Below are 57671 nucleotides of genomic sequence, written 5' to 3'. Positions count from 1 at the left end.
ACCTGCCAAAACCAAAAAAGGACAGGCTCCCTTGAGTTGTTTCTCAAGTGAAGCCTGTCCCTGGGGTTGTAATCCCTGACGGATGAGCGCACAAATAAATGCCCGCATTTCATCCGAAGCCGATGCGCTATCACTCATAGTCAGACGATTACAGTGGTCGTCCGGTAGAAACTTTTGGGCCATATCCCCAATATTATACGAGTCATGTGAAATTGATACCTTGTATACTACACCCTCTGGCGGGCGGTTTCAAGACTATTTTTCATACAGACAGCGGCACTTGAAGAACATCCCCCTCCGATTAAGGTACATATATTGTGAGGATTTTGCAAAAATCCAATAAGCGACTTCCAAAGAACAATATATAGATCGAAAAGGTCTAGTTCGTCTATATATTGCACTTCAGAGCGACTGGAATCGAATTTTGCAAAATCCTGATTGTAGAAAACGGATATTAATGCACATAAAACCAAACAAACAATATTATATTTTATCTATAATTTAAAAAACAAAATAAAACCATATATTATATTTCCGTTTGTGTTGACTACACAGAAAAACGGAAGTAGTATTGAATTATATAAGATGTAAAGAGGCAGGAGCTTCGACTGCCGGGACTTCACCCACGTAAGGAGATTTTATATGGATAACTATCTTGCTGTTGATATTGGGGCTTCAAGCGGAAGACTCGTAAGTGCAACCCTGCAAGGTGGCCAGCTTCACTTGGAAGAGCTTCACAGGTTCGGCAACTCCTTTACGGAAAGGGACGGACATGATTACTGGAATGTCGATGATCTGTTTGACGAGATCATAAAAGGACTGCAAAAAGCCAAACAGAAAGGGATTCGTTCCTGCACGCTCGGCATAGATACATGGGCTGTAGATTACGTCCTGCTGGATCAGGAAGGTCGTCGCATTCATGATATCTACGCCTATCGCGATGCACGAACTCTTCATGCACCCGAAAAGCTGCATCGGCTCATAAGCAGAGAAGATGTATATGAGAAGACAGGCATTCAGGAGCTGAATTTTAACACGTTGTATCAACTGTTCGTCCATGATCGGGAGCAGCTTGCCCAAGCGGATAAAATATTGATGGTTCCCGATTATCTGTACTACCGCCTTACGGGCATCATGATGAATGAAACGACGAATGCATCTACCATGCAGCTTTTAAATGTGAATACCCGGGAGTTGGATGAAGAACTATTGTCCCTGCTCCAGCTTCGCCGTAATCAATTTGCGGAGCTTAGCGAGCCCGGTCAGACTCTGGGTGCAATCTTACCGGAGCTTGTTCAGCAGTACGATCTTCCAGACTGCCAACTCATCGTCGTGCCTACACACGATACAGCATCGGCTGTGGCGGGTGTTCCGTCGAAGCGGGAAGAATCGTGGGCCTATATTAGCAGCGGAACGTGGTCGCTACTGGGTATGGAACGATCTCAAGCCTTGAATACCAAGGCAGCCATGCAGGCGAACTACACCAATGAGTGGGGAGCTTACGGAACATACCGTTTTCTGAAAAACATTATGGGCCTATGGATGATTCAGGAGGTAAGAAGAGAGGGCGGTTCCGCTCTTAGCTTTGCCGAATTGGCCCAACTGGCTTCGGCAGAAACGCCTTTTGCCAGTATCGTTCTCTGCAACCTGCCCGCATTTTTAAACCCGGATAGCATGACTCTTGAAATTCAACGGTTCTGCGAGGAAACGGGGCAGCCCATTCCCCGAACTCCGGGTTCGCTCGCCCGCTGTATTTTCGACAGCCTGGCCCTAAGCTATCGGGATGCCTTGTATGAACTACAGCGTTTAACAGACGAAACCATTACCCGATTGCACATTGTCGGCGGAGGCGCTAATAACGAATTGCTGTGTCAGCTAACAGCCGATCTTTTGGGGATTGAGGTTCACGCAGGCCCTTCGGAGTCTACGGCCATCGGTAATATTGTCGTGCAGCTCATCAGCATCGGCGCTCTTGACGATCTCCAAGCTGCTGGCAGCGTCATTGCCCAATCCTTCCCAACCCAGTTATATCAACCGAGGACGGTAGGTGGGATTGAAGGGCTTCTGGATCGCTGGGAGAGTCTCAAGAAGCAAACAGCGTCCTCTATTCAGATATCTCGATAAAGGAGTAAACCCATGAATCAAGCCATTGAAGCCAGTTATAACGAAGCGAAAAAGCTGTATGCCCGCCACGGTATTCAGGTGGATGACGTTTTACAGAAGCTTTCAGAGATCAAAATATCATTACACTGCTGGCAGGGAGATGATGTTCAGGGCTTCCTGTTCAAAGACAAACAGCTTAGCGGGGGCATTGCTGTAACAGGCAGCTACCCGGGCAGAGCAGGTACACCGGATGAATTGCGTCAGGATTTAGAGAAAGCCCTGTCGCTCATTCCGGGCCAACACAAGGTCAATCTGCACGCCATCTATGCGGATACCACAGAACAAGTGGATCTGGATCAATTGGAGCCGCGTCATTTTCAGAACTGGGTAGACTGGGCCAAACAGCAGGGATTGGGGCTTGATTTTAACCCCACCTTGTTCTCCCATCCCAAAGCGGAAGACGGCTTCACCCTGAGCCACAAGGACCCGGAAATTCGTAACTTCTGGATCACACACTGCAAAAAATCGCGCAGGATTGCAGAGCATTTTGGAAAAGAACTCGGTCAGCCATGTGTTACCAACCACTGGATGCCGGATGGTTACAAGGATACCCCGATTGACCGCTTGGCTCCAAGAGAGCGGCTGCGGGATTCTCTGGACGAGATTTTCAGCGAAAAAATCAGTGAAGAATACAACATAGACGCAGTTGAAAGCAAGCTGTTCGGCATCGGTTCGGAAAGCTATGTCGTCGGCTCGCATGAGTTCTATATGGGCTACGCGCTGACGCGGGGCAAATCCATTTGTCTCGATTCCGGTCACTTTCATCCGACCGAAGTCATTTCGAATAAACTGTCTTCCGTGCTGATGTTCACCGATCAATTATTGCTCCATGTCAGCAGACCCGTCCGTTGGGACAGCGATCATGTGGTGACCATGGACGACGAATTACTCGACATTGCCCGTGAGCTGGTTCGCGGAGATTTGCTTTCCCGAACACATATCGGCCTTGATTTCTTTGACGGCAGCATCAATCATGTGGCTGCATGGGTCATCGGAACACGCAACACGATCAAAGCGCTGCTTCGCGCTATGCTGGAACCGATTGAAGCATTGAAGCATGCGGAAGAGAAACGGGACTTTACCACTCGTCTTGCCCTGGTCGAAGAATTCAAATCGTATCCATTCGGGGCCGTATGGGATTACTATTGCGCTCAAAACGGTGTCCCCGTTCGTGAAGAATGGCTGGCCGAAGCAAAAAACTATGAACAACAGGTACTGCTGAAACGGTAACTACTGCATTGATAATTTATATTTATATCACCCAAAGGGAGAGATCATCCATGACTACTGTGCTGGAGAATCAAAAAGAACGGAAATCAGAACTGGATATTCCATTCGTCCGCGAGATGGCGGAAATTACGCAAAACATGTGGAAATTCGGCTGGGATGAGCGTAACGGAGGGAATGTCAGTTATATTCTGGATGAAGCAGAGGTTGCCAAATATCTTGATATTCATCAAGTCATTCGGACGATTAAGCCTGCTTTTCCAGTGAATGAGCTGGCTGGAAAATATTTTATCGTCACTGGATCAGGTAAATATTTTAAGAACGTCCTTGCCGATCCGGAAGCCAATTTAGGTGTCCTTCGTGTCTCGCAGGATGGCGAGCAATTGGAGGTCTTATGGGGCCTCAAGCATGACGCGGTACCTACCAGCGAATTGCCGTCTCATTTTATGAGCCATATCGAACGATTGAAGGTGGATCCTAACCATCGTGTTGTGATCCATAATCATGCCACCCATGTCATTGCCATGACCTTCATTCATAGTCTGGACGAAAACCAGTTTACCAAAACGCTGTGGGAAATGTGTACCGAATGTATTGTCGTCTTTCCAGACGGTATCGGCGTAATCCCTTGGATGGTACCGGGTTCCAGCGAAATCGGTCACGAAACGGCAAAAAAAATGAAGGATCATCATGCTGTATTATGGCCTCATCACGGTATTTTCGGAACAGGCAGCTCCATTGATGAAGCGTTTGGCCTGATTGAAACGATTGAAAAAGCGGCGCAAATTTATATGCTCATTGCTAAGCATGATATCCAGCAGCGGATTACGGATCAGGAATTGGCGGATCTGGCTAAAGCCTTTAACGTTATTCCAAAAGAAGGAATCCTGAACATATAAACATAGGCTAACCTCATAGCTCACAACCTAAAAGGCTCCACGGCTTGTCTTAAACCAGCCATGGAGTTTTTGTTACGCATATCGGGATATTACACTTTATGCTGCTCTCTATATTCATTCGGAGTTACGCCGAAATAGTCTTTAAATTTTCGGTAAAAAAAGCTCAGATTATCATAGCCGATATCGGCCGCAATATGATAGACAGGTGTATCCGTATTGGAAAGAAGGAGCGAGGAACGCGTCATTCGGTGGATCAAAATCAATTGTTTAAACGATCGTCCGGTCGATTTTTTAAGCAGCGCACTCAGGTAGTTCGGATGGAAATTAAAGTGCTCTGCTGTAGAAGCAAGCGTACACGTTTGGAAGTTCTCTTCCAGGTAGTGAAGAATCTCAATGACGGATGGATGGGAAGACGATTTGGCATGCTTCTGGTTCGTATCAAATTGGAATACGCGCAATAATTCAGAAAAGATCAAGACCATATAACAGTCGATCATCTCTTCAGAACACAGGGATTGATCATAATATTCACACAGAAGTTCCCGCATAAACAAGCCGAGCTTTCTACTGTTTTCGGAATGGAAAATAATGTATCTGTTATGCGTCTGATTATCCGAAATTGCATTCACCAGAAAGTCCGTAATCATGCTGCGACTGGACAAGCGGCTTAGAAAAGAAGTTGAGAAATACTCTCTGCTCATTGAAATGTTCACAATAATATCATTCTCGCCTGTCGCCAAAATCGCATGTGGCGCTCCGGTATCTACAATACAAATTTGGCCCTCGGTTAATGTCACCGTCTGATCGTTAATGATCTGCGTACACTGCCCCGAATAGACATAATTCATTTCAATATCATTGTGGATATGCATAGGAACCTCAGCAAATCGACTGTGCTTTGTAATCTTGATTTTGCCACCCTCCAAATAAAACACAAACACTTTTTGGCCGTTATATTCAATCTGTTTAATGCTGTTATATTTCTCGGACAGATACGGATGTTCTCGATAGGCTTCCTCACTTGCCGTCAATTTACGCAGCTTGCGATCCAATTCACCATGCTCCATTAACCCCATCACCCCTCCTATTATTATAACCTTAAGTTTGGACAGTCAACAACTTGTGCTTCGGTATTAATAACCCTAAATAAAAGCGTTATCATGTGAGTATAGAAAGAGAAGTTATCATTTATATCTAAAATATTACAATACACATAAAAGTACACTATTAAGAATATTATCTTCGGCAAAATAGTAGTATTCCATAAAAAAATTATCAATATTCCGGGGGGGATATCCATGAAAAAAATAGAAGACGTGCTCGCCGGTCGGCAAGACAACTATATACTTCCTTTCTTTTGGCAGCATGGTGAAGATGAAAGTACGCTGAGAGATTATATGGAAAAAATGCAAAGTACGGGCATTCAAGCTGTATGTGTCGAGTCACGGCCGCATCCTGACTTTGTCGGGGACAAATGGTGGCGAGATATGGACATCATTTTAGATGAAGCACGCAAACGGAGCATGAAGGTGTGGATTTTGGATGATTCTCATTTCCCAACCGGATATGCCGTTGGAAAAATCAAAAGTGATTTCCCACATCTGCAAAAAAGCTTCCTGAAAACACATCAACAGGATTTTGCAGGTCCGCTGAAGCACGCCAGTTTTCTGGTTAAATGGGCGGCCCCGCACCCGGGAGACCGGATTATCGGTGTCATTGCTGCCAAGAAACAGAACATGGATGAGGTTGACACTGATACTTTGATTGATATTAGCCAGCATTTGCAAGATGGCAAAGTGTACTGGGATTTGCCGGAGGGAGAATGGCGAATCTTTACACTAGTGCAGACTTTTCACGGTGGAGAAAAGGAAACGGAAGGCTACCTGAATCCGATTGTACCGGAAGCGACACAGGTCCTGATTGATACGGTATACGAAGCGCACTGGCAGCATTATCAGGCGGACTTCGGTTCCACTATTGCAGGCTTTTTTTCCGATGAACCCCGCTTTGGGAATATGCATGGTGCGTTCGGTTCCATCGGGAGATTCGATATGGTGCTGCCGTGGCGCGACGATATGCTTGATTTGCTGAAGCCGCAGCTATCTGGAGAGGTTCTGCGTTTGCTGCCTTTGCTGTCCGTAGACGGGGGAGCGCAGGCGCATAACGTCCGTTATGCCTACATGAATCTGGTCAGCCAACTGTATGCCGATCACTTTACCGGCAAGCTTGGCGGATGGTGCCGTTCGCATGGGGTCGAATACATTGGTCATTTGATCGAGGACAACAATGCTCATGCGCGACTTGGCTACGGAACAGGGCATTTTTACCGGGGATTGTGGGAACAGGATATGTCCGGTATTGATGTGGTACTGCATCAAATTATGCCGGGCATGGATCGTGGAACCTTCAAATCCTTTACCTCAAAGGGCTGGGATGGAGAATTTTTTCATTATGGACTGGCGAAAATGGGGGCTTCCCTGGGGCATATAGATCCTAAAAAGAAAGGCCGTACGATGTGCGAAGTATATGGCGCTTATGGCTGGGGAGAAGGACTCAAGCTGATGAAATGGATCACGGACCATATGCTGGTTCGGGGAGTGAACTATTTTGTTCCGCACGCCTTTTCGCCCAAACCGTTCCCTGACCCGGACTGCCCCCCACATTTCTATGCAGACGGGAAAGATCCGCAGTTCAGATACATGCACATTCTAATGCAATATATGAACCGTATGAGTCACTTGCTGACGGGTGGCATCCATATCGCTCAGGCAGCAATCCTGTATCATGCAGAAGCAGAATGGTCAGGGGATTATATGCTGTTCCAAAAGCCGGCACGAGAGCTGACTCAGCATCAAATTGAATTTGATATTGTGCCTGCTGATACGCTGGTTGACGCGACCGTCACAGATGGACAGCTCGTTGTAAACAGCGAACGTTTTGCATGTTTGGTCATTCCTTATGCTGAAGCGCTCCCCTACTCCCTGTTAAACGCATTAGGAGACGGGCTAGATCAAGGACTGCGCGTATTCTTTGTAGGAGGCTTCCCTGAGCGCTCCAGTGAGGGCAGCGGTGCAGAAACAGTGCTGGACAAAATCCGTCAGCACCAGAATTCCAGACTGGTTTCATTGGAAACTGTAGCTGAAAAACTGCGTGATGAAGGAATCTATGAAATAAAGGTATCGGATCACCAGCCGTATCTGCGCTATTATCACTACCAGCAAGCGGACGGAGATGTGTTCATGTTTTTTAACGAGCACCCCTATGAGTCTATGACTTCATCCATTGATATTCCATTGTCCGGCAATGTATATGAGTATGACGCTTTGGCGAACCAGCTTGTACAGTTGGATTCGGGTGTCCATCCCGCCGGAACGACTCTGTCTCTGACACTGAGTGCATATGAATCCAAAGTTTTTATATTCAACAGCAGGTTGGATGGGAAAATGGTATCCATTTCAACTCCAGCACTCAGCTTGTCCAATGTGACGGCAATGACAATTGAAGGAATTTGGAAGGTGTCCTTTGCCTCCGCGGAGCAATATCCTCACTTTGGCGAACAGATTGAGCTGAAAGAGCTGGTTAATTTGGCGAGCCCGAACCTGTATCCAGAGTTCGTGGGGACGGTGAGATACCAGATTGATTTTGAGGTCACAGCTATGCCAAAACAAGCGCGATTAGCACTCGGAGACGCATATGAAATTGCTGAGGTCTGGCTGAACGAGCAGTCGCTAGGAAGCCGAATCTGCCCTCCCTATGATTTTGATGTCACAAAAGCACTGGTGACAGGTATAAATACGCTGGTCATTGAGGTGACGAATACACTGGTCAAAGAGCAAGCCGACTTCCTTTCACAGTATCTGTTACAGGAGCCTACTGGCTTGATTGGACCCGTTCAGTTAACGATGCAGCCATGATGTGATGTTCATAACCCTGGCTCTTTCGAGATCGGAAGAGCCAGGCATTAAAGAAGTATGCTGGAGGGGTTAAAATGGATAAGCAGAAATTAGCCAAGGATATCCTGGAGGGCGTCGGCGGCGAGGAAAACGTCGAGAGCGTCGTTCATTGCATGACCCGGTTACGTTTCAAACTGTATGATGAAAGCGTACCTAATAAGGAAAAAATACAGAAATTGAAGGGCGTCAAGGGAGTTACCCTAAATGGCGGACAATATCAGGTCATTATCGGTAACGAAGTAGCCGACGTCTATGAAGAGCTTGTGAAGTCTGCTCAATTGGGTTCAGGGGATAAAAGAGGTTCATCTGCTCCCAAGAAGAAGCAGAATTGGTTCAATAATATTCTGGAGACGATCGCGAGCTGCTTTACACCATTGCTTCCTGCACTGGCTGGAGCCGGGATGGTCAAAGCGCTACTGGCTATTCTCACCACACTCCATGTACTTTCCGAAGACAGTGGTACTTACCAGATATTAAACGTTATCGGAGACGGCATATTTCATTTCTTGCCTATACTGCTTGCCATAAGCGCTGCCAGAAGGTTTAAATCCAACGAATTTATAGCTGCCACGATTGCCGCGGCGATGCTCCATCCCAATTTACTGGATTTAAAAAACGGCGGTGCCAGCACGATTGATTTTCTCGGCCTGAACATCCCTCTGGTGAATTACGCTTCTACGGTCATTCCGATTTTGCTAACCATCTGGTTAACGTCTTATGTCGAAAAATTTGTTTACAAACGTACACCTAATGTACTAAAAATCGTATTAGCACCATTGGTAGTGCTTTTGGTTATGATTCCTCTAGCCCTGTATGCCATCGGACCTGTGGGTACGTATGCAGCTCATGGAGTGACAACTGCCATTAATTTCTTGTTTAATACGTCCGGACTGTTGGCCGGGTTTATTCTGGGTGGCTCCATTCAAGCCCTCGTCATCACAGGCATGCACTATGGACTAATCCCAATCATTGTGCAATCCCTGGCTGTGAATGGCTATGATTATACAATACCGGCAACATTTATGGGGGTTATGGGGCAAGCAGGTGCGATCTTAGGCGTTCTGCTACGCACCAAAAACAAAGAATTGAAATCACTCTCCGGCTCTTCTCTGCTCTCCGCCTTGTTGGGGATTACGGAACCCGGAATTTATGGAGTCACACTGCGACTGAAGAAACCTTTTTATGCAGGCATGATCGGCGGGGACATTGGTGGAGCTATTCCCGGAGCTGTAGGGGCCAAAGCGATTACGATGGCTCCAAGCGGTTTACAATCCCTGCCTATCTTTGCTGGCCCGACATTTGTTTATGTGATTATTGGTATCGTCGTCAGTTTTACCATCGGGGCCGTTGTATCTTATCTGCTTGGATTTAAAGAGCCTGACGATGTCGAGGATGAAGAAGAGGATGGAAAGGGCACATCAGGCGAAATGAAACCGCTACCAGGAGAAAGAACGCTATATGCTCCTCTGAACGGAACTATTATTGAACTAAGCGAAGTTAGCGATCCCGGCTTTGCTGCCATGGGCAAAGGGTTGGCTATTATCCCGGATCACGGACGGGTGATCGCCCCATTTCAGGGTAAAATCGCTACCGTAGCTAAAACGAAACATGCGGTAGCCATTGTCGGCGATGACGGAACCGAGGTGCTGATTCATGTAGGCGTAGACACTGTGAAGCTGAAGGGTGAATTTTTTACGACGTATGTTCAAGCAGGTGATGAAGTACAGACGGGAGATGTACTGCTGGAGTTTGAAGCGGGTCCGATCAAGGCTGCCGGATACGACACCACCACCTCTATCGTCATTACGAATAGCGATGAGAACACCGAGATTTTGAATAATGCCGGGACAACAGCCGTTGAACGCGCTCCATTTATGACGGTTATTGCGAAATAACCCGGTATGCAGACAATAGAAAACAGGACTCCTGTGCTGGTGTGCATAAGGAGCCCTGTTTTTGTTTCGTTACCTATTTTTTTAATTCATGACAGTTCCTTGGATTCGGATGCTTCACGAATGGCCCGATCCGTCAACTGGCTCAGGACAGCGTCCTCCATCGGTGGGTTATGCAGAAGTTTTGATTTTATAACCCTAAATTCCAATGAATTAACTTGTAATTATACATTCCTTTATATACAATAAAATCAAAACCCCCTTATCTCCACTAAAGGAGAGGTGACATTGTTGTGAAAAGAGTAAAGAACGAAGATCACTTCGACATCGTGGAAGACCATTATTTCACAGCTACTGAACTGGAAAAATCCAGCGCGATATGGCCAGTCAGGCTCGGTATGGATATTTCCAAGACCAGCTGTCATGTCGGCCCCAAGGCTGTGCCTTATTTCTATTTAATTTTTGTGCTTGACGGTCAGGCTGAGTTTATTTATAAGCAAAAGAAATATCATGTGCAAAAGTCCGACCTGTTCTGCTTCTTCCCGCATCTTGCACATGAATATTACACGGATCAGGAGAACCCGCTGCAAAAGGTATGGATTGCTTTTGAGGGACCCAAATCCCTTGCGCTGCTGGAGCGAATCGGGATTAAGCCCTGTACGCCTTTTTTGGCCAACGCAGTAAGCGAGGAAGTCACTGGACTCATCTCGAATTTGTTTTCCATTGTAAATGACAACAGCAGACGTGACAGCGATCTCTCGCGTCTCATTACACTGCACCAGATTTTCGAGGAGCTGTCCCGCAACACATCGGACACGCTGCGCAACTCTGTTGTATCCTCCGACTATTGGCTACAACAGGGGAAAGATTACATTGATATGCACTATTGTGACCGCATTACGATTGAACAGATTGCCGAGCATGTAGGCGTGGATCGCGCACATTTTTCACGCAAATTCCATTCCACCTTCCTGATTTCCCCCGCCAAGTATTTGCAAAACCTCAAAATCGATGAGGCCAAAAGATTGCTGGAGCAAACGACTTACAATTTGTCGATCATTGCCCAGTCCATCGGCTACACGGATATGTCCACCTTTTCCAAGGCATTTAAGAAAACGGCAGGGATTCCGCCGCGTGAGCATCGGTTCCGGCATCAAGCCCGGCAAGAGTTCCACACGCCAACGCTTAGCATGTAGCGTGGCGTGGCGTGGCGTGGAAAAACAGCATCTGGATAATAGTATGGGTATGCTTGCATGGAGTTCAGCAGCGATACAGGAGAACAATCGTCTACGGTGGTTCTCCTTTTTTTATGATCTGATCCTAATTCCCGCTTGGTTATCAGACCTTTCAACGCTATAATAGGCATCAAACCAACAGGAAAGGTACGTGAAACGAATGCTGCGATTCAATGCGATACGTACGGGCTATCTGCTGGGCATCTCACTGGTACTGGCCGCAATTATTTATTTTTTCGCCTCCAATTGGGGTGGGCTGGATCGGACGGCCAAGATTGTGCTGGCTGCTGCGCTTATCGTTCTGTTCTATGGCTTGTCCTTTGTATTTGCACGTATACGCGCTATTCCCGGTCAGCAAGCCTTTCTGTCGAATATATTTCTGGTGGCTGGCTGTATAGCCTTTGGCGTTTGCGTGGCGTTGCTCGGTCAAATATACAATTCCCACGCCGATAGTTACGGGTTGTTTTTAATTTGGTCGGTTCCGGCTCTGCTGCTAAGCTGGATTACCCGCTACAATCCTTTTTATATGCTGTCTTATGTATTGATTCATCTCGCCTTGTGGCTCTACTTTTACCCTACGATGCAAAGCACGCCTTACAGCGAACTGGAATCGCTGTCCATTGCCGGAGTGTTCGCACTGGTCAATCTGATGTTGTTTCTATTGACATTACTCCATCGTCTAAACTCTGGACCGCTGAAATATATGAGCTTTATCGTTTTCCATATTGCCGTGCTGACGATGACTAACTCTTTTGCATTGGATGGATATGGTCTCGTTATGAACATACCCTGTATCGCTGTAATCGCTATTGGATTTTATGTGTTTATCAAGGTCCGACTGAGTAAAACGCTGCTCACTTTGAATGCATTGGCGGCCTCCGCTTTTGCTGTCTTTAAATTTATCGAGCTGGCGGAAGCGTACTCATCATCGCTGTTCTTTGTCTTTGGGTTGATTTTTGTGGCGCTGCTGCTGGCGGGTAATGTATGGTTTTTCCGTTATTTGAATCGTTTGGGGAAAACACCGCCGGAAGCTGGGGAAATATCCAACGAGAACAAAGGAGATATCGCAAAATCCGATACGGAGACAACGGGCATCAGTACATCAAAGACTGAGACAACCGTTCCCGAAGAACGTAGCAGTGAATGGATCAGCAAAACCGTATCCCGCGTGATCAAAGTGGTTGGAGTGCTGATTGGAAGTATATCCCTGATCGGACTGATTAACATTAGCACGAATGTAAACCACACCGAATATGTACTGTTGGGTGTGTCGTTGCTGCTTATGATTTCGATGATTGTCATTCCGGAATCCAAGCTGGATTCTGTAATACGTTATACCCTGTTGACGATCAGTTATATTACAGGCTGGGTAGCCATTTTATGGTCAGATATGACGTTGCTTTCGGTATTATTTCTGATCGTTTCCATCGTCGGATGGTTTCGCTCCAAAGGGAAAAGACAACTCTTTTTTACCTATACCTTTGTAAACCTGAATTTGGCGACCATTCTATTTCAGCAGTTTCAGGAGTGGGATTCTTGGAACTGGTCCTTTGAGTACATTATCCTTTCTCTTTTCCTGGTCAATGCTGTGCTGTATGCAGCAAGTTATTTTATACCCAAGATGGAATCGCGGAAACACCTTCGGGATAGCTCCTTATTTTTCAGCCTGCTGTTTATATTGTGGGCGACCTTTTTCGAGGATGTCATTCCACACTCTTATGTGCTGATTAACATTCTTTATTTCGTTATCGTTACAGGCATGGTCTTTGCCTTCATCCGACTAAAACAAAGATCGGAGGCCATCACAAGCGTAGCGTTCTGGTTTATTTTTATTGGCTTCAAGTACTATGATTTGTTGTGGACGCTACTGTATAAGTCCTTTACGCTGGCACTGCTGGGTGTCATTGCACTCGGAATTACGTGGTGGGCAGATCGGCGGATGGCCCATAGCGGCAAGACAGCGTTTGATGCTGACCACCGCAGCTTTAGCTTTATGCGCTTAAGCCCGCTCCTGATCGCCGTAGTCATCGTACTACAGCTCGGTGTGATCGGCTATCAGACCGTGAGAAGTGAATCCCTGCTTGCCACAGGCGCTTCCATCAAACTCAAACTGGCCCCTGTAGACCCTCGCTCCCTGTTACAAGGCGATTATGTCATGCTGAATTACGATATCTCTACCCCTTTTTCGCTGGACAATTGGAACCGGGGCAAGCTTAAAGTCGTTCTCACGCCGGGTAGCCAAGGAGTATATATCGCTGATCGACTGTATCAGGATGGTGACAAGCTTGCCAATCATGAGGTTATTCTAAATGGACAATGGAATGGTTCACGTATTCAGTACGGTATTGAGAATTATTTCATCCCCGAGGGAACCGGGCGTAATGTTGAACAGAACGCTCATTATGCCTACATTCGGGTAAGTCAGAACGGGGATGCGTTGCTGGAACGGCTGTCAGACAGCTAACCGGAGATCATGGAGCACATCGTACCCAGTGGGGTCTTATCCTGCTGTTGTACGTCACGCCTGCATGATGCGAAGACCCAGTCGTCATTACAAAAACAGGCTGAACCAAGCCCCTCCATTACTGGAGAGTCACTTGGTTCAGCCTGTTTACTTTTACAGTACAGTCGAAGGACGTCCCTTATGAATTGCCTTCTTCATCCTTCGTTCAGCCCCGCCTATGCGTCTCTCGACCATGCCACAATCCCTTGGATATCCTCCGGCTGAGTCCGGCAACAACCACCAATCAGACGGGCTCCTGCTTCATACCATTGGCGAGCACTCTGCCCGAACGTCTCTGTACAACTCGTACCGTGCCATGTCTTGGTAACCGGGTCATATTCCTCCCCCAGATTGGGATATACCACCACAGGCTTATCCGTATAACTGCGCATTTCTTGAATGAGTGATGGAATGTACTGCGGCAAAGTACAATTAATACCTACAGCAGCCACTTGCTCATGCTCATCCAGCCATTCGGCGCACTCAGCGGCGGACTCCCCATTGCTGATGTGCTGCCCATCCTTTGCACTAAAGCTGATCCAGGCATACGTACCGGGAAATTCCTTTAGCAATCGCGCGATGGCTTTGGCTTCGACCAGACATGGTATTGTTTCACAGGCCAAAATGTCCGCGCCCGCCTCAATCAGCGCTTTCATACGCGGCCTGTGGAACTCCACAAGCTGTTCCTCGCTCAGCGTATAATCACCGCGATATTCTGAACCATCCGCCAAAAACGCCCCGTAAGGGCCAATGGAGGCCGCGACCAGCGGTTTAGGACGATGCTGTTGTTTTGCACCAGTCGTAATGTCTGCCCAAAATTCATCCCGTGCCTGTACAGCAATCCGTACCGAGGACTGAATCAACTCCAGCGCTTCATTTTCGCTTAACCCCCGTTTGACGTAGCCTTCAACGGTAGCCTGATAGCTCGCAGTGATCGCGCAGTCTGCACCCGCATCAAAATAGTCTCTATGCACACGCTTGATAGACTCCGGATGCTCATGGAGTATTTTAGCCGACCATAAGCTGTCGTTCAGATCATGCCCGTGACGCTCCAGCTCCGTAGCCATTGCGCCATCCAGCACGATCAGCGGAAATTCGGCCAGTATATGCTGTATCGGATTCATAGGTTCCTCCTGCTTGTTTCCTCTATTTAACCCACTGATTAAGTGGGGTTTAATGACTTACATTATAGCATGTATGTTGGTGAGTACCTCTCATTTTCACATCTGATGTAATGTATAAATTTTTTAAATTAGTTTCATAAGTTAAATTAATTAGATATTGTTCTTTTTTTCACAAAGTCATTTTACTATAAAAGTGCAAACCAACCACTTTGGCCAAAAGATCAGGGAATTGCATAGTCATATTTGTGAAAAAAGGTACAAGAGAGGGTTTTATCTATGTCTTTACTACAAATGATTACATCGACCTTAACAGATAATAATATTCTCAGTTCCATCGCTTCCACCGTTTTTATTATCCTTCTCGGTTTCTTTTGCCGCAAGAAGGGGATTTTCACAGCACAAGTAGGAAAGCTGCTGTCCAAGGTTGTTTTAACCGTGGCTTTACCAGCGCTAGCCTTTAATTCTTTCATGCAGGATATTAATCCTACAATATTAGAGCAAGGCATGAATGTTTTAATATGGGGAATTTTAATTTATATTATTCTCATTTTTATTTCAAAACCTTTCTTCCTGAGCTACAACAAGGATAAACAGGATGTTCTGCGGGTATTAACTATTTTCGGTTCTACTACTTTTTTCGGAATTCCAATTGTTGCGGCAATCTATGGTCCTACCGGAGTTATGTACAGTTCCATTTTTAACATAGGCTACCGCATTTTCTTATACTCCTATGGCTATATCAAAATGAGCGGCTTAAAAATGGAGCTTAAAAATCTCAAAACCATGTTTTTAAATCCGATCGTTATCGCCACTTTTCTAGGCTTGTTTGTTTGGTTGTTTCAGGGTTATTTGCCACAGATGAGCGTAGCTACTGAGGATGGGGCCATTCAGCAATTCGCTTTTCTAAGAATTGATCAAACCGCTGTCTGGTTGTTCAAGCCCATGACCTACCTTGCTGGGCTAGCTTCTCCATTAGCCTGGTTATCGATTGGTTCTACATTGGGTGAGATCAGCTTCAAGTCGGCAGCTACTGACAAGACCTCTTGGTATTACAGCATAGTTAAGGTTTGGCTTGTACCTATTGTTAACATCGTTTTGCTGGCTTTGTTAACTGTATCTCATATTCTGTCGGTCGATACTGTCGCTTTATCTACTATTGTCATTATGATGGCTACTCCTACAGCTACCGTAGCCGCAGCCTATGCCATCAGTTTCGATAAGGAAGCCATATTGACTTCCAATGCATCGCTTCTATCTACTATAACTTCTGTCGTCATGATTCCAGTTTGGATCATCACGCTAAATATCATTGATAAAATTGGCATTTTCTAAATCAGGGGGAAAACAACATGTTAAAAATAATTTGCTATGGTGTCCGTTCTTATGAGCAACCATATTTCCATGACCTCAATAAATATAACTTTCAACTAACGTTGGAAGAAGAGTTGTTAACCTCCAGCAATGCAGAATTGGCACAGCATCATGATGCCGTTTTGTTAAGAGGAAACTGTGCCGCAAATCGAGAGAATCTCACGAAATTTAAGGAATACGGCATTCAATATGTTTTCACCAGAACGGTCGGAATCAACCACATTGATTTGGATGCCTGCAGCGAGTTCGGAATGAAGGTCGCACGCGTGCCGTCCTACTCTCCGAATGCCATCGCGGAGCTATCCTTAACTCTGGCTATGATGCTGTTCCGTCATACAGCTTATATGACTGCCAAAAGCTCGTTCAAAAATTTCATTGTGGACGAGCATACATTCAGCAAAGAGATCCATAACTGTAAAGTTGGGATCATCGGGGTCGGTCGCATTGGTCTGACGGAAGCCAAATTGTTTAAAGGCTTAGGAGCATCTGTTATTGGCTATGATGTGTACCAATCCGACACAGCCAAGGAAGTCATTCCATTTACAACTTTAGATGAGCTACTGGCAGAGAGTGATGTCGTCAGTGTGCATGTTCCTTATCTGCCGGGACAGAACGACAAAATGATTAACGCCAGCTTTTTAGAAAAAATGAAAAAGGGATCTATTCTAATCAATACTTCACGTGGCGAATTACAAGATAACCAAGCCATTTTGGACGCTTTGCTTAGCAACCATCTGGAAGGCTTCGCTACGGATGTCTTCCCTAAAGAAGATGAATTATTTTTCAGAGCATTTGACCCATGGCAAATGCTCCCGGACCCAACCATCCAGAAGCTTCTGGAGCTGTATCCAAGAGTCTTGGTCACGCCTCATGCTGGCTCGAATACCGTTACGGCGTTATCCAACATGATTGAAACCAGCTACGACAACTTCCATGATATACTCACGACCCAATCCTCGGATAATCTGGTCCCACTTCCTGTTCTTTCTATGAACTAATTAGGAAGCTCAACACTCTCGTTGGACAAAAGAGAACCGCTATTTCCAGAATTACAATGGAAATAGCGGTTCTTTTAAATTAGGATTCACCTGATAGAGCATTAGCGGCCTTCCAACCTTGTGGTATTCTATCGATTCAATCAAGAAGCCATCGTCCACCAGGAACTGAATATATTTTTTCACCGTAATACGGGACAAGTCCACTTCTCTGGCTAAGGTTTCGACTGAAAATTGACCATCCAGCTCTTGGATGCTCTTCAGTATCGTGGTCATGGTCAGTTTGGACAGGTTTTTGGAAAGATTTTTGGATAGGTTTTCAGGAGATCCTTTCTTCTCCATACCCGTATGCTCATCTTTATTAAAATAATGATCAATGGCAGCTTGATTAATTCCGTTCCCTTCCTCCATCACCGTGGCCAGACGCTGGATTTTCTCAACAGCCAACTTAAAGCGTTCGAATGTAAAGGGTTTAATTAAATAGTCTGCAACTCCATAAAAAACAGCTTCCTTCACCGTTTGAATGTCTTTTGCAGCCGTAATTAAAATAACCGACGCATGATACTGATGCTCCTGAATATGTGATAATAAAGTTAATCCGCTTTTTCCAGGTAAATAAACGTCCAGCAATACCAGATCCGGTGTCCATTTTTGAAGACAATCCTGTGCTTTCTTGACAGTATCTGCCTTACATACAACATCCAAATTGTCCATGCGCTCAATAAACTGTTGATTTAGCTCAGCAACCATGGGATCATCCTCAACAATCAGAACCTTCATTCATTTGTCACCTCCAATGTACAGGGCAACTCTACATATATACTTGTTCCCAGGCCCGGCTGGCTGTCAATCTCAATGATTCCCTGATGGTTATCCACCATGGTTTTAACCAGATTCAAGCCGTAGCCTCTATCTTCTCCTTTGGTTGAGAAACCATGCTCGAATATTCTTTTTTGCATTTCAAAATCAATCCCCATACCATTATCTTTCACTTTCAGAATGAATACATTTCCCTCACACTCATAGTTTAATTTCAACTCAATTCTACCAGGTTGTTTTTTTTGTAAAATCGAGTCTATGGCGTTGTCAAAAAAATTGCCCAGTATGTGTATGACATTATGAACAATGTCCTGCATCTCCACATTAGAGACATTCGAGCTTTCTTCAAGAAGAACCGAAATATTCTGTTCGCGTGCTTCGTTGATTTTACCCATAATAAAACCTGCTAATGCCGGAACTTTAATTCTCTCGGTCAGAAAGCCTACCTCATTTTGATACCGGTGATTTAGTTGCTGAATATACTGACTGACCTCTGCATATTGCCTCATCTCAATCAGTCCGGATATGACGTGCATTTTGTTCATAAATTCATGGGTCTGTCCGCGAAGTGAGTTAATATAATATTTTGTACCACTTAACTGGTTGCTAAGATGAATCATCTCGGATTGGTCTCGCAGCGTTGCAACTGCTCCAAAAAACTCATTTTCAATATACATAGGGGTTATTGTCGCAATGACTTCTATACCATTCACATAAAATGAGCGATCCTTGATCTTCTTCTTATCATCAAACACTCTTTTGAAGAGCACATTATAAAAGTTGGTATCGACCTGCTCGCCAATCGGGGCTTCCATGTCCTGGTTCGCCAGTTGATACTTGGCCTGAGCTTCTTTGTTCATGAGTATAATTTTCTTGTCAGCCGAAATGGCTATAATTCCTTCAGCGACCTCATCTTCAATAATTTCTTTTTCACGTAATCGTGCTGCTATCTCTTGCGGCTCAAGCCCGAATAAAATCGTTTTGATTTTTTGAGCCAGGAAGATGGCACCCAGAATTCCACTAAAGAGCCCAAGCATCAGTCCTCCAAAAATGGTATACTGCGCCTGCATCAAATCATAATTTAGAGTTCTCATTGTCAGTCCCACACATACAATGCCAATGACCTCATTCTGTTTATTAAATATCGGTGCAAAATATCGGTAGCCTGAGCCCAAAATACCTATATTTTCAGAAAAATGCCCCTGACCGGACAGCGTTCTTCTGGCATCATTCAAATCAGAGAACGGTTTGCCAATCATCGTTGCATCTGGATGGGATAGCCGAATTAAATCGCGGTTCAGAATGACAACAAAATCCACATTAACATTATTCATTACTCTAAGCGAATAGTCCTGAATCTGCTTCACAGGAACTCCCTGCTCGACATTTCGAATGACATCGCTGTCACTTGCAATGACCTTGGCAATACCCGAAAGTTTTTCCTTCGTATTATCAAAATGCTTGTTAATCACGAAATTACGAATGAGAAGCAAGGAAATAATTAAGGAAATAATGATAGCTAAAACAACCAAAATAATAATCATGAACTGTAGCGAAACTTTGAATTGTCGTCTCGGTTTCGACTTACGTTTGAACCACAACCCCATCACCTTGCTTCTTTTTTCAAGCTCTCCATTGGGAAGAAGAGCATGTCTTTTACTCCTATAATCCCTTGATATTCGACACCGTTTGACAAATTCCTTCTTAATCTGCAAGCTCTAAAAACCTCCCAACGACAACAAACGTAGCCTCTATCTGAAATAAGACAATATGCTGAATAAGGAAGGATCAATTCTCCATAATAAGGACGTATACCTAACGAAATGGAGGACATCGGATGATTGACAATCTCGAGAGTAATTACAACTGCGCCAATGCAGGGCAGGATCTTCATCAGCTCAAGCAGGAACTCGCTGCGCTTCAGGAACAAGGTGTTAGCGACCAAGCTTCCAAGGAAGCCATTCATCGGCTGGAAAACCAAATTTCGTTCATCTTGAACAAGTGCGATATTAACCACTAGTTGAGCTTGGCTGTTTCGGTACAATAAAACACAAAACCGGCTTGCCCTGGAAGACAAGCCGGTTTTGTATGCTTAAGTTTATGCAAACGAGTACGAAATTCACAAGATTCCCCGGATCTCGTCCAACGTCTGCACCTTTTCCCGTTGCATCCATTGTTCAAGACCGTAGACCAGCTCAGCTCCTGCGTGCAAGTGGACAAAATTGTATGTTCCCACCTGAATCGCAGCTGCTCCTGCCATCGTAAATTCGATAATATCCTCCACCGAGCTGATGCCCCCCATCCCGATCACCGGAATGGATACTGCCTGCGCCACCTGATGAACCATGCGCAAGGCAATCGGCTTGATCGCCGGGCCAGAAAGACCTGCATACGTATTCGTAAAAACACTTCGCCGCCGACGTATATCAATTTTCATCGCAGAAAATGTATTGATCAGCGAGACACCGTCTGCGCCTTCTTCCTCGCACATGACCGCCATCTGCGTAATATTCTCTGCATTTGGGGACAGCTTCACGACCAGCGGAAGCGCCGTTACATTGCGCACCTGCCGTACTACGTCCCGCGCCACCTCCGTCTGAATGCCGAATTGCATTCCGCCCTGCTTTACGTTGGGGCAGGAAATGTTCAGTTCCAGCATATCGACGCCTCTGCGATTCATCGTGCGCCGTTTTTGCGCATTTTCCGTAATCATGGCTACAGCCTGAACGTACTCCTCCAGATTGGAGCCACCCACGTTAGCAATTACAGCCGTATTCCAGCGCGTCATGTCATCCAGCTCATCCTTCAAAAAGGCCGCAACCCCCGGATTTTCCAGTCCCACACTATTGAGCATACCAGATGCTGTTTCATGTATACGTGATCCGGTATTGCCCGCCTTCGGATGAAGGGTTAATCCCTTGCCGACGATGCCCCCCAACAGTTCAGGAGAGTAAAATTCCGCATACTCACGCCCGAACCCAAATGTACCGGATGCCATGATGATCGGGTTCTTGAACGGTACGCCCGCAATATTACACGCCATGGAGATCATCAAAATCCACCTCCTCTACCGGGAATACAGGCCCTTCCTTACACACCCTCTTATTACCTCCACGGGTATGCATGGTGCAGCCCAAACACGCGCCAATACCACAGGCCATATGTCTTTCTGTTGAAATATATAAACGGGACGACGAGCCAGCTGTCTTCATCGCAAGCGCTTGTAGCATCGGAGTCGGTCCACAAGAAAACATATTCGCATAGAGATGAGGATCGACCTTCTCGACGATGCTTCCCCCTACACGAACCTGCACAGATGCTGCCACAGCTTCAAAAGCATCCACTCCAAAGGCTTGCTGCGCAAATCCCAAATAAACATGTGCATGCGGATAATGCTTTGCAGCCAGCAGCAAGGGGGCCGTGCCCATACCACCGCCAACTAACGCCAAGCTGCCCTCCACCTGAGGAAAACCGTTGCCGAAAGGTCCTTCCAACTGAATCTCCTGCCCCGACTGCAACTGGGAAAACAAATGGGTCCCTTCTCCAACAACCCGATATAAAAAGGAAATGTCCTCATCTCCGATATCGTAAATGCTGATAGGTCTAGGTAGCAATGGGTACCCGGTTCCGCTGCGCAGCATGTAAAACTGGCCCATTTCCCCTTTAAAGGTTCCCTCTATTTTCATCACATAAATGCCCGGAACGAGCGCCACATTCGAAATTACGTTAGCCATATAACCCCTCCACTAACCACTCACTATAACGTAAAAACAGCCATGATTACGTGACTATTTTCACATTTATAGACTGAGTTAGGTTTGAGTGCTTTTCTTTCTCCTCCATAATCCAGGCATAAAAAAGCGTACTCCTGTTAAAGAGTACGCTTCTGTATTAACTAATCGCCTCGCGTTCCGGATTGCGACTACCTTTTGCATCCTTGCGGATTTGCTTGCTGCGCAACTGTCCGCAAGCCGCGTCAATGTCGACTCCATGCTCCAACCGAACACTACAGCTAATGCCTTGTTTTTTCAGAACATCATAGAAGCCCGTAATCGACTCCGACTCACTCCGCTGGTATTGGCTATGCTCATCCACCGGATTGTATGGAATCAGGTTTACATTTGCCAAATTGCGACGATGGCCTACCAACTCAGCCAACTCCAGCGCATGCTCCTTGGTATCATTAATATCCTTCAGCAAAATATACTCCAGCGTAATCCGACGATTTGTTTTGTCCAAATAATAATCAATCGCCTGCATCAGCTTCTCAATCGGAATCGCCCGATTAATCTTCATGATGCGGGTGCGGGTCTCATTATTCGGCGCATGGAGGGAAATTGCCAGATTGACATGCAGATCGGAATCGGCAAATTCAATAATTTTATCGGCAAGTCCACTCGTAGAAACCGTAATATGTCGCGGACCAATCGCCAGCCCTTTATGATCCTTAATGACCCGAATGAAATCGGACAGGTTCACGAAGTTATCAAACGGCTCGCCAATCCCCATCACAACCACGTGACTGACCCGGTCGCCTGGACGTTCCTGATCCAGATACAACTGCACCTTCATAATCTGCTCGACGATTTCACCGCTGGATAGGTCACGGCTCTTCTTCAACAGCCCACTCGCGCAAAAGCTGCACCCGATGTTACAGCCCACCTGCGTTGTCACACATACCGACAGCCCAAACTTGTGCCGCATCAATACTGTTTCAATCAGATTTCCATCCTGGAGACGGAACAAGAATTTGACCGTCCCATCCGCCGACTGCTGCTTTACGTGTTCTTCCAATGTTTCAATCGGAAAATGCTCTGCCAGCAGGCGGGTACAGTTCTCATGAATCTCCGTCATCGCAGCAAAATCAGTAATCCGTTTCCGATAAAGTGCGTCCCATACCTGCAACGCCCGGGATTTCTTATGTCCACGCTCGATGAGCCATGCTGTCAACTGATCTAGTGTTAATCCATAAATGGATTCTTTTTTCATGTTCGATCCTCTTTTCAAAACGTTAAAATTCGTCTCAGCCATCATTGCATCATAGCATGTTTAAGCAGTCTTCGCTATTTAAACGCTTCTTTCATTGTCCCAAATTTTAATTATGAACACAAGGGGGCAGGCGAAATGTATCCTCCAAAATTTCAGTATGAAACTCCGACTTGAAACAGAGTATGCGTCCCATTAAACTAGGCGACAGAGTCTGTTCAACAAGAGCACGCAAAGACAGGATTACGGACACCGCTAATGGTATGATTACAACCAAGGAAGGTGATGCGGTTGGAATGGTTACTTCGGATCAAGAACGCACTGGATCTGATGGAAGAAAGAATGCAGCAGCCACTGGATATCGACGAAATTGCAAAAGCAGCCTATTCGTCTCCTTTTCATTTTCAACGTATGTTTCATATGCTAACTGGCGTCACAGTAGCCGAATATGTACGTAAACGTCGATTGACCTTGGCTGCACAGGAATTGAGTCTTTCTACCACCAAAGTCTTGGATGTAGCGTTCAAATACGGATATGATTCCCCCGAATCTTTTTCTAAAGCGTTCCGTAAGGTACACGGTATATCTCCCTCTGAGGCCAGAAGCCCTGGGGTGAACCTGAAAGCCTTTCCACGTATTACCTTCCATCTATCGTTGAAGGGAGATCAGGATATGAATTATAAAATTGTAGAGAAAGCAGCCTTTACAGTCATTGGCAAGTCCATCCAAGTCACAACGAAAGACGGTGAAAATTTCCGGGAAATCCCGAAATTCTGGGACGAGTTGAACGCAGATGGTACGTCGGATCGGATTCAAGCCTTGGGAACAAGCGAGGATATCCTCGGTATTTGTTTGGATTTCAAGCATGGGGAAGAGAAATTCACGTACCTGATTGCCGCAGAGGGCAGCGAGGACGTAGCCGCTTCCAACGGATTGGATGCCAGAACGATTCCGGCTGCAACCTGGGCCGTGTTTACATCCATCGGCCCTATGCCTCACTCGATCCAAAAGGTATGGCAACGAATTTTTCAGGAATGGTTCCCGGCCAGCAATTATGAGCATTCAGGTGGACCCGAGCTGGAAGTATATATGATGGGGGACTCGCGGGCTGAGGACTACCGCTGCGAAGTATGGATTCCGGTTATGAAAAAGTAAACCCATAACAAAGCTGATAAACATCTATAAACAAGTACGAGACAAAAAAACCACCAGGAATAGGTTCGAGAGCCTAGCTATCCGGTGGTTTTTCATACTGTATGAAATTCTCGACGTGTCTGCTACGCAAGCAGGCATTTTTTTGTTGTATGCAATTGCTCGGAAAATGATCGAAAATGGATCTCCGGTCAGCCTACAATAACTTTTTGAGTTGAGATATACGGCCTTGCGAAACGCCAATCCATTTGGCGTATTCGCTTTGCTTGGCATTGGGATGTTCACGCATCAATTCCCTTAGTTTTTCGATCAAGTTTTGTGTCGGCTGATACGTTCGTTTCTCTCTTTGTCTTGGCTCCTTAATCTTGGGCAATGGTATTGTACTAATGCCTATATTCCCCTTCAATTCAGTTATGCAGTTCGTACATAAAAGCTTGCCCTTGAAATAGGTTAGACGTTCAATTGAGCCACACAGCTTACAAGAAGTGCCGACATACTTTTGCAGACCAAAGAAGCTCCCTTCATCATCCACAAGAAATTCAATACCATCACCAACCTCCAAGTTCATGGTTACGCGCATTTCTTTGGGGATAACGATCCGAAATAACGTATCTAGAGAGCGTATCATACCTGTATTTTTCAATGCTAACCTCTCCTTTTGAGTATGGAAGAATTGATGCCCGGATTGGACTTAATCTCTTTCTCATTATTTTTGTTCTGTGTAATTGTTTGACAAAGATTCCTTAAACGAGCTATTGGTATGCGTAACATATCAGAATATTCCTGTTGTGTAGCGTCAGGGTACTTTTCTAGCAAAACCAAAAGCAGCTGTGTCATCACCTCTTTTGGTTGTGGATTCCGTTTATCCTTTTGAGTAGCTATCAATTGACTTTTACATTCATTGCATATGAGAGAATTTTTAAAGGTGCTTAATACTTCGGTTGATTGGCAAAATTTACAGGATTGGCCGATGTATTTACCTAGTGATATTGTGCTCGCTTCTGCATCCATAAAAATTTCCACTGAATCGCCTGGTCTAATATGAACCATATATAGTATTTCTTTGGGCATTCCGAATCGTCCTAGCGAGTCTATCCTTCTTGTCATTGCTATATTCCTCATTGAAACAACCCCTATTACCAAGATAAAAAGCAATAAAATAGAAGCATTTATTATTATTCCATAAGATGGTACAATTAAGGAAAGGTAAAACCTTTATTATAAAATTTACAATTAATTTTTTTATTAAAATTAGCATCAAATTATAGTTCACGCTGAAAGGGTGGTTTATTCATGGAAATCACACCTAAGATAAGAGCAGAAATTCAAACATATCTGTATCAAAAAGGCTTGAGCAAAACTCAATTTGGGCACATTGCAGGCCTGAATCCTGGCACGCTGAGTGGCATTTTGACGAGCAACCGTTCTATTTCCGTTTACCAATTGGATCTCATTACTGCGGGCATGAATTTACCACCGGATCATTTTTATGAACGGTATGTTGAAGAGTGCACTGTAGATGAACCGATTAACTGGCGAAGAATTTGCCCCTTCCTGTACCGATGTGTGCAGTTTCATCGGCTGGATTGTTTGCAGCGAGTGGTAAGTGTTCTACTAGATAATCTTGGCTATCTTCCCAACCTTTTTGAATTAGCCGAGGCTTCTTTCCAAAATGGGTATCAGGACGCAGCCGCTTACCTGTATGGAAATATAGCCGAGAGTGAAAAGCAGCAGCATTCGGAACGGCTTGCCTTGTCCCATTATCGGTTGTTTCAGATTGCGGTAGGAAAGGATCAAAATCGCAATATGGACGCCGCGGCCAAATTTGAATCGTTTGTCCATCGTTTGCATGAAGCCGACCAACTGGATGCGCTGAAGGATTTAGCAAACGTGTATAGATCATTAAGCCTGTGGGACAAGGTGTATAAGTATGCAAAGCAGATGGGACAGCTAGGGAGAATATACTATGGCATGGTTCATAACTCTGAGCGCAAGGAAAAAGAACCACAAAAGAAGCTAAGCAGGCCGCTCTTTGTATACATAGCTTACGCCGAATTGATGTGTGCTCATGCTTGTGATGCAAAAGGAGATCATGAGCAGGCATTAGCACATCTTCGGGGTTATGCTGATCTAAGCTGGGTCAAGGAAACTGACCCGGACACACTCCATTGGATGGGGCAATTTCAGCGATGGGTGAAAATTAATACGTACGTGAATAAGCTGATGTCAGGAGATGTGAGTGTCCTGCCGGATTACGTAGAATATATAGCTGGCGAGAAAGAGATTTTTGCAGAACTCTTAAACGTCATAGAAGCAGCCAATCGCTATCATATTGATGTGGATCATATCCTTCGGCGCTTTGAACCCCAAATTACGGCGTATCAGGAAGTTTCATCTACGGATATGTACACACAACAATTCTTACCACAGCAGTACGCACGGTTTTGGTATAAAATGGCTAGCTATAGTCTGAATAAGGGCAGATACTCTTATGGCTTCGAGTGCCTTTTAGTCGCTTGGGAAAATGCTCTTACAATGAATAATCAACTGATTATTTCAAATTGTGCACGATTATTTGAGCGCTTTAGTGTGAAAGCTGTCCTTGAAACAGGAAGAGAACTTCAAAAAATGTGGAAAGAAAATGATCAAAAAGATGGCTTTGCTCTTGGCAGCAATTAGCTTTGTACTGGTACTCGTACTACCAGTTCAGCCTAAAGATCCTGCCCTGGGCACATTCAAACCGCAAGACCACGTTGGTACAGCTTGATCCGAGCACTATTTCATTACCATTGACCAGCCTAGCCGCTGGTCCTTTTTTGCTGCCCCAATTTCTTTAGCCAATCACAATGATTTCAGTTCATGTCTACAGGCGATACAAACAAAGGAATCTCTATATGGCATCAGACTATCTTTTGAGTCACATAACCCACATTGTTCTTTGTCTATTTGATGTAGGATGATGCCTTGTTCTGTTGGGGACAATGAGAACGCGTCCTGCTTTACAATGCCTAATTCCCTCCTTATATCCATCGGTATAACGACTCTTCCCAAGGTATCTACTTTTCTAATCCATCTTGATGTATGCAAAAACAACCCTCTTATCACTTAACGAATATTATTCTATAAAATGTCTTATTTTATGGTTAAATACATTCTCATTTCAAAAATTAACAGGTACAAAAATGTAATGTAACTGTTTAATCACAAATCCGTATGTTGGCTGGATTTTCCTGACCATACACCCAGTGATCAGAAGGCAAGGTACTCGCACGATGACCATGCTAAAAAGCAGCTCACCACATACAAGAATATTAAGCCTTTATATTGAATTTTTTATATAGAGACAGATTGTCAAACCAAGTGCGACAGTTACTCTGAAAAGGATTCGTGAGACGTTTTCCACCCCAAACATTTTCGGGGTCTATGATTAATTAGGCGGAGAGCTATTGATGTGGATCATATTCTCCAGCGCTTTGAACCTCAAATTACGGCGTATCAGGAAGTTTCATCTACGGATATGTACACACAACAATTCTTACCGCAGCAGTATGCACGTTTTTGCTATATTTTGCTGATTTTTGATTGCTAAAACAGCCATTCATATTTTCACATTCCATCCTAAAATGAGATACATTAGGAGGGAATGCGCTATGAATACAGATGAAACGTTAAATCAACAGTTGGAAGATGCCCGGCAACGATTGCATGATCTGTACGAAACAGTATGGTTTCGGACATGCCTGTGTGCTTGAACAGTCTATGCTTTTGGATGAACTGATAAATCAGTACAACCGTATGTTTCAGACCAAGAAGCTGACCCAACTGATATAACCAAGCATCCTCATGCTTTCAGAGTCACATCACCTAACATTGTTTTTCTTGCCTTAGCATGACGCTGGTTTCGTTCAAGTAAATAAAACGGATGCTGTTTATGCGAAACTATCCCTCCTCTCATCTAACTAATATAACCATTCTATATAATGGCTTTTTTAAGAGGGAAATACATTAACAGGAAATGGCAATACAAGCTTGTTAAAAGCTTTGTGAGGCTAGCTATCTAGGAGAGGGGATTCATTTATAGGGGATTATTGAACATTTGCGTAGAAAAACAGAAATCGTGTGATATAATTATTATTGAAATGATTACCATTAATTAAAAATTTATGTATTTCGATAATGCAAGATGTATACACCTCCTATCTACTTCAATAGTGCATAGGAATTTGTATAAATATCACTTAACAAGGTATTTAAGCTACTTGTTTGGAGAGGAGTCTTGGCTGTGAAAATGTAGTGACATACGAAGCAAGATCAATTGGGAGAGTGACCGGGTCAAGGGCAGCGAAAATGCCACCCAAGACCGAATGTGTGCATCAACCGGTCAAGAAGGGAGGGGATATAAGTGTCTGGATAATGAGATGAAGGATCACCTACTTTTTTGCATCATGATCCTTCCAATAAAAATAAATACAAAGAACAATTAAGATCAGTGGGAATAAGTAAAAAGCATCATTGAAACCTATGGAATGGTCGACTCTTAAATAGTATAAAAGCCAAAACATAGACATGCTTGATATTAAAGCTATGGTACCGCTTACGGAATACATGTATATCTCTCCTTTATGAAGTGTGATAAAACGCCTGTAAAACAGATGTGAATGTTATCATTATAATGTAAATATATGACCAGGAGGAAATCTTATGAAAAAATTCGCGATTATTCTTTCTGCTTTACTGCTTTTTGTTGTAGGTACACCTAACATTTACGCAGCACAAAATGATGCAGCAGTACCCCAACCGGATGTTGTTTCTGCGACTATTGTGGTCGATGGAGCCTATAAAACGGTTTCTTTGGATAACGGCGATGTAGTGTCCTTTTTGACAAAAGAAGATTATGATTCTTACGTAGCTGCTTCAAATGATAAGAATACCACAGTCCAGTTAGAAGCTGTCGACTCTGTAATACGGCCTTCGAGTACCCATATTGAAAACACGTTTATTTCAGGTACTACAAGAGATCACCAATTTATTAATTATCATGAGGAGACTCCTTATTGGGCCAAAGCAAGTAATTATACAGTTACTAGAGCAAAAACATATACCGCTTCTACTATGCTAAAATACGACGATGTATCTTTTACTGTCGGAGTTTCGTACATGTATTCAGTAGCGACGCAAATCCCGGCAGACCCGAGTAGATTTAGTAGACTAGGGGTTTCGGCTGACTTAACTCTTAAAAAGTATAGAGCCGTCCAGTATGATGATTACACTGGACAAAGAATAAGCTCATGGGATTTTGTCGCTACGAATGTTCGCAATACTTACCTTGCACCTGCTTACCAATAACAACCGGGTAGGGCAGCAACTTTCTAATTTTTTAAAACAATGCTACTGAAAATCAGAAAAGTCACGAAGGACGTCTCTGGAATTGATCTGGAGCGTCCTTTTTAGTTCGTGAGATTCTGAATGTTCAACAGTTACACTTCCTATCCTATTCTTTCAATAATGGACGGGATTTGTCACGCCTATTGACTTTTCATATCAGGAAATGGGTTTACAAAATAATTAGAATGGATGTGTGGCTGTGAAATTCAAAGCAACAACTTGGGGGCTCATTATTTTGGCAGTAAGTGCTAGTGTATTAACTGTTGTTATTACAAATAGTGTGCTTGCTGATCACGATGCCCCTATTCCAAACGAAAGCGTTACTTACGATCCTGTTCCCCCTGCTGACGTACTAGACAGACTTTATCATCCTGATAAGATTTCTGCGAATATATCCACTACAGCGACCCAAGATGCGAGTACAACAACTACTGGTGACCATGTAGTAACTCCTCAGAGCGTGGGGAATTCTTTTAACTTTACTGTAGGGGGAAGTGCAACTGCACCAGGTAGCTTCGAGGTTCCTAAGGGTTTTGGGCATGTTAAATTGCGCATTAGGAACTATGTTAATGCCCCGGTTGATTTTACTGTACAGCACAACGATTCTGGTAAAGTGTATGTTGACGGCAAGACAATCAGCAAAAACAGTGAAACAGTTTGGAGAAGTACTGATGCGGGAATTTCGGACGGTTTGCGTTCTGGACGATATACAATTCAGTTCCGCGGTGGTACAAACAAAGTTAATGTGGAAATTTGGGGCGTAGCCGGTTCATTGCCTTCGGACGCAAAATAATAACTGACCTAAACAAAGAAAGCTCTGGGCCTCAGGTCTGGAGACTTCTTTGCGTTGTTTCTTAGGGTTCACGTTGTAGTTTGAGAAAAGCTTAATCATATCAAATAATTCAAAAGAATGTATTTATGTAAAAAATAAATTTACCACAGATTAATTAATGTATATATTTTCAATAAATTAATCTCATTTCTGGAAATTACATCTTAGAACAAGTGAAACACTCCCTATAATTATCAATTTTGCTTCTTCGTTAAAGTGAATGTTAAATGTCTGTTTAATAGAGAAAGTGTTCATACTGTCTATAAATATTAATTTCAAAAACCAACCAATGACCAATAAAACCTATCCTTTAACCTAAAGGAAATGGCAATACAAGCTTGTTAAAAGCTTTGTAAGGTTAGCTATCTAGGAGAGGGGATTCATTTATAGGGGATTATTGAACATTTGCGTAGAAAAACAGAAATCGTGTGATATAATTATTATTGAAATAATTACCATTGATAAAAAATTATAATAACAATGCAATATATTTATAATATTATTTCACATGCCAAGCCCTTTACCTACTCATAGATCTGGGCAAGTTTCTGTTACTTTAGTACAGGACACCTATAGTTCTAGTAAACCAGCTAGAGTTAACTATCAATTCATGACTAAAGATTATAAAAATAAATCTGATACAGTTCAGGTTTATGGCAATATTAGTGACGGCAATAAGACAACAATTACATTTTATAATGTTCCTAAAGGAACATCAGATAACCCAGTGTATTTACTCATTGGAAATCACTCTGGCGGAATTTCTATATCTGGAAATGGATATACAAAATAAATAATAATTTGTGAGGTTTCTATGAAATTAAAACCAATAACTTGGATGCTGGCTATTTTAACAGTGAGTGCTGTTGCATTCACTGGATGTATTATAAATAATGTAAATGCCGAAGCTGATATCCTTAGAAAATCGGAAAGTGTTACTTACGAGCCAGTTCCGGCCGATGTTGTAGAACAACTTAATCAGCCTGACAGGATCAAAACGAAGGATGGATTGTTTGTAAAAACACTTCAGCCTGAAAAACACTTCAGTCAAAATGAAGTAGTTTACGATGTTTCAGAGGCTACAGATAAAACCAAAGTAATTATTGCATATGACGCTACTTATGTTAAGGAAGAAGATAACAAGTAAATTGTATTCAGGAGGCGGCCTCATTGGGGCCGTCTTTTAAGTTAGTGCGATTTGTTCAACAGGCGTAGGATTTTGCTGTAAAAAATTTGTGCTTCACAGAGGAATATTAAATCGGGAGAATAAATAGACTCAGGCTCAAGGTGACGAGATACAGCCTGAATAAAGGTAGATATTCATATGGACTGTTAAATCACAAATTCGTATGTTGGCTGGATTTTCCTGACCATACACCCAGTGATCAGAAGGCAAGGTACTCGCACGATGACCATGCTAAAAAGCAGCTCACCATCTACAAGAATATTAACCCTTTATTATTGAACTTTTTTTACATGATTGTAGTGTACATTTATTCCAAAACGACGTAAGGTGTATTTATGTAAAAAAAAGATAGGATGGAATATGAATGAAATTTTTAATCTTTAATGGTAAAACAATAAAGACAATGTTATTGATTCCTTTGCTTGCCATGTCAGTATTTCCTGGTCTTACTGGCACCGAAAGTGCTTCTAATGAAGAATTAGCCAAACAATCAATAAAAAACTATGTGGAAGCAGCACAATCTGGAGATGCTTCTGAAGCCGCAAAATGGGTGATAGATACGAGATTTAATAGTGAACAGGAACAATTGAAAGAGTATAAGGAATCAGTAAGCAATAATCCATTTTCTGATGTCAGCATCAAAAATGTCGTTTCAGCTTCTGATGGCACCTATACTGCTACGGTTGAATTAACTAGAAAAGATGATGGTTCAATAAATACAGTCACATACCCCATCATTAAAAAGGGCGATAGTTGGAAGGTGCTGGTAGGCGGGCAAGAGACAAAAAGCAAAAAGGTTGAAAAATTAATTCAGTCTCAATCAGAAGAGAATAGTACATCGTCTGTCAAGCCATCAGCTGTTGAACTTACAAGTTATGGAGTGAACTTTTAGGTAGAGATGAAGAAGAAGCGGAGGAAGATTTAGAAAAATTAGAATATAGATCTCTGCCGACTATCCAGAAAATGCTAACACCATTTAAGACTCATCTTACTTGGATTATCCCCCTTAGTGTGATTACATTCTTTCTTGTAGCTTACGTGTTATTTATATATGTATCTTTATGGATTGAAGATTATTAAAGACGTTTCCGGGAAATAATCATCTTGTCTTTTCCATCAGTTGTTCAAAAATGTCATATCCCATCCAGTTGAGCAATGCGAGAACGCTGTGTTGTGTAATTGTAAAATTATGCGATCCATTCACATAGTTGCCTAAATATGTATACGACCTTTTTGGGAATTACATGTAAATATTGATTTGTAATCTATTATTATTCGATAGGAGGAAGAATAATCCATGAAGAAAAAACATTTAATTGCATCAGCCTTATCTTTAGGTTTACTAGGGGGGGCTATTGCTGTGCCGAGTGCAATTTTTGCGGATTCAGATGTAACTGATTCTGCGAATACATCCACTACGGCGACCCAAGATGCCGGTACAACAATTACTGGTGACCATGTAGTAACTCCGCAAAACGTCGGAAATACTTTCGGCAGTAGAGTACAAGGAGGTGCAACTGTCCAAAGTTCCTTTGATGTTCCTAGAGGATATGGCCATGTTAAACTTACTCTGAAAAATAACTCTAGTTATCCAGTTAGAGTAAGTTTATTGCACAATGATTCAGGTAAAGAGTACATCTCTGGAACAAGAATCTCGCCTGGCAGTTCAATTACTTGGAGAAGTACTGATGAAGGTTACACAGACGGTTTGCGTTCAGGAAGCTACACTCTTCAATGGCGTGGTGGCGATTATAACGTTAATGCGGAATTCAATGGAATTGCCGGTTCACGGCCTGCGGATATCAGATAGCTTAACGGCTACTGTAACGAAGCAAAGAAAGCCCCAACCTTCAATCTGAAGTGCACCCCTTAGAATAGACATTGGATAAAACCCCTGGTTTGTCCGATGAAATTCTGGGGGTGTATTTTTATGGCGATTAAAGGACAGAGGTTTAAAACATACTCGGATGAGATCAAAGAAGAGGCCATTCGTTTACATGTGGAGGAAAGATGGACTTATCGGAAAATTACGAGTAGCGAAGGCTCCAAGTTTGAAAAAGGATATAATTAGGAGGACAGACCAATGAAAGAGTCTCAAAATAATAAGCCTATGCTATACTCGGTAAGCATACTGTTTGATGCAGCATCCTTATGAGGGAGTGATTCATATGATCATCGCAAAGGGCCAAAAAATTGACGTTACAAAAGGGAAAAATGTACAAGATATTGCCATTGGTCTCACATGGAAGACTACACATCCGAGTATAGATATCAATGCATCTGCTTTCCTATTGAATGCAGCGGGCGTGTGTACCCGAGATGAAGATATGATCTTTTATAACCAGCAAATAAGCCAACAACACGCGGTCAGCCACTCCGGTCCCGCCGAAGGATCACGTGAGATCATTCGGATTACAGTAGCGAAGATCCCTGCTGATATTGAAAAAATCGCTTTTACACTTACCATTCATGAAGGTGAGACGAACGGACAATCGTTCTCGAATGTTCAAGATGCTGTTTGTCGTATATACAATCCAGTAAGCAGGGAAGATATCGCCATTTTCAACTTTGGCGAAGGCCTCAATAAAGAAACGGCCATAGTTGTAGGCGAGCTTTACCTGCACCAGGGGGAATGGAAATTCAACGCCGTTAGTAGTGGATTTGAAGGAGGACTTGCTGCGCTCGTTAAAAATTTTGGGCTTGAAGTATCCGACGAACCACAAAACGAAGTGGCTGCCGCTACCGAAGTCAATCCGGCCCCACAGCCTGCGCCTGTACCCGAAACGCCAGTCAAGCTGATTAAACTGGATCTCAAGAAACAAGAGAGTATCAATATACATAAATCGGAGAAGGTAACGGCCACCTTGGAGTGGGCAACCAAGAAAGACTTGGATCTGTACTGTTTCTATGTGACGAAAGACTACAATGTCGGAAAAATCTATTATCGCAATCTCGGTTCTTCTCATAGTACACCATATATTCAGCTTAACGGCGATGCCTTGACTCACGGCAAAGAAACAATCATTATTCATCGGCCAGAGGCCTTGCGCTTTGTTCTCTTCGCTGCCTATAGTGCGGTCAGTAATGGCATCGGCAGCTTCAAATCCATGAAGGTTCGTGCTGTCGTTGATAATCATCAAGGACAGGTTATTACAACCCCATTACACGAAAAAAATAGTTATGCGTATTGGGTCGCAATTGCTCATATTGACTTTACGGGGACCAACCAGATGAAAGTAAGTCACGTGGAGAAGTATTCGGGTAAAAATGTAGAGCATAGTCCACTACTTTATGAAGATGGATCGTTTAAAATGGATGTCGGTCCAGTAGAATTTAAGTAATTCAACACATTATGACCCTTCCTGTTTCTATCTCCTGCTAAAAAATTATTCACAAATACTATCGTATTATTATCTATAGATGTACTCTCGGATGGCTCTCCTTACGACCTGAATGTGCGGGCTAGACAGTTTTAGGCTGCTGGTATACGTTTTATCGTACCCAAATGGACTGAACCCGGTTCGTCTGGCTCTGGTTGGTATTGCAGTTAGCGCGTGAAGTAGCACAAAGGTTCAACCGCTCATGACCAAATACTCTGCCAACACCAACACGGTATTGCTATGGCTGAACGGCTCTTTGTGGGACAACGTGGGACCAGGTGTGCTCGAGAAAAGGAACCAGTCTAACACGTTGTCTCTATTTTCCCTGCTTCGACTGGCTTTTTTATTTATTGTGATTAAGGGGTCTACGTCTTATTTTAGCGTTCAATCCGACGTTTGTTTCTCAAAATGTTGTGAATCATCTTATGATTGGGGAGCTGCTTGAACAACTTATGTCCGGGATGCGGATTGGCCTCGATGATCCAGATTTGACCATTCTTCTCAATAGCAAGATCAATACCCAGCTCGCGAAACGGATGATTTTTATCTATTGTGTCGGCAACCATTTTAGAAAGTTCGATGATCTGATCCAGAGTCTCTTTCATTTTCGTTCTGTCATTTTTAAAGACCTTTAAAAGCACTTTGGACAATGGTGCCGCATGTCCTCCTTTGCGGTAATTGGTAACCACTTTTTGGGGTGCGGCAACACGACCGGTTATTCCTGAAATGACCCATTCCGACTCCGGCTTCTGCATATACACTCTAACATCAAAAATCGAACCTTTGTACTTCGCTAACCGAAGTCCTTGCTGTACCAAATAACGGCGATGAGGCCTCCGATGGGTTTTGATAGCTCTTCTCACCGCGTGGGATCTGACAATTCTTCGACTGGAGCCGCAACGAATCTCATACCTCCTCCCCAGCTTTTTGGCCCGTATGATACCAGTCCCCCCGCTTCCATAATTAGGCTTAATGAAAACCGTCCGATATTCGTCCAGCATGCGCAAAGTTCTTGCATTGCTAATCCACTGGGTCTCCGGCAGATAAGAACTTAAAACGGGATGTTGTCGCATTTCCTTATATTGAATCATCTTTCCAATGGGCACGAGTATCCCTCGATTCTGTTGGGTTTTTGCACGCATTACATGAATATGCATCCATATTCTATCTTGGTAACGGCGAATGCCACAGTTTGCTATAAAAGAGGCAAATCCCCTTCTACCTATAAAGGTCATTCGAATAATATATTAGACCAATAGACACTCTGGATATATGATGTATAAAAATAATATGAGGAGGGACTTTAATATGTCTATTTATGATTTTCAAGCAACCTCAATTAACGGGAAGCCGATTAAACTGTCAGACTACAGCGGAAAAGTTCTCCTCATCGTAAACACAGCCAGCAAATGTAGCTTTTCCCGTCAATTCGCTGATCTACAGAAGCTCTATGAAAGTCGACGGGAACAGGGTTTTGAAATTCTCGCGTTTCCTTGTAACCAATTCAATGAAAAAGAGCCGGGTAGCAATTCGGAAGTTTAGGGAGTCTGCCAAATTAACCATGGAGTAACATTCACGCTATTTGAGAAAACGGATGTAAGAGGTCCATCTCCTCATCCTTTATTTCAATATCTGACACAACAGGCACCGTTTCAAGGCTTCGATACCCAAACCAAGGACGGTCAATGGATGGAGGATTTCCTGCGGGATAAGTATCCGGAAATATACGCTGGCGACGGGATCAAGTGGAATTTCTCCAAGTTTCTGATCGATCGCGATGGTCATGTAAATGGAAGATTTGAATCAACGACGGAGCCCTTTGAAATAGATTCTGTCATCGAATCACTGTTGTAGGGTTTCAGTTTACTCCTTTGAATTAGTTTAGAAGAAAAAGAGTATCAAATGACAAAAATAAATATTTGTCATTTGATACTCTTTTGTGTTATCCTGACTTCAAGGAGGTGACTCACACGGCAACTTGACCGTGTCTCTATGGAAAAATCCTCAGATATTTTAACCAAGGAACAGATTCTCATCGCTACAGAAGACACACTTAGACGTTTTGGTGTAGCTAAAACCTCCGTGACCGATGTTGCCAAAGTATTAGGAGTAAGTCATGGCACCATTTATCGACATTTTAAAAGCAAAGCCGAGCTTCTTGAAGGCGTGACCGAAAAATGGCTGAATGAAAAGATTATCGCTCCGTTAACGGAGGTGTGTCAGGATTCATCCCTGCTGGGAACGCCGCATTTACAACGATATATACAGACCTTGATCGAACTCAAGCAGTATTATGCCCGCGATGACGAGGAGATGTTCGAGATGTATACCCGGGTCACCGAGCAAGCCGCTGATTTAATCGACCAGCATATCGCCCACATTGTGGATCAGCTCGCTGACATCATTGCACACGGGAACATCACATCGGTTCAGCCAGCCCAACTGGCGCGAACCCTTTTCTATGCCACAGCCCGTTTTCATCATCCCGCTCATGCTTACGAATGGAAGAGTCCTGCGATTGATCAGGAGTTTTCGGATGTGTGGATGCTTTTAGAAAAAGGAATCTCTTAAAAAATTATAGAAAGAAGGTTAAATACCTATGAAACATTTGGACGGAAAAATAGCGATTATCACCGGTTCCTCCAGAGGAATTGGACGTGCTATTGCCGAGCAACTGGCTGATCTGGGCGCTAATGTAGTCATCAATTATGCCAGCAGTCCGGACAAAGCTCAGGAAGTCGTGGAGGGCATTATTCAAAAAGGCGGAAAAGCCATAGCACTCCGCGCTGATCTGGGCAAGATGAGTGATATTGAAGCCTTATTTACACATACGATTGCTGAATTCGGCAAAGTGGATATTCTGGTTAACAATGCCGGATTGATGATCACCAAACCTCTGGCTGAGGTAACCGAGTCCGATTTTGACAAACAATTCGCACTGAATGTAAAAGGGACTTTCTTTGCCTGTCAACAAGCGATGAAGCATATGGAAAACTGCGGAAGAATCGTGAACCTGTCTACGTCCGTCATCGGACAAATGTTTCCTTCGTATAGCGTATACGCGGGTACCAAAGGCGCCGTTGAGCAATTTACCCGTCAGCTTGCCAAGGAGTTCGGAAGCAAACAAATTACGATCAACGCCGTGGCTCCCGGTCCCGTGAATACCGAGCTTTTTCAAGAAGGGAAAACCGAGCAGCAAATCGAAGGTATAAAAAAAATGAATGCGTTCGGCCGTCTCGGTGAACCTGAGGATATCGCGGATGTGATTGAGTTCCTGGTCAGCGCCAAATCACAATGGGTTACCGGGCAGACGATCCGCGTCAACGGCGGGTTCATCTAAAAACCGAAATACATGAAATGGAGGCTGTTCACGTTCATGATATTACACAAAGGGGAGACCCTATTTCGACAAGGAGAATCCGGCCCTCTGTATCTGTTAAAGAGTGGCTTGTTAAAAATCATCCGAGTCCATGAGGACGGCTCGCAAATTTTAGTCAACGTTATTGTGCCCGATGAAATCATCCCGCATCACTCCCTGATCAGCCCCAATCCTTATTATGGTACAGCGGTGGCGCTGGTAACCTCAGAGGTTGAAGTTCTGTCGCAAAAGGAATGGTATCTCGCGCTGGAGCAAGACCCGGCTCAATGTCGGGCTATCGCTTTGCAGCTACAGGACAAGTTGCGCATGATGCAGCAACGAATTGACCAGCTCACCGAGGTGTCACCTGCCGAGAAGCTTCGGAAGCTTCAACGCTGGTTCCACTCCTATATCGCCCCCGCCACGTTAACGGACGTGCTGACGCAGGAGGAAATCGGTCAGTTCATCGGGCTGCGCCGGGAGACGATTAACCGGCTATTGCGCGCTTCAAGCGCTCCTTCTGCAAAAGATGATGACGATAATGCATCTCGATGAGCGCAAACCACTCTCCAGCATTCAACGCACCGAATCTGGGATGATTGACGGTAGACGGTCCTGTTGGTTTCCCAACGGTCGGCTCAATCTCTCTCATTTTGCGGATCACAACGTTTAATCCCTCCACAATTTCTTCTTTGCTTGTGGGTTGTGGGGGAGTGTATTGCGGGGATGGTGGGACTTGGATACGTATTGGCGGAAATCCTCCCAGATTAAAAATGGCCGTGCCTGCCTCCGTTTTAGTCCCTATCTCTCCATCTGGCTTTAGACAAAGATCAATGTTCTTCAGATGCATATAAAGAGCAGAGTTCACCAAATGAAGGTACATTTGTCCAAGCGACCATTCGCCTTCCTGTGGTGTGTACTGCAATTGCTCCAAGCTAAAGTGGTCCAATTCAAGAAGATAGTGTTGTACCGTTTGTTCAAAACGCTGCAATGTTTCGGTTGTTGTATTCATATACTATTAACTGCCCCTCTCCTTCAAGTAGCTTTACTATACACAAATGCTACTGACAGCATTATGTCAGTAGCATTTCAACATTTTTTCGACTTCCGTTCGTACCCGATCCCGGAGCGATTCAGGCTCCAGCACGACCATATCTGCACCCCACCCGAGTATCCATTGTAGTAATTCCTCTGGCTGCCTGACGCGGAAGAGTACATGCAGTCCATCCGCACACTCCTCTACAGCCTCCATGTAAAAACTGTTCGCTTCCTTCACTTTATCAGCAATCTCAGGACGGGCTAGTATGCGAACGTATATATGGCGATCATCTGCTTGCTTGTAATCCTGCAATTTAAAATCGGCGGGGAACTGAAAGCCGTCCTCCAGCACGATAAGCTCGTCCATACGTGACAAACGGAAATGGCGGAGCTGTTGCCGCAATTCGCATTGCCCAAGCAAAACCCATGAACCACGAATCAGTACAAGACCATAGGGGGCGACCACACGCACACTTTGACGATTCCCGTCAGCCTCTGGCATTCTTTTGGAGTAGCCGAATCGTACCTTCCGTTGTTCCAATATAGCGAGACGCAGCGTTTCCAAATAAGTTTTCTCTTTAAGGTTTGCCCCTTCACCTACCGCGAGCAGTCTGATGGTCGTACGCACCCGGGAAACTTCCCTGCGAACGCTCTCCGGTAAAATGGCTTCAATTTTCCTACGGGAAGCCTGCGCCTTGGTCCCGTAATCTGTATCAAATTTTTGTTCGACAAAATCCGTCCCGATTAGCAATGCCACAGCCTCTTCTACGGTAAAGCTCACTGGGGGCAGGAAGTACCCCTCCATCAAGGAATATCCAATGCCCGGCGCTCCTACAATCGGTACGCCCGATTCGCTTAGAGCCTGAATATCCCGATAGATGGTTCTTACACTCGTTTCGAATATAGCCGCCAAATCCTCGGCTCGTAAAATATCCTTACGCTGCAACTCTAGCAAGATAGCTAGCAGACGGTCTGTTTTGTTCATACCACGTCACCCTCTCTGGAAGGATCTAAATACAGTAATACAAAAGAGCAATAAGAGCAGTACAATCACTGCTACTTATTGCTCTTTTTTTCATACGAAAGTTACTTCATTACTTAAAAAACACTTTTTCGACGTTATATTTAGCCTTTTGTGCATTGATGATGTAGGTTTCATAGATTTCTCGCTCTACCGCATCTTCCACAATACAAACCTCAATAATCGCCACTTCGTTCCGATGGGCCTTGATCGGCGATACGGTGTCTTCAAAATGCTTTTTGATTCTTGGTCTCAGCTTTCTTGCTTTACCAACGAACAACAATTCCTCCTGCGCGTTGTAGAACATAAAAATACCAGCCTTATCTCTGGGAATCAGGTGGAAATCTGTAAATCCATAAATATGGCTCAGTTCAGGGTTAACCTGTTTGGTAATCGTGATGTCCGGGGTTGGAATCGTTATGTTTATCACTATGTCACTTCCTCATTCTATATAGGTGTAAATACTATCACAAATCCCGATGTAACACCATTCAATAATCCTTGCCCCATGACTAAAATGCCCGACTTAGAAACAGTATGAAAAAAAGATGACCCTGATGAATACAGAGCCACCTTTTCATTTTATGTCAACCGTTTTTGTAATCCGTAATGCGGTAATACATCGTTTTATCCTTCAGCTTACGGAAATGAGACCTTGCCGGATAAAGATTAGCTTCAATAATCCCGATACTTCCTTTCCGGTCTATTCCAATGTCCAGTCCATATATACGGTGTCCCGGAAAAAAAGCACTTAATCTCTTCGCGGAACGGATGGAAACACGATCAATATGGGACTCTAATGCACTGGCAGACAAGTGCCGAACAGAAGATTGCTGAATACCGGATTTAAAGCTGAGCAATGTCCCTTTACTCCGTGTATTATTGGATACAATATAGCCTTTGCCTGCAACTTTGATAACCTTTCCTGTGACTACCCATACAGATGAGTTGATTCTCCGTTGAATGATGACTCTCATATCAAAAGGGCGTTTGTGGATGGTCGGACGAGTAATTCTGCGTTGAACCATATAACTGGCGTTCCCGATTTTTCTTCTAATATAATGATACGTATTAGTTCTGCCCCGTACTAAAACTTGTTTATTCTCGTAATGTACGATGTACTTATGGTTTCCTAACCAGGAGACCTGAAAGATCCCCCGTCCACGACTCCCCCACACCGGTTTCACGATAACATGCCCGTACTTGGAGAGAAGTTCCGAAAAATTATACCTGTTCAGGAGCTTCGTTTCGGGGACGTAAGACCTCAGAGACGCATCCCTTCTCAATAACAAATATTTGTACCACTTATCTTTTGCTGCTGATGCCATGGGGACTCCACCTTTCTCATCCGCATTTTATGCTACTGAGATAGCGTTCAAGCCATTCCAAAAATAACTCCATTTCCTTATACGTGATATCACCTATATTGGCAATCCGGAACGTATTTAGTTTCTCAAGCTTACCGGGATAAATCATAATACCTTTGCTGTAAAAATAATCATGCATAGATTGAAAATCATAACCTGCACAATGAGGTTCAAGAATGGAAGTAATGATTTTGGAATGATGCTCTTCGGGAATGATATAGCTTAGACCTAACCGGGCTAACCCGTTAATTAAGGTTTTCCAGGATGTCGCGTACCTTTCGTACCTTTTATCCACCCCCTCTTGCTTTAATTCCTCAATCGCTTGTTTAAGCGCATATAAGGTTTGGACTGGAGGAGTAAACCGCATCTGCCCATGTTCCACAAAATAGTGGTATTGAGCATACAAATTCAAATAATAGCTTCTTGGTTTCTGGCCTTTCAAATTCTCCAATTTGCTTTTTTCGTTTATCACAAACGAAACCCCGGCCATTCCCTGTAAGTTTTTGTTGGAGCTTGCCGCCAGGTAGGCAATGTTCATTTCCTTCAATTGAATTGGAATGGCCGCAAATGAGCTCATGGCATCCACAATCATGTCGATTTGATACCTTTTGCACAATTCTCCGATATCCTTTATCTTGTTAAGCAGGCCCGTTGTCGTCTCGTGATGTACGACGGCCAGATGGGAGACGGTGCGTTCGGAAGATTGGATATATCTTTCTAATTCAGCCAAATCAATAGCATCATCGGGAGGACTTTTGAATTCAAAATAGTCCACTCCATAAACCTTCGCTATCTCGCACATCCGTTTTCCATAGGCTCCATTGCTGACAATGACCACTGCATCGTGATTCGGGACCGAACTGATGATGGATTCCACCGCTGCAGTACCCGATCCACCAAACAATACGGTTGCATAATGATCCGGGTCTGCGACCAGCCGGGTAAGCTCTGTAGAAATATACTCCATGATTTGGCCAAACTCGGCTTCACGAGGACAGATATCCGGAACCACCTGTGACCATTTCACACTTTCTGTAGTCGTTGCCGGACCAGGGGTAAGCAAAATGTTTTTCTTGACGGAAGAACTCATGAACCACCCACTTCCTTGCCCTTCAAAGGATCGTTATGAATGAAACGCTCCAGACGTTCTTTTACTTCGTGAGGCTTCATATGCGGACGAGCAAGCTGATCCTTGGAATCTTTGGATATTTTCAGGCACAAAAATGTAAGTTCTTTATTTAATTTCCATTCTTGTAAAGAGGCTTTCAGTTCCTCGAGACTGTGAACAAGAATCGACTTTGTATACCCGCAGGAAGCGGCAATACCTATAAAATCAATATTATGAGATACCGTACTTTGCCCGCCTGTTGATTCATGGGCGTTATTATCGAGCAGAATATGAACCATATTGGCTGGATGGTAGTAACCGTTGGTTGCCAGGCTCCCCATACGCATCAACAGAGATCCGTCTCCGTCAATCACGACGATATTTTTGCTTGATTGGCTCAGAGCCAACCCCAGTCCAAAGGAACCGATGCATCCCATAGAACCCACCATGTACAAGTTGTTATCTGCATCTTCAATTTCATAAAGTTCGCGCCCGGTTTTACCAGTTGTTGCGAGCTGTACGGTATTACTGTCTTTCATGGAGTTAATCACAGCTAATGCATCATACCGCGTAGGCATTTGGTGGTCCCCATGACCATGCTGCCGGATCTGATTTAAATGAATGGAGGTTTGCTGTTTTTGCAATGGTTCTTTGTCAAAAGTCCCTTTCTTAACGACAAAAAAGAACGGGCGATGTCGGGCAATTTGCTCATTAGCCTGGATCAGCTGATTTTGGGCCTCCTCCAAGTCCTTGGAGAGATACTGCCATTCTACATCCATCAAATCCAGCATTTGCGTTGTAATCCGGCCCATCAGTTCATGCTGAGGCTCGTCAGGTATCCCCGGCTCTCCGCGCAGGCTGACAAATCCAAGCAGCGGAATACGAAAAGGGTAAGTAAGGGAGGTCAATGGCGAAACAGCGTTGGTTAGCCCTGAATTTTGCATAAGGACTACCGACTTCTTCCCCCCTATATAAGCTCCGGATGCAATGGCGACCGCATCCCCTTCGTTAGCCGCTGCAACATAATCGCATTCGTTTATCGCATAATTGATCAAGCTTTTCAAGAAGGAGCATGGAACACCGCTAAAAAAGGTAAATCCTAATTTTTTCAGCTCTTCTCCAAACAATTTTGTGTCCATTATACGTGCTCACCCGAATCCGGTTCTGACGACGGGAGGTATTGCCGTTCCGCAGCCTGCAGCTCCTCGACCCCTTGAAGCCGGAATACTTCTTCGAGGGTTGCGACGCTCTTCTCGATATGAACAAGGCTTTCATCCCGATAAATTCGGTCAGATAATTGTTTCATAGCTTGAATGGATGCTCTCAAATTATGATTTGCCCAAATCACGAGGCTAATCCCCATCTCCTGAAACCTGACGGTTGGGGTCGTGTAGTATTTGGTAGGCACAATCACTACCGGCAGTCTTCCGGCCCATTCCTTCATGAACGCTTCAATCTCTGCGACATCCGATCTTTTGCTGTGGATAAATACGGCATCGGCTCCTGCCTTCCGGTACGCCTCTGCCCGCTGCAGCGCCACTTTAAGCCCTTTCCCGGCAATAAATGCCTCTACTCTGGCCACCACCGTAAAGTCCGCGTCCGTTTGCGTATCTTTCATCGCTTTAATTTTCCCGGAAAACTCTTCGATATCAGCCAAAGTCTGCCCTTGACCGTTAATGAAAGAATTCATTTTGGGGAACCGCTTATCTTCGATGCATACCCCCGCAATATGACGCTGCTCCAGTTTCTTCACCAGCCGCCTTGCATTATTGAAGTTGCCGTACCCCGTATCTCCGTCCAGTAAAATCGGGATGGAGGTAGCGTCACTCATGAATTCCAAAACATCCAATACCTGCGTCCAGGAGGCCTCATTGTTGTCCCTGACTCCCATCGCTGCAGAGATGGATAACCCGCTGGCCCAAATTCCTTTAAACCCCGCCTCCTCCACAATTTTGGCTGACAGACCATTATGAGCTTCCATGATAAACTCCAGTTTTTGAGAATTGACCAACTCTCTTAGCTGCTTTGTTTTTTTCATTGAAACTTTCTCCTTCTCCCCTAAAAATAATGTGCAAGGAATCTACTTCCAAATAAGCCTCTTGTTTCTCATGATCGTGTTGATCATAGTAGGATCGGGAAGCTGGGTAAACAGCATATGTCCGGGGTGTGAATTGGCCTCGATAATCAAAATACGGCCTTTTGTATCTATGGCAATATCGACCCCCAATTCGCGAACTGGATGCCGTTTATTAATCGTTTTGGCAATGATGACGGATAGTTTGGATATCTCACGAAAATAGGCATCCGCTTTCGTGCGGTTATGCTTAAAAAGGCTGAAAAGCACTCGATGCAAGGATACTGCATGCCCTCCTTTAAGATAATTGGTAACATACTTATGAGGTGCCGCGACACGGGCGGCCGTGCCGGAAATAACCCATTTCCCCCCTGGTTTCTGTAGGTATATCCTTGTGTCAAAAATCGATCCATGGTACTTGGCTAACCGAAGTCCCTTCTGTACTAAATACATGTGTCTGGATTTCTGGTATGACTTAATTGCTCTCAAGACAAAACGAGATCCAACAATCCTTCGACTTGAGCCCCTACGAACCTCATATCCTTTCTTCAATCTCTTGACTCGGATAATCCCGCTGCCACCACTCCCGTGATTAGGTTTTATGAAGACCGATGAATAGGTATTCAGCATCCGCGAGGTCCTCGAATCCGTAAACCAGTGGGTTTCAGGTAAATGCGGACGCAAAACGGGATGTTGCAACATTTCTTTATGCTTTTTCATTTTTCCAATGGGCACTTGTCATCCCTCTTATCTTTTTGGGTTTTTGCGCATACAGTATGCATATGCATCCAGATCCCCTTCTGCGTGGGCCGCTACCTCTGCTAGAAACCAAGATTCATGTACAAAACGGCATGTCCCAGCTTGTTATAAATACGAAACCCCCTAGGAGACAACCTTTCGTACAGGCTCGGGGTTCGGACCACAGAAAATAGGCCGTCGCCAAATCACAAAAGCTCCGCAACCAGGAAGGTAGCGGAGCTTTTATTTCCAGTCAGACGCTAGTGATGCAGCCTGCCCTCGTCGGCGATCGCCAGCAAAATGGCAAAGTCCGCAAGCCCGCCGGTCAAGCTGAAAATAAAACTAAAGCAAGCTGAAAGTTAGTGGCTCTGTAATTTTATTTAAGTAAAGACTTGAAATAAAACCCATTTTAACCGATATATTAAGGGTAATTATGTAATTGTTTCAACAATCTTGTTAGGAGGAGTGTTTAAAATGTCTAGTATCTTTAATCGCAAGGGCAGGCTCAGCTTGTTGCTGGTAGCTGTCATTGCACTCGTTATTCAAGGCTCTATAGGAGGAAGCTCGCATGTGGCCCAAGCAGCCGACAATGTGATTAATGCCAAGGATCTTGGCGTTAAACCCAACTCGAATTCCTCACAATCCAGGGAAATCCAAAATGCGTTGAAGTATTTTTATGATCGTGGTACAGAGGGAACCGTGTACTTCCCGGCAGGTACATATCTGGTCGACGATTCGATCCGTTTATATGCCGGGGTGAGTCTGAACGGTGACGGAGTGGGCAAAACGATTTTCAAAAAAACAGGGTCTAAAAACCAATACGTGATTGGGAATCCGATTCTACGAAACAATTCTGACCTACTAGACGTGAAGCTGTCGAATCTCACCATTGATGCAGACCGTGCGAACCGTGAAGCTCGTGGCGAAAGTCAGGTAGGCGGTATGATTATAGATGTGGCCGTCTCGCACCTCACGCTGGATCGCGTGGAGATTAGCGATACCACAATCGGAGCCCTTCTTCGCAGAACGAGAGATTCAGAGATTACCAACAGCCGCTTTGACCGGAATAATGGACATGCTATTGCCACCGGACATGAAAGCTATCCGGCAGGTGAGTTCCGTAACGTCAAAATTACGAATAACCAGATTACCAATTCGGGCGGCGGCAGTGGAATCAATCTGTCACGTGCAACCTACACGACGGTCACTGGAAATCAAATCATTAATAAAACCCATCAATCTGACGGATATGCTGGCATTCGTATCCCTAATAACGGTGCCAACAATACCGTCAACAATAATGTAATTGAAAATTATCCTCGGGGAATCTTTGTACTGACTGGAGCAACAGACAATAATGTATACAAAAATACGATAAAAAATGCATCCCTGCAAGGTCTTCTGGTTCAATCGGACGGCAATACTTTTACAGACAATGAGTTTTTTCAAACCAATTCTTCACTTAATCCTGACACAATCATTCGCCTTGCTAACGCAAACAACAACAAAATTATTGGTAACGAAATGACCACGTACTCCGGATTTTCCAACATAGGAATACGTGTCACCGATTCCAGCTCCAATGAAATTAAGGACAACATCACAGATACTTCAGGCAAATCAGTCAGTATTGAAGGTGGGAGCAATAATGTGAATAAAGGCAACCGCAATCGATAGCAGAATTATGTACTATGCTAGTTCCTCTGTTTCCGTTACAATATGTCAGTGTGATTCTGGCATCGGCAGATTGACGCGTACTTGAACATTATTGGAGGCTTCTATTTTTTCATGCAAAACGAATCTCATTCTAACGTAAAAATCGTAACAGCCGATCCGAGCGCGATCGGTCTGTTTGGCTTGGCTATTGTAACGCTTGTCGCTTCATCCCAAAAGCTCGGTCTCACCGAGGGCTTGAGCTTCATCATCCCTTGGGCTATCTTCCTTGGTGCCTTTGCACAGCTATTTGCCTGCATTCAGGATGCAAAGCATAACAACACCTTTGGCATGACGGCTTTTGGCGCTTACGCCTTCTTCTGGTTAGCCGTAGCTAGTAGCTGGATGATCAAAATGGGCGTATTCGGCCCTGAGCTGGCGTCTGCTGTAGACGGTAAGCAGCTCGGCTTTGCCTTTGCCGGCTATCTCATCTTCACGCTGTTCATGACCATTGGAGCGATGGAGACGCATAAGGTCCTATTCTTTATCTTTGTCCTGATTGATTTTCTGTTCCTCGGCCTTAGCTTTGATGCATTCGGCGTTGCTCCAGAGGTGTTCCATACCCTCGCGGCTTATGCTGAAATGGGTATTGGTATACTCTCGCTGTACGGTACAGGAGCCGCTGTTCTGAATGCACATTTTGGCCGTACGTTCCTGCCTGTAGGACGTCCTTTCGGTATTTTCAAACCACGACCTTAGCTGTATATGTAAGCCCCGCAAAGCCGCCTTCCGCGCCGATCCGCGTTAAGGACGGCTTTTTGGGTTATAAAGCTGGAATTATTCGGCTTGCCAATTCGGCATCCGCTCTGCCGCATAACGAAGGCCAGCTGCCATTCCTTTGGGAATGATTTCGTTAATATTTTCCACTTCCTCCATAGATAAAGCGATATCGACTGCCCCCGCATTTTCCTCTAAATAGGTAACCCGCTTGGTGCCTGGAATCGGTACAATTCCCTCTTGCGCAAGCAGCCATGCCAAGGCCAGTTGAGAAGGCTTGACCCCTTTTTGAGCAGCGAGGTCCTTAATATGCTGTACGAGATCGAGATTTTTCTGGAAATTCTCAGGCTGAAAGCGTGGCACGGTACGACGGAAATCATCTTCTGCAAAATCATCAAACTTCTGAATTTGCCCGCTCAAAAAACCGCGTCCCAGCGGACTGTATGCTACAAACTCAATTCCCAGCTCCTTGCAAGCGGGTATAACCTCATCTTCCGCTTCCCGGCTCCATAAGGAGTATTCCGTTTGCAGAGCCGTGATCGGGTGAACCTTGTGAGCACGCCGAATGAGTGCAGGAGAAGCCTCGGACAGCCCCAAATAGCGGACTTTCCCCGCCTGAACCAGGTCACTCATCGCTCCAACCGTTTCCTCGATAGGTACATTCGGATCGACACGGTGCTGGTAGTACAAGTCGATCACATCTACGCCCAGTCTTTGCAGGCTGCGGTCACATGCCTGTTTTACATATTCAGGACGGCCGCTGACACCCAGAAATGCCCCATCCTCTCCGCGCATAATGGAGAATTTAGTAGCTAATACCACCTCATCCCGGTGGCTCCGCAGGACTTGACTGATCAGTTTTTCATTTTCTCCCACACCATAGACATCTGCTGTATCCCAGAAGTTGATCCCCAGCTCCAACGCACGATGAAGCGTTTTGATCGACTCCTGATCATTCAACTCGCCATAATATTCGGACATTCCCATGCAGCCCAGACCCAGTGCAGATACTTGAAGGTCACTTTTACCCAGTTGTTTCTTTTTCAATTTCCATCACTCCTATATCAAAAGAATGTCATCGGCCTTTCTGATCACCATCACGTTACATCCAGTATGTTACTACTTAAAGTTAACTTGAAGTCAAGCATTGTCTCGTACACGCTATTCCAAAACTTTTTTAGAAAAATTTGATTTCGGGGTTGTAAAAGGCAGCTGTAAATTTCCTATATATATGAGAAACGAATTATCGCGCGAGATTCGGTTTCAAAATAATCCACCAGGAGGTTGCCCATAATGCCAACAAACTACTCTTATAACAAAACGTCCGATGGTTTCCATGTAATCATCACGCCAGCTTCGAATATTCAAAATAAAAATATTAGAAGCCGGATCACACAGCAAACCGATTACGGAATTAATGGAGGCTTCTTTAATCCCATCAGCACAACCAAGGCGCCGACCGAATGTTTGTCTATCGCGGTCACACCTAATAATACCCATGATACGAAGGCGAATGCCAAAGGAAACAGCCGTGGTACGGCATTTATCTACACAGAGAGCAACAAAACAAAAATGGGGATTGCCCGTGCTTCAAGCGTAACGGATCTCAAAAAACAAATGGGGACTTCGGTTGCGTATAAGTCTATTATTAGCGGCGGCAGCTTGTCGCTGAAGAAAGAGGAAGAAGCATGGCTTAAGGATTTAAAAGATATTGAAAAATTTGATTTGAATGGAACGTTGCGATACACCGATTCCACCGGGCGAACTGGCCTGGGCTTCAAAATCGTAAACAATATTTGGCAGGTCTATCTGGTTGTTCATGAAAATGCGACGCTGAAACAGCTTCGCAATTATTTTATTAAACAGGATTGCTTTGAAGCCATTCTTCTGGATGGTGGAGGCTCGTCCGGTATTCAAGTTAAAAACTCTGCTGGCACTATGGTTAAGTATGAGCAAACACGTTATATCTACAACATGGTAAAGCTCATTAATATCACCTAAGGATTATGATGCGCTTCCATAGGAGCAGGAGATCTTACCAGCCTCCTTTATCATTCATCCAGCACGATGATTTCCAATGCCAGGAAAACAGGTGTTACAGGGTACACATAAGAGACTTCAATGGGTTCCCCCACCTGTAATTCTGCTGGATTGATTAATTGCCTGCGCTGATCATCCATCTGCTTATAAATATGTGTATCTGGAACAGATATATAGACCGCTTGGATAGGTTTTTCCGTTGGATCATCACTTTGGGGTAGTCCTTTAGCAAATTGAACAGGCTGTTCAAATCGGATCAAATAGTTCATGGTAGGGGCTGCTAAGGGTTGTTCTACTTCTTTTTCAATCCTTTCAATACTTTCGATTTTGGCACGCCCTGTATATACCGTTGTGCTTTCCAGACGATCCAAGTCAAAAATAGATCGAACCACAGCCCCATTAGATTTGTTAACCGGGGTAGCCGATTCTGTTGTAGAACATGCTGGCAATAAAGCTGCCACAAGCAAGACAAGAACAAGGGCAGAAACTCTACTTTTCATAAGTGATCCTCCCTAATCTGGTTTATAAAATACGATTCACTATTAAGACGTGGGCAGGAACAATTTGGTTGCTTTAATCATGTCAGTATTATCCATTATATTTCGAAAGGTGTGTTTAGTAATATGTTAAAAAAACTAGGTTTCGCAGCTCTCGCCGCATCCACACTTCTGATGGGAAGTTCCATTACAGCAAGCGCTGATTCTACTGTAAATTACGATCATTTGCTCTCGGCAGGGACCACTAACGCTTATCTGGCCATGGAAGATGGATCTTCATTTTATGCAACGGGAAGTAACGGTAATGGCAAGCTCGGCGTGGGCGCTGGCGGAGGGAATAATAAAACAAGTCCGGTGCAGGCCCATGTATCTGATATCGCTATGATTGATGCCGGTGCTCTGCATTCGACCTTGCTCAAAAAAGACGGAACCATCTGGTCTTGGGGCTTTGCAGGTTACGGGGAGCTAGGAACAGGGATTAAAAAGGGTTTTGTAAATGAGCCTGTTAAAAACAAATATATTAATGATGTGAAGGAAGTGAGGGCCGGCGGTCAATTCACACTTGCCCTCAAAAATGACGGAACCGTGTGGGCCTACGGAGAAAACAACTTTGGCCAACTGGGCATTGGCACAAAAGGAGCTTCCGCCTTTTCCGTTAAGCCTGTGCAAGTACAGGGTTTGGAGAATATTGTAGCCATTGACGCTGGCGATAGCTTTGGTGCAGCCTTAGACAAAGATAATCAGCTATGGGTATGGGGACGTGGTTATGATGGCGCAATGGGGCAGGATGATAAAGAAGACCAGCTTACCCCTGTTCAATATCGAATTGATGATATCAAGACTTTTGCAGCAGGGCCTGACCGCATTTATGTACTAACGAACAGCGGAGAAGTATATGCTTCCGGGAGTAACACTTCTGGAAAGCTTGGGGACGGAACCTCTACTTTTAGAAGATCACCCGTATTGATCAATGTTTCCAATGTAAGTAGACTGAAAGCAGGCAAAACTCAAACTTTTGCACTTAAAAATGATGGAACTCTTTGGGGCTGGGGAACCAATAATGAGGGACAGGTAGGTGACGGGACCGATGTATTTTCTGTTAAAGTCCCATCCCAAGTTGTAGATGACACAAACACGCCACTAACCGATGTAGTAGCATTCAGTGCAGCAGGAACCCACTCCCATGCTTTGACAGCCGATGGGAAGGTCTGGTCTTGGGGATTTAATAGAAATGGTGAGCTTGGAATCGGTAGCACCAAGGAACAATATTCTGCCACGAAATCGAATTTCCCGAATCCATTTTCCAAATAAATAAGTTTCTTCATCTTAATAATTAGTTCAAGGAGCACGCATAAGCTCCGTTCTCTCCAATTCCAAAAAAGCAATCGGGCAGGTTCAATCAACTGTCCTGATTGCTTTTTTATTTTCATATAGAACCTGCTTTATTATAAATAAAACTATGATTATGTATGAACAGAAGCGCTTCTGAAGCTTCTGGACGGTAAGAAAATTCATTTACAGAGCTAAGGCTTCTTCCGTAATCTTTTTAATATCAATGGATGAAGGCGTTTCTTCCTTAACCATATCCGGCAAAATATGTTCCAGAAAATAATCAACACATTTTAATTGGATATTTTTGATTTTAACGAGCGCATTACGATACATGACTATAAATTCTTTTTCAGTATTTCCCCGCTGTAGTTCGGCAAATGCTTCGTACACCTGATCCATCTTGTCAGCAACTTCAAGGATCAAGCCTTCTACTGAATTGTCTTTGCCTTCTCGGAGCTGTTTGCGGAAAATGGCTTTGAACTCCTCCGGAATGTTCTCTTCAATAAAATACTCAATCATACCTTCTTCGACCTGCTGGATTAATAACCGGAGTTCCTTGGAGGAATGCTTAACAGGCGTTTTTATATCTCCAATAAAGATCTCCCCATAATCGTGACTACTTGTGATCTCGTAAAGCTTTTTCCAGTCAATGCTTACACCGTTTCGCTCTTCAATATCAGCCAGCGTTTTGGCATACTGTACCACTTTCCATGAATGAGCAGATACGCTGTGTTCTTCAAATTTAAACTTGCCTGGACAGCGGATGATCCTTTCCAACTCGTTTAGTGATCGAAAATACGTATGAATCCCCATACTTGCATCCATCCTTTAATTTATATGATATTTGTGGATATAGCTCCTACTATAAGCCTCAACTATTAACAGCAGATTAGCGCAGTATAAAGTGGAGACTTACACATATAGCACGCAAACCAATTTTGCTATACACTTTATATAAAAAAGTTAAAAGTGCGGTGAAATCGTTGTTTAAAATCTTGCTAATTGAAGATGATGAAACTTTATTTCATGAAGTTAAAGATAGATTAACTCAATGGGCCTATGATGTGTATGGCATCCAGGACTTTAGTAAGGTAATTCAGGAATTCACAATGATAAAGCCTGATCTGGTCGTGATTGATATTCAATTACCGAAATTTGATGGGTTTCATTGGTGTCGAATGATTCGATCCCGCTCTAACGTCCCTATCCTCTTCTTATCATCACGTGATCACCCTACGGATATGGTGATGTCGATGCAGCTTGGAGCGGATGATTTTATCCAAAAACCGTTTCATTTTGATGTACTCATTGCAAAATTACAGGCGACACTTCGCCGCGTGTACAATTACAATACAGAACCTGTCTCCCTGAAAACATGGTGTGGAGCCACGGTCGATTACGAAAAAAATGTAGTTGCCAATGAGGCTGGCTCCATCGAATTAACCAAGAACGAAATTTATATTTTAAAGCTTCTAATTGAGCAAAAAAACAAAATTGTCTCCCGGGAGGAATTAATTAAAAGCCTTTGGGATGATGAACGTTTTGTCAGCGACAATACCCTGACCGTCAACTTGAATCGCCTGCGAAAAAAACTGGATGAGCTGGATTTGGGCCGTTTCATTGAAACGAAGGTGGGGCAAGGCTACATGGCTACAGAAGAGGCACATGCCTATGATTAAAAAATATCTTATGGAAAGGCGAAGCTGGATTCTACTTTTTGTATGTCAGCAATTCCTTATCCTGCTCATCGCTTATGTGGATGCAGCAATCCCGTTTATGCCGATCCTTTATATTGTCTTCTTATCTATGATGATATTCTTGGGTTTTTTAATTATCCGCTACCCTAAAGAAACCAAATTCTATAAAACACTAGAAGAATGGGAAAGCCCTCTCGAATTAACGGGTATAGGCGAACCGGAGAGTCCATTTGAGCAAATCATTGAACAAAAAATCACCGACCAGACCGAACGATTACAACAAATCATCTCGCAAAATCAATTGACACTTGAACACGAAAAAGATGAACTATTATCCTGGATTCATGAGGTGAAAACACCTTTGACCACCATGCATTTGATGATTGAGCGGTTGGACGACAAGTCCCTAAAAGCTCAGTTAACCTATGAATGGCTACGAATTCACTTACTGCTGGATCAGCAGCTCCATCACAAACGCATATCTTTTATTGAAAATGATTTGTATGTCGAGCAAGTGAATTTAAAATCTCTTGTTTTTAAAGAGATCAAAGCATTACAGTCATGGTGCATCCAAAAAGGGATCGGTTTTGATATCCAACTTGAGCAAATTAAAGTGCTGAGTGATGCCAAATGGCTTGCTTTTATCGTTAGGCAGCTCTTAACCAATGCCATCAAATATAGCGATGCCAGTGATATTATCATTCACAGCTATGAACAAAATGATCGAATACGGCTTGAGGTCCAAGACTTTGGTCGCGGTATTGATCCGAAGGATATACCCCGTATTTTCGAGAAAGGTTTTACATCCACGACCCAACATTCTGATCATACTTCAACGGGCATGGGGTTATATTTAACGAAAAAGGCAGCAACGCCTTTGCTCATACATATAGATATGCATTCCAAACCGGACGCCGGTACAACCTTTACTTTAATTTTTCCCAAACAAAATGATTTCGTGAGTATGGTGAGCATGTGACAGAGATGTCACATGCTTTTATGTATTGTTCGCTCAATCAAAGGAAAAGCAGCATCCCTATTTTTATAATAAAGTTACAAGAACAAAAAGGAGTGCATCGAAGTGAATATTTTAGAAGCCCATAAAATTCATAAAAGCTACGGTAATAAGTTAAATATGCAGGAGGTATTAAAGGGAATTGATATCCTTATTGAAGAAGGCGAATTTGTCAGTATTATGGGAGCCTCTGGTTCAGGTAAAACCACACTGCTGAATGTCCTTTCCTCCATTGATCACGTGAGCCACGGGTCCATTAAAATCAATGACATCGAAATGACGAAAATGAAGGAAAAGCAACTGGCTGAATTCCGCAAAAAACATCTGGGCTTTATTTTTCAAGAGTATAATCTGCTGGATACGCTAACCGTGAAGGAGAACATTCTTTTACCCTTATCCATCACCAAAACGCCTAAAAAAGAAGCAAACCGAAGATTTCAGGAAGTAGCTACAGAACTGGGAATTTATGAACTGAAAGATAAGTACCCCAATGAAATTTCGGGCGGACAAAAACAGCGTACATCTGCGGCCAGAGCGTTTATTCATGAGCCCAGTATTATATTTGCCGATGAACCTACGGGCGCGCTGGATTCCAAATCGGCTTCGGATTTATTAAACAAGCTGGGCCAGTTAAACCAGAAGCGCAAGGCAACCATTATTATGGTCACGCACGATCCTGTCGCGGCCAGCCATTGCAGTCGGGTCATTTTTATTAAGGATGGACAAATGTATACGCAGCTTCATAAAGGTGGGCAGGAAAGACAAAGCTTCTTTCAGGATATCATGAAAACCCAAGGGATTTTAGGTGGGGTCCAATATGAACATTAATCAGCTCATCCTAAAGAATTTGGAAAAAAACCTGAAAAATTATTACCTGTATGTCTTTGCTTTAATTTTCAGTGTTGCGCTCTATTTCGCTTTTGTCACATTACAATACGATCCCTCCATGGACGAAGTGAAGGGCTCTGTTAAGGGTGCAGCTTCCATACGGGCAGCATCCGTCCTGCTGGTCGCTATTGTCTGCATTTTCCTTATGTATGCCAATAATATTTTTATAAAAAGACGAAGCAAAGAAATTGGCCTATTTCAATTGATCGGAATGACTAAAAACAAAATTTTTCGCATCCTAAGTGCTGAAAACTTAATTCTATACTTCAGTTCACTATTCATTGGAATTGGGGTTGGATTCTCCTTTTCCAAATTAGTGATCATGATTTTATTTAAGACGACGGGCGTCGAAGCCATTGCCACTCTATATTTCTCTAACCAAGCACTGACTCAAACACTCATCGTTTTTTGTATCATCTACCTGTTGATCATGCTCATGAATTATTCCTTTATCAAAAGACAGAGTATTTTGTCTTTGTTCAGAGTGACCTCAACCACCGAAGGGAAAATCAAGAAAATATCTATCTATGAGATGATCATTGGGATCATTGGAGTCTCATTCATCGCTTTAGGATACTATGTTTCTTCCAAATTGTTTGGTGGAGACTTTACATCCATGAATGAATTATTTATGGCTATGGTGTTTATTCTGGGCTCTGTCATCATCGGAACACTCCTTTTTTATAAAGGATCTATCCGCTTTATTTCAAATATCATCAGAAAAAGTAAAGGCGGCTATTTAAACATTAATGAAGTGCTGTCTCTCTCATCCATTATGTTCCGCATGAAATCCAATGCTTTGTTGTTGACCATTATTACAACAGTATCGGCACTTGCCATCGGTTTACTTTCCTTAAGCTATATCGCCTATTATTCTGCGGATCAAGCAGCTGAGGACAATGTACCTTCCCATTTTGCAATGACGAATGTACCGGATGCGGAGAAATTCAAAACGTTACTTCAAGAGCATGACATACAGTATCGTGAAAAGAAAATTGAAGTCATTCAAGTCAGTGTGAACACAGCCCAAATTATGGAGACTCCTCTGGAAGGGTTAAATATCGGTGCGAATTCCACGACGTTGCCTGTCATAAGCGATCAATCTGTGAAGGGTACGGATGTATCTCCAGGTCAAACGATTTTAACGGGCTATAATGATGTGTCACAGAAATTTATGTCCTTGAAAAGCTTTGGCCCATTGGACTTGAAGGGGAAAAAGGAAGTCATACATCAACAATATTTGGGTCTAAAAAAGGAATATGTTATTCCCTACTATTTTACAGCCGGGGGACTACCCACTGTCATTGTAGACGAAACCATCTTTGAGCGGTTAAAGAAAGATGTAAATCCTGAGATTCAAAAGAAATCATCCTTATATATTGGAATTGATATGATGAATGAAGAACAGATCAAAGAAGCCGATCGCCTCTTTAAAACCGCCAACTTTAGTGGGCAACAAACATCACGCCTTGAAATGAGCAGCAATCAGAAGAGAAATATGGGAGTGATCATGTTTGTAGTTGGCTTTTTAGGACTCACCTTTCTCATTACATCAGGCTGTATCCTTTATTTTAAGCAAATGGATGAGAGCGAAGACGAAAAAGCCAATTATACGGTGTTGAGAAAGTTAGGGTTCACACAAGGGGACCTGCTTAGAGGCATCAAAATAAAACAACTCTTTAACTTCGGCATTCCATTAGTAGTCGGCCTTTCACACAGCTATTTCGCCGTCCAATCCGGCTGGTTCTTGTTTGGAACAGAAGTTTGGATGCCTATGATCATCGTTATGGTACTATACACCGCCTTATATTCCATTTTCGGGATACTATCCATCCTGTATTATAAAAAAGTCATTAAAGCAGCATTATAATTGGTCAAAAGCTCCAGACGAAAGTACTGGGGGCAAAAGGTATTGATGCTAGGGTTGCTGGAAGCCCTATGGATTTTCGTCAGTCTAAAATGGCTG

Annotated in this window: 53 protein-coding genes, 1 pseudogene and 1 riboswitch; of the genes and pseudogenes, 33 read left to right on the top strand and 21 right to left on the bottom strand. The window is 43.8% G+C overall.

Annotated elements, in window-relative coordinates:
- Nucleotides 1-117: 117 nt before the first annotated feature.
- A riboswitch (purine riboswitch) is annotated at nt 118-221 on the bottom strand.
- A gap of 421 nt (nt 222-642) precedes the next feature.
- Genes rhaB through rhaD form a run of 3 tightly spaced genes read left to right on the top strand, consistent with a single transcriptional unit; the run spans nt 643 to nt 4289 of the window.
- Nucleotides 643-2124: a rhamnulokinase gene (gene rhaB, locus QD47_RS12445; RefSeq protein ID WP_044646424.1), complete on the top strand. Its 1482-nt coding sequence runs from the start codon at nt 643-645 to the stop codon at nt 2122-2124.
- Between the two features lie 12 nt (nt 2125-2136).
- A complete protein-coding gene (gene rhaA, locus QD47_RS12440; protein ID WP_044646423.1) occupies nt 2137-3393 on the top strand; it encodes an L-rhamnose isomerase in 1257 nt (418 codons plus the stop codon).
- Between the two features lie 50 nt (nt 3394-3443).
- Nucleotides 3444-4289 carry a rhamnulose-1-phosphate aldolase gene (gene rhaD / locus QD47_RS12435; protein ID WP_044646422.1) on the top strand — a complete coding sequence of 282 codons (846 nt, stop codon included), beginning with the start codon at nt 3444-3446 and terminating at the stop codon, nt 4287-4289.
- Between the two features lie 89 nt (nt 4290-4378).
- Here the strand turns inward: rhaD and QD47_RS12430 are convergent, their stop codons facing one another.
- Nucleotides 4379-5365 (bottom strand): AraC family transcriptional regulator, encoded by a 987-nt coding sequence (locus QD47_RS12430; protein WP_235332258.1) that lies wholly within the window; start codon nt 5363-5365, stop codon nt 4379-4381.
- A gap of 222 nt (nt 5366-5587) precedes the next feature.
- Between QD47_RS12430 and QD47_RS12425 the strand changes: the two genes are divergently transcribed.
- From QD47_RS12425 to QD47_RS12410, 4 genes are all read left to right on the top strand, one after another.
- Complete coding sequence (locus tag QD47_RS12425) at nt 5588-8203, top strand: glycosyl hydrolase (protein ID WP_044646420.1); 2616 nt, start codon at nt 5588-5590, stop codon at nt 8201-8203.
- A 74-nt stretch (nt 8204-8277) separates the two neighbouring features.
- On the top strand, nt 8278-10137 hold the full coding sequence (locus QD47_RS12420) for a beta-glucoside-specific PTS transporter subunit IIABC (protein WP_044646419.1): 1860 nt from the start codon (nt 8278-8280) through the stop codon (nt 10135-10137).
- 290 nt (nt 10138-10427) lie between these two features.
- On the top strand, nt 10428-11330 hold the full coding sequence (locus tag QD47_RS12415; RefSeq protein WP_044646418.1) for a helix-turn-helix domain-containing protein: 903 nt from the start codon (nt 10428-10430) through the stop codon (nt 11328-11330).
- Nucleotides 11331-11529: 199 nt separating this feature from the next.
- On the top strand, nt 11530-13833 hold the full coding sequence (locus QD47_RS12410; RefSeq protein ID WP_044646417.1) for a GDYXXLXY domain-containing protein: 2304 nt from the start codon (nt 11530-11532) through the stop codon (nt 13831-13833).
- A 215-nt stretch (nt 13834-14048) separates the two neighbouring features.
- Here the strand turns inward: QD47_RS12410 and mmuM are convergent, their stop codons facing one another.
- The gene (gene mmuM / locus QD47_RS12405; protein ID WP_044646416.1) at nt 14049-14996 is read right to left on the bottom strand and encodes a homocysteine S-methyltransferase; all 948 of its coding nucleotides are present in this window, start codon (nt 14994-14996) and stop codon (nt 14049-14051) included.
- 276 nt (nt 14997-15272) lie between these two features.
- On the opposite strand from mmuM, the gene QD47_RS12400 reads away from it, so the two are divergent.
- Both QD47_RS12400 and QD47_RS12395 read left to right on the top strand, forming a co-directional pair.
- Entirely contained in the window at nt 15273-16328 is a 1056-nt protein-coding gene (locus QD47_RS12400; protein ID WP_044646415.1) for an AEC family transporter, read from the top strand.
- Between the two features lie 17 nt (nt 16329-16345).
- Nucleotides 16346-17365, top strand: a complete 1020-nt coding sequence (locus QD47_RS12395; RefSeq protein ID WP_044646414.1) for a 2-hydroxyacid dehydrogenase — start codon at nt 16346-16348, stop codon at nt 17363-17365.
- Nucleotides 17366-17416: 51 nt separating this feature from the next.
- On the opposite strand, the gene QD47_RS12390 is transcribed toward QD47_RS12395, so the two are convergent.
- Both QD47_RS12390 and QD47_RS12385 read right to left on the bottom strand, forming a co-directional pair.
- Nucleotides 17417-18142, bottom strand: a complete 726-nt coding sequence (locus QD47_RS12390; RefSeq protein ID WP_044646413.1) for a response regulator — start codon at nt 18140-18142, stop codon at nt 17417-17419.
- Nucleotides 18139-19896, bottom strand: coding sequence for an ATP-binding protein (locus QD47_RS12385; RefSeq protein ID WP_235332257.1), 1758 nt, complete (start codon nt 19894-19896; stop codon nt 18139-18141). Before QD47_RS12385 ends, QD47_RS12390 begins: the two co-directional genes overlap by 4 nt.
- A 122-nt stretch (nt 19897-20018) precedes the next feature.
- Between QD47_RS12385 and QD47_RS12380 the strand changes: the two genes are divergently transcribed.
- Nucleotides 20019-20201, top strand: a complete 183-nt coding sequence (locus QD47_RS12380; RefSeq protein WP_044646411.1) for a hypothetical protein — start codon at nt 20019-20021, stop codon at nt 20199-20201.
- Between the two features lie 99 nt (nt 20202-20300).
- Here the strand turns inward: QD47_RS12380 and QD47_RS12375 are convergent, their stop codons facing one another.
- The 3 genes from QD47_RS12375 to rlmN form a co-directional block, all read right to left on the bottom strand.
- Nucleotides 20301-21233: a dihydroorotate dehydrogenase gene (locus QD47_RS12375; RefSeq protein WP_044646410.1), complete on the bottom strand. Its 933-nt coding sequence runs from the start codon at nt 21231-21233 to the stop codon at nt 20301-20303.
- The gene (locus tag QD47_RS12370) at nt 21214-21915 is read right to left on the bottom strand and encodes a dihydroorotate dehydrogenase electron transfer subunit (protein ID WP_044646409.1); all 702 of its coding nucleotides are present in this window, start codon (nt 21913-21915) and stop codon (nt 21214-21216) included. Before QD47_RS12370 ends, QD47_RS12375 begins: the two co-directional genes overlap by 20 nt.
- Before the next feature lie 157 nt (nt 21916-22072).
- Entirely contained in the window at nt 22073-23170 is a 1098-nt protein-coding gene (gene rlmN / locus QD47_RS12365; RefSeq protein WP_044646408.1) for a dual-specificity RNA methyltransferase RlmN, read from the bottom strand.
- A gap of 282 nt (nt 23171-23452) precedes the next feature.
- On the opposite strand from rlmN, the gene QD47_RS12360 reads away from it, so the two are divergent.
- On the top strand, nt 23453-24322 hold the full coding sequence (locus tag QD47_RS12360; RefSeq protein ID WP_044646407.1) for an AraC family transcriptional regulator: 870 nt from the start codon (nt 23453-23455) through the stop codon (nt 24320-24322).
- Between the two features lie 193 nt (nt 24323-24515).
- Here the strand turns inward: QD47_RS12360 and QD47_RS12355 are convergent, their stop codons facing one another.
- A complete protein-coding gene (locus QD47_RS12355; protein WP_044646406.1) occupies nt 24516-24962 on the bottom strand; it encodes an AbrB/MazE/SpoVT family DNA-binding domain-containing protein in 447 nt (148 codons plus the stop codon).
- A gap of 2 nt (nt 24963-24964) precedes the next feature.
- Nucleotides 24965-25390, bottom strand: a complete 426-nt coding sequence (locus QD47_RS32530) for a hypothetical protein (RefSeq protein WP_200893428.1) — start codon at nt 25388-25390, stop codon at nt 24965-24967.
- A 222-nt stretch (nt 25391-25612) separates the two neighbouring features.
- Here QD47_RS32530 and QD47_RS12345 point away from each other — a divergent pair, with 222 nt between their 5' ends.
- The 10 genes from QD47_RS12345 (at nt 25613) to QD47_RS12310 (ending at nt 35063) form a co-directional block, all read left to right on the top strand.
- On the top strand, nt 25613-26998 hold the full coding sequence (locus QD47_RS12345; RefSeq protein WP_044646405.1) for a hypothetical protein: 1386 nt from the start codon (nt 25613-25615) through the stop codon (nt 26996-26998).
- 1026 nt (nt 26999-28024) lie between these two features.
- Nucleotides 28025-28150 carry an aspartyl-phosphate phosphatase Spo0E family protein gene (locus QD47_RS30740; RefSeq protein ID WP_235332259.1) on the top strand — a complete coding sequence of 42 codons (126 nt, stop codon included), beginning with the start codon at nt 28025-28027 and terminating at the stop codon, nt 28148-28150.
- A gap of 870 nt (nt 28151-29020) precedes the next feature.
- Complete coding sequence (locus QD47_RS12340; RefSeq protein ID WP_044646404.1) at nt 29021-29665, top strand: hypothetical protein; 645 nt, start codon at nt 29021-29023, stop codon at nt 29663-29665.
- Between the two features lie 238 nt (nt 29666-29903).
- Nucleotides 29904-30497 (top strand): hypothetical protein, encoded by a 594-nt coding sequence (locus QD47_RS12335; RefSeq protein WP_200893426.1) that lies wholly within the window; start codon nt 29904-29906, stop codon nt 30495-30497.
- Nucleotides 30498-31146: 649 nt separating this feature from the next.
- Nucleotides 31147-31329 carry a hypothetical protein gene (locus QD47_RS31610; RefSeq protein ID WP_152643799.1) on the top strand — a complete coding sequence of 61 codons (183 nt, stop codon included), beginning with the start codon at nt 31147-31149 and terminating at the stop codon, nt 31327-31329.
- A 21-nt stretch (nt 31330-31350) separates the two neighbouring features.
- Complete coding sequence (locus QD47_RS12330) at nt 31351-31683, top strand: hypothetical protein (protein ID WP_044646403.1); 333 nt, start codon at nt 31351-31353, stop codon at nt 31681-31683.
- Nucleotides 31684-32086: 403 nt separating this feature from the next.
- On the top strand, nt 32087-32614 hold the full coding sequence (locus QD47_RS12325) for a nuclear transport factor 2 family protein (protein WP_044646402.1): 528 nt from the start codon (nt 32087-32089) through the stop codon (nt 32612-32614).
- 405 nt (nt 32615-33019) lie between these two features.
- Nucleotides 33020-33532, top strand: a complete 513-nt coding sequence (locus tag QD47_RS12320; protein WP_044646401.1) for a hypothetical protein — start codon at nt 33020-33022, stop codon at nt 33530-33532.
- Nucleotides 33533-33652: 120 nt separating this feature from the next.
- The gene (locus tag QD47_RS32150; protein ID WP_161797176.1) at nt 33653-33793 is read left to right on the top strand and encodes a hypothetical protein; all 141 of its coding nucleotides are present in this window, start codon (nt 33653-33655) and stop codon (nt 33791-33793) included.
- A 97-nt stretch (nt 33794-33890) separates the two neighbouring features.
- The gene (locus QD47_RS12310) at nt 33891-35063 is read left to right on the top strand and encodes a TerD family protein (protein ID WP_052646766.1); all 1173 of its coding nucleotides are present in this window, start codon (nt 33891-33893) and stop codon (nt 35061-35063) included.
- Nucleotides 35064-35479: 416 nt separating this feature from the next.
- Here QD47_RS12310 and QD47_RS12305 read toward each other — a convergent pair whose 3' ends face one another.
- Nucleotides 35480-36244: a YheC/YheD family protein gene (locus QD47_RS12305; protein ID WP_235332256.1), complete on the bottom strand. Its 765-nt coding sequence runs from the start codon at nt 36242-36244 to the stop codon at nt 35480-35482.
- 166 nt (nt 36245-36410) lie between these two features.
- Between QD47_RS12305 and QD47_RS30730 the strand changes: the two are divergent.
- The 4 genes and pseudogenes from QD47_RS30730 to QD47_RS12280 all read left to right on the top strand — a co-directional run bounded on the left by QD47_RS30730 (nt 36411) and on the right by QD47_RS12280 (nt 39015).
- Nucleotides 36411-36956 (top strand): annotated as a pseudogene (locus QD47_RS30730) (glutathione peroxidase).
- Between the two features lie 138 nt (nt 36957-37094).
- Nucleotides 37095-37673 carry a TetR/AcrR family transcriptional regulator gene (locus QD47_RS12290; protein WP_044646397.1) on the top strand — a complete coding sequence of 193 codons (579 nt, stop codon included), beginning with the start codon at nt 37095-37097 and terminating at the stop codon, nt 37671-37673.
- A 28-nt stretch (nt 37674-37701) separates the two neighbouring features.
- Nucleotides 37702-38442 (top strand): SDR family oxidoreductase, encoded by a 741-nt coding sequence (locus QD47_RS12285; RefSeq protein ID WP_044646396.1) that lies wholly within the window; start codon nt 37702-37704, stop codon nt 38440-38442.
- A gap of 36 nt (nt 38443-38478) precedes the next feature.
- Nucleotides 38479-39015 carry a Crp/Fnr family transcriptional regulator gene (locus tag QD47_RS12280; RefSeq protein WP_044646395.1) on the top strand — a complete coding sequence of 179 codons (537 nt, stop codon included), beginning with the start codon at nt 38479-38481 and terminating at the stop codon, nt 39013-39015.
- Here QD47_RS12280 and QD47_RS12275 read toward each other — a convergent pair.
- From QD47_RS12275 to QD47_RS12240, 8 genes are all read right to left on the bottom strand, one after another.
- Nucleotides 38948-39472, bottom strand: a complete 525-nt coding sequence (locus tag QD47_RS12275; protein ID WP_044646394.1) for a DinB family protein — start codon at nt 39470-39472, stop codon at nt 38948-38950. The genes QD47_RS12280 and QD47_RS12275 overlap by 68 nt on opposite strands.
- Nucleotides 39473-39538: 66 nt before the next feature.
- Nucleotides 39539-40483, bottom strand: coding sequence for a helix-turn-helix transcriptional regulator (locus QD47_RS12270; RefSeq protein ID WP_044646393.1), 945 nt, complete (start codon nt 40481-40483; stop codon nt 39539-39541).
- A 109-nt stretch (nt 40484-40592) separates the two neighbouring features.
- Nucleotides 40593-40949, bottom strand: a complete 357-nt coding sequence (locus QD47_RS12265; protein ID WP_044646392.1) for a nucleotide excision repair endonuclease — start codon at nt 40947-40949, stop codon at nt 40593-40595.
- Between the two features lie 157 nt (nt 40950-41106).
- Nucleotides 41107-41847 carry a YheC/YheD family protein gene (locus tag QD47_RS12260; protein ID WP_044646391.1) on the bottom strand — a complete coding sequence of 247 codons (741 nt, stop codon included), beginning with the start codon at nt 41845-41847 and terminating at the stop codon, nt 41107-41109.
- Nucleotides 41848-41863: 16 nt separating this feature from the next.
- Complete coding sequence (locus QD47_RS12255) at nt 41864-42976, bottom strand: 2-aminoethylphosphonate aminotransferase (RefSeq protein ID WP_044646390.1); 1113 nt, start codon at nt 42974-42976, stop codon at nt 41864-41866.
- Complete coding sequence (aepY, locus tag QD47_RS12250) at nt 42973-44133, bottom strand: phosphonopyruvate decarboxylase (RefSeq protein ID WP_044646389.1); 1161 nt, start codon at nt 44131-44133, stop codon at nt 42973-42975. Before aepY ends, QD47_RS12255 begins: the two co-directional genes overlap by 4 nt.
- The gene (gene aepX, locus QD47_RS12245; protein ID WP_044646388.1) at nt 44133-45032 is read right to left on the bottom strand and encodes a phosphoenolpyruvate mutase; all 900 of its coding nucleotides are present in this window, start codon (nt 45030-45032) and stop codon (nt 44133-44135) included. The genes aepY and aepX overlap by 1 nt, the downstream gene beginning before the upstream one ends.
- Before the next feature lie 42 nt (nt 45033-45074).
- On the bottom strand, nt 45075-45803 hold the full coding sequence (locus QD47_RS12240; RefSeq protein ID WP_044646387.1) for a YheC/YheD family protein: 729 nt from the start codon (nt 45801-45803) through the stop codon (nt 45075-45077).
- Nucleotides 45804-46280: 477 nt separating this feature from the next.
- Here QD47_RS12240 and QD47_RS12235 point away from each other — a divergent pair, with 477 nt between their 5' ends.
- Nucleotides 46281-47483 carry a glycosyl hydrolase family 28-related protein gene (locus QD47_RS12235; RefSeq protein WP_044646386.1) on the top strand — a complete coding sequence of 401 codons (1203 nt, stop codon included), beginning with the start codon at nt 46281-46283 and terminating at the stop codon, nt 47481-47483.
- A gap of 111 nt (nt 47484-47594) precedes the next feature.
- Entirely contained in the window at nt 47595-48218 is a 624-nt protein-coding gene (locus tag QD47_RS12230) for an acetate uptake transporter (RefSeq protein ID WP_044646385.1), read from the top strand.
- A 78-nt stretch (nt 48219-48296) separates the two neighbouring features.
- On the opposite strand, the gene QD47_RS12225 is transcribed toward QD47_RS12230, so the two are convergent.
- Nucleotides 48297-49283, bottom strand: coding sequence for an aldo/keto reductase (locus QD47_RS12225; protein ID WP_044646384.1), 987 nt, complete (start codon nt 49281-49283; stop codon nt 48297-48299).
- A 246-nt stretch (nt 49284-49529) separates the two neighbouring features.
- Here QD47_RS12225 and QD47_RS12220 point away from each other — a divergent pair, with 246 nt between their 5' ends.
- Nucleotides 49530-50237, top strand: a complete 708-nt coding sequence (locus QD47_RS12220; RefSeq protein WP_044646383.1) for a phosphodiester glycosidase family protein — start codon at nt 49530-49532, stop codon at nt 50235-50237.
- A gap of 50 nt (nt 50238-50287) precedes the next feature.
- Here QD47_RS12220 and QD47_RS33160 read toward each other — a convergent pair whose 3' ends face one another.
- The gene (locus tag QD47_RS33160) at nt 50288-50776 is read right to left on the bottom strand and encodes a hypothetical protein (protein WP_044646382.1); all 489 of its coding nucleotides are present in this window, start codon (nt 50774-50776) and stop codon (nt 50288-50290) included.
- 123 nt (nt 50777-50899) lie between these two features.
- Here QD47_RS33160 and QD47_RS12210 point away from each other — a divergent pair, with 123 nt between their 5' ends.
- Nucleotides 50900-52084 carry an RCC1 domain-containing protein gene (locus QD47_RS12210; protein WP_044646381.1) on the top strand — a complete coding sequence of 395 codons (1185 nt, stop codon included), beginning with the start codon at nt 50900-50902 and terminating at the stop codon, nt 52082-52084.
- 204 nt (nt 52085-52288) lie between these two features.
- On the opposite strand, the gene QD47_RS12205 is transcribed toward QD47_RS12210, so the two are convergent.
- The gene (locus QD47_RS12205; RefSeq protein ID WP_044646380.1) at nt 52289-52918 is read right to left on the bottom strand and encodes a YfbR-like 5'-deoxynucleotidase; all 630 of its coding nucleotides are present in this window, start codon (nt 52916-52918) and stop codon (nt 52289-52291) included.
- Between the two features lie 170 nt (nt 52919-53088).
- On the opposite strand from QD47_RS12205, the gene QD47_RS12200 reads away from it, so the two are divergent.
- From QD47_RS12200 to QD47_RS12185, 4 genes are all read left to right on the top strand, one after another.
- Nucleotides 53089-53784: a response regulator transcription factor gene (locus tag QD47_RS12200; RefSeq protein ID WP_044646442.1), complete on the top strand. Its 696-nt coding sequence runs from the start codon at nt 53089-53091 to the stop codon at nt 53782-53784.
- Complete coding sequence (locus tag QD47_RS12195) at nt 53777-54781, top strand: sensor histidine kinase (protein WP_044646379.1); 1005 nt, start codon at nt 53777-53779, stop codon at nt 54779-54781. Before QD47_RS12200 ends, QD47_RS12195 begins: the two co-directional genes overlap by 8 nt.
- Before the next feature lie 102 nt (nt 54782-54883).
- Nucleotides 54884-55645, top strand: coding sequence for an ABC transporter ATP-binding protein (locus QD47_RS12190; RefSeq protein WP_044646378.1), 762 nt, complete (start codon nt 54884-54886; stop codon nt 55643-55645).
- The gene (locus QD47_RS12185) at nt 55635-57575 is read left to right on the top strand and encodes an ABC transporter permease (RefSeq protein ID WP_044646377.1); all 1941 of its coding nucleotides are present in this window, start codon (nt 55635-55637) and stop codon (nt 57573-57575) included. The genes QD47_RS12190 and QD47_RS12185 overlap by 11 nt, the downstream gene beginning before the upstream one ends.
- Nucleotides 57576-57671: the final 96 nt, after the last annotated feature.

Origin of the sequence: Paenibacillus terrae, from assembly GCF_000943545.1 — a bacterium.
GTDB classification, from domain to species: Bacteria; Bacillota; Bacilli; order Paenibacillales; family Paenibacillaceae; genus Paenibacillus; species Paenibacillus terrae_A.
The sequence above is the reverse complement of the archived record's forward strand: the minus strand, read 5'-3'. Positions and strand labels throughout refer to the sequence as shown.

What these genes read in the sequence shown, in the direction of transcription:
- rhaB (WP_044646424.1), top strand. Translation starts at nt 643, where the DNA reads ATGGATAACTATCTTGCTGTTGATATTGGGGCTTCAAGCGGAAGACTC.
- rhaA (WP_044646423.1), top strand. Translation starts at nt 2,137, where the DNA reads ATGAATCAAGCCATTGAAGCCAGTTATAACGAAGCGAAAAAGCTGTAT.
- rhaD (WP_044646422.1), top strand. Translation starts at nt 3,444, where the DNA reads ATGACTACTGTGCTGGAGAATCAAAAAGAACGGAAATCAGAACTGGAT.
- QD47_RS12430 (WP_235332258.1), bottom strand. Translation starts at nt 5,365, where the DNA reads ATGGGGTTAATGGAGCATGGTGAATTGGATCGCAAGCTGCGTAAATTG.
- QD47_RS12425 (WP_044646420.1), top strand. Translation starts at nt 5,588, where the DNA reads ATGAAAAAAATAGAAGACGTGCTCGCCGGTCGGCAAGACAACTATATA.
- QD47_RS12420 (WP_044646419.1), top strand. Translation starts at nt 8,278, where the DNA reads ATGGATAAGCAGAAATTAGCCAAGGATATCCTGGAGGGCGTCGGCGGC.
- QD47_RS12410 (WP_044646417.1), top strand. Translation starts at nt 11,530, where the DNA reads ATGCTGCGATTCAATGCGATACGTACGGGCTATCTGCTGGGCATCTCA.
- mmuM (WP_044646416.1), bottom strand. Translation starts at nt 14,996, where the DNA reads ATGAATCCGATACAGCATATACTGGCCGAATTTCCGCTGATCGTGCTG.
- QD47_RS12400 (WP_044646415.1), top strand. Translation starts at nt 15,273, where the DNA reads ATGTCTTTACTACAAATGATTACATCGACCTTAACAGATAATAATATT.
- QD47_RS12395 (WP_044646414.1), top strand. Translation starts at nt 16,346, where the DNA reads ATGTTAAAAATAATTTGCTATGGTGTCCGTTCTTATGAGCAACCATAT.
- QD47_RS12390 (WP_044646413.1), bottom strand. Translation starts at nt 18,142, where the DNA reads ATGAAGGTTCTGATTGTTGAGGATGATCCCATGGTTGCTGAGCTAAAT.
- QD47_RS12380 (WP_044646411.1), top strand. Translation starts at nt 20,019, where the DNA reads ATGATTGACAATCTCGAGAGTAATTACAACTGCGCCAATGCAGGGCAG.
- QD47_RS12375 (WP_044646410.1), bottom strand. Translation starts at nt 21,233, where the DNA reads ATGATCTCCATGGCGTGTAATATTGCGGGCGTACCGTTCAAGAACCCG.
- QD47_RS12370 (WP_044646409.1), bottom strand. Translation starts at nt 21,915, where the DNA reads ATGGCTAACGTAATTTCGAATGTGGCGCTCGTTCCGGGCATTTATGTG.
- rlmN (WP_044646408.1), bottom strand. Translation starts at nt 23,170, where the DNA reads ATGAAAAAAGAATCCATTTATGGATTAACACTAGATCAGTTGACAGCA.
- QD47_RS12360 (WP_044646407.1), top strand. Translation starts at nt 23,453, where the DNA reads ATGCGGTTGGAATGGTTACTTCGGATCAAGAACGCACTGGATCTGATG.
- QD47_RS32530 (WP_200893428.1), bottom strand. Translation starts at nt 25,390, where the DNA reads ATGCCCAAAGAAATACTATATATGGTTCATATTAGACCAGGCGATTCA.
- QD47_RS12345 (WP_044646405.1), top strand. Translation starts at nt 25,613, where the DNA reads ATGGAAATCACACCTAAGATAAGAGCAGAAATTCAAACATATCTGTAT.
- QD47_RS30740 (WP_235332259.1), top strand. Translation starts at nt 28,025, where the DNA reads ATGATCTGTACGAAACAGTATGGTTTCGGACATGCCTGTGTGCTTGAA.
- QD47_RS12340 (WP_044646404.1), top strand. Translation starts at nt 29,021, where the DNA reads ATGAAAAAATTCGCGATTATTCTTTCTGCTTTACTGCTTTTTGTTGTA.
- QD47_RS31610 (WP_152643799.1), top strand. Translation starts at nt 31,147, where the DNA reads ATGACTAAAGATTATAAAAATAAATCTGATACAGTTCAGGTTTATGGC.
- QD47_RS12330 (WP_044646403.1), top strand. Translation starts at nt 31,351, where the DNA reads ATGAAATTAAAACCAATAACTTGGATGCTGGCTATTTTAACAGTGAGT.
- QD47_RS12325 (WP_044646402.1), top strand. Translation starts at nt 32,087, where the DNA reads ATGAAATTTTTAATCTTTAATGGTAAAACAATAAAGACAATGTTATTG.
- QD47_RS12320 (WP_044646401.1), top strand. Translation starts at nt 33,020, where the DNA reads ATGAAGAAAAAACATTTAATTGCATCAGCCTTATCTTTAGGTTTACTA.
- QD47_RS32150 (WP_161797176.1), top strand. Translation starts at nt 33,653, where the DNA reads ATGGCGATTAAAGGACAGAGGTTTAAAACATACTCGGATGAGATCAAA.
- QD47_RS12310 (WP_052646766.1), top strand. Translation starts at nt 33,891, where the DNA reads ATGATCATCGCAAAGGGCCAAAAAATTGACGTTACAAAAGGGAAAAAT.
- QD47_RS12305 (WP_235332256.1), bottom strand. Translation starts at nt 36,244, where the DNA reads ATGCGTGCAAAAACCCAACAGAATCGAGGGATACTCGTGCCCATTGGA.
- QD47_RS12290 (WP_044646397.1), top strand. Translation starts at nt 37,095, where the DNA reads ATGGAAAAATCCTCAGATATTTTAACCAAGGAACAGATTCTCATCGCT.
- QD47_RS12285 (WP_044646396.1), top strand. Translation starts at nt 37,702, where the DNA reads ATGAAACATTTGGACGGAAAAATAGCGATTATCACCGGTTCCTCCAGA.
- QD47_RS12280 (WP_044646395.1), top strand. Translation starts at nt 38,479, where the DNA reads ATGATATTACACAAAGGGGAGACCCTATTTCGACAAGGAGAATCCGGC.
- QD47_RS12275 (WP_044646394.1), bottom strand. Translation starts at nt 39,472, where the DNA reads ATGAATACAACAACCGAAACATTGCAGCGTTTTGAACAAACGGTACAA.
- QD47_RS12270 (WP_044646393.1), bottom strand. Translation starts at nt 40,483, where the DNA reads ATGAACAAAACAGACCGTCTGCTAGCTATCTTGCTAGAGTTGCAGCGT.
- QD47_RS12260 (WP_044646391.1), bottom strand. Translation starts at nt 41,847, where the DNA reads ATGGCATCAGCAGCAAAAGATAAGTGGTACAAATATTTGTTATTGAGA.
- QD47_RS12255 (WP_044646390.1), bottom strand. Translation starts at nt 42,976, where the DNA reads ATGAGTTCTTCCGTCAAGAAAAACATTTTGCTTACCCCTGGTCCGGCA.
- aepY (WP_044646389.1), bottom strand. Translation starts at nt 44,133, where the DNA reads ATGGACACAAAATTGTTTGGAGAAGAGCTGAAAAAATTAGGATTTACC.
- aepX (WP_044646388.1), bottom strand. Translation starts at nt 45,032, where the DNA reads ATGAAAAAAACAAAGCAGCTAAGAGAGTTGGTCAATTCTCAAAAACTG.
- QD47_RS12235 (WP_044646386.1), top strand. Translation starts at nt 46,281, where the DNA reads ATGTCTAGTATCTTTAATCGCAAGGGCAGGCTCAGCTTGTTGCTGGTA.
- QD47_RS12230 (WP_044646385.1), top strand. Translation starts at nt 47,595, where the DNA reads ATGCAAAACGAATCTCATTCTAACGTAAAAATCGTAACAGCCGATCCG.
- QD47_RS12220 (WP_044646383.1), top strand. Translation starts at nt 49,530, where the DNA reads ATGCCAACAAACTACTCTTATAACAAAACGTCCGATGGTTTCCATGTA.
- QD47_RS33160 (WP_044646382.1), bottom strand. Translation starts at nt 50,776, where the DNA reads ATGAAAAGTAGAGTTTCTGCCCTTGTTCTTGTCTTGCTTGTGGCAGCT.
- QD47_RS12210 (WP_044646381.1), top strand. Translation starts at nt 50,900, where the DNA reads ATGTTAAAAAAACTAGGTTTCGCAGCTCTCGCCGCATCCACACTTCTG.
- QD47_RS12205 (WP_044646380.1), bottom strand. Translation starts at nt 52,918, where the DNA reads ATGGGGATTCATACGTATTTTCGATCACTAAACGAGTTGGAAAGGATC.
- QD47_RS12195 (WP_044646379.1), top strand. Translation starts at nt 53,777, where the DNA reads ATGATTAAAAAATATCTTATGGAAAGGCGAAGCTGGATTCTACTTTTT.
- QD47_RS12185 (WP_044646377.1), top strand. Translation starts at nt 55,635, where the DNA reads ATGAACATTAATCAGCTCATCCTAAAGAATTTGGAAAAAAACCTGAAA.